Annotated in this window: 52 protein-coding genes (1 of these 52 only partly in view); 24 read left to right on the top strand and 28 right to left on the bottom strand. The window is 53.5% G+C overall.

Annotation, left to right across the window (positions count from 1 at the left end):
- Positions 1 to 702: the 5' portion of an outer membrane protein assembly factor BamD gene (locus HCX89_RS19195; RefSeq protein WP_025012059.1), read on the bottom strand. Its footprint begins 60 nt before the window's first position; only the first 702 of its 762 coding nucleotides appear in the window; its start codon is at positions 700 to 702; its stop codon lies off the left edge, out of view.
- Positions 703 to 824: 122 nt separating this feature from the next.
- Between HCX89_RS19195 and rluD the strand changes: the two genes are divergently transcribed.
- The 3 genes from rluD (at position 825) to clpB (ending at position 5184) form a co-directional block, all read left to right on the top strand.
- Entirely contained in the window at positions 825 to 1799 is a 975-nt protein-coding gene (gene rluD, locus HCX89_RS19190; protein WP_025012060.1) for a 23S rRNA pseudouridine(1911/1915/1917) synthase RluD, read from the top strand.
- A 1-nt stretch (position 1800) separates the two neighbouring features.
- The gene (gene pgeF, locus HCX89_RS19185) at positions 1801 to 2514 is read left to right on the top strand and encodes a peptidoglycan editing factor PgeF (protein WP_101059401.1); all 714 of its coding nucleotides are present in this window, start codon (positions 1801 to 1803) and stop codon (positions 2512 to 2514) included.
- Between the two features lie 96 nt (positions 2515 to 2610).
- The gene (gene clpB, locus HCX89_RS19180) at positions 2611 to 5184 is read left to right on the top strand and encodes an ATP-dependent chaperone ClpB (RefSeq protein WP_096140912.1); all 2574 of its coding nucleotides are present in this window, start codon (positions 2611 to 2613) and stop codon (positions 5182 to 5184) included.
- Between the two features lie 115 nt (positions 5185 to 5299).
- Here the strand turns inward: clpB and ispB are convergent, their stop codons facing one another.
- Positions 5300 to 6271: an octaprenyl diphosphate synthase gene (ispB, locus tag HCX89_RS19175; protein WP_025890099.1), complete on the bottom strand. Its 972-nt coding sequence runs from the start codon at positions 6269 to 6271 to the stop codon at positions 5300 to 5302.
- Between the two features lie 273 nt (positions 6272 to 6544).
- Here ispB and rplU point away from each other — a divergent pair, with 273 nt between their 5' ends.
- The 9 genes from rplU to HCX89_RS19130 all read left to right on the top strand — a co-directional run bounded on the left by rplU (position 6545) and on the right by HCX89_RS19130 (position 15981).
- Complete coding sequence (gene rplU / locus HCX89_RS19170) at positions 6545 to 6856, top strand: 50S ribosomal protein L21 (protein ID WP_025012063.1); 312 nt, start codon at positions 6545 to 6547, stop codon at positions 6854 to 6856.
- Positions 6857 to 6870: 14 nt separating this feature from the next.
- A complete protein-coding gene (gene rpmA, locus HCX89_RS19165; RefSeq protein ID WP_011760936.1) occupies positions 6871 to 7125 on the top strand; it encodes a 50S ribosomal protein L27 in 255 nt (84 codons plus the stop codon).
- 134 nt (positions 7126 to 7259) lie between these two features.
- The gene (gene cgtA / locus HCX89_RS19160) at positions 7260 to 8426 is read left to right on the top strand and encodes an Obg family GTPase CgtA (protein ID WP_025012064.1); all 1167 of its coding nucleotides are present in this window, start codon (positions 7260 to 7262) and stop codon (positions 8424 to 8426) included.
- A 23-nt stretch (positions 8427 to 8449) separates the two neighbouring features.
- The gene (locus tag HCX89_RS19155; RefSeq protein WP_025012065.1) at positions 8450 to 9211 is read left to right on the top strand and encodes a threonine/serine exporter family protein; all 762 of its coding nucleotides are present in this window, start codon (positions 8450 to 8452) and stop codon (positions 9209 to 9211) included.
- A complete protein-coding gene (locus HCX89_RS19150; protein WP_025012066.1) occupies positions 9208 to 9678 on the top strand; it encodes a threonine/serine exporter family protein in 471 nt (156 codons plus the stop codon). Before HCX89_RS19155 ends, HCX89_RS19150 begins: the two co-directional genes overlap by 4 nt.
- A 23-nt stretch (positions 9679 to 9701) precedes the next feature.
- Positions 9702 to 10184, top strand: a complete 483-nt coding sequence (gene folA, locus HCX89_RS19145; protein ID WP_167717072.1) for a type 3 dihydrofolate reductase — start codon at positions 9702 to 9704, stop codon at positions 10182 to 10184.
- A gap of 132 nt (positions 10185 to 10316) precedes the next feature.
- A complete protein-coding gene (locus tag HCX89_RS19140; RefSeq protein WP_167717070.1) occupies positions 10317 to 10706 on the top strand; it encodes a DUF3718 domain-containing protein in 390 nt (129 codons plus the stop codon).
- A 1832-nt stretch (positions 10707 to 12538) separates the two neighbouring features.
- Positions 12539 to 15262: a DEAD/DEAH box helicase gene (locus HCX89_RS19135; RefSeq protein ID WP_167717068.1), complete on the top strand. Its 2724-nt coding sequence runs from the start codon at positions 12539 to 12541 to the stop codon at positions 15260 to 15262.
- A 122-nt stretch (positions 15263 to 15384) separates the two neighbouring features.
- A complete protein-coding gene (locus tag HCX89_RS19130; RefSeq protein WP_167717066.1) occupies positions 15385 to 15981 on the top strand; it encodes a DUF6624 domain-containing protein in 597 nt (198 codons plus the stop codon).
- Between the two features lie 264 nt (positions 15982 to 16245).
- On the opposite strand, the gene HCX89_RS19125 is transcribed toward HCX89_RS19130, so the two are convergent.
- The 7 genes from HCX89_RS19125 to lptD form a co-directional block, all read right to left on the bottom strand.
- Positions 16246 to 18267: a methyl-accepting chemotaxis protein gene (locus HCX89_RS19125; RefSeq protein WP_144161632.1), complete on the bottom strand. Its 2022-nt coding sequence runs from the start codon at positions 18265 to 18267 to the stop codon at positions 16246 to 16248.
- A gap of 98 nt (positions 18268 to 18365) precedes the next feature.
- Positions 18366 to 19187 carry a symmetrical bis(5'-nucleosyl)-tetraphosphatase gene (locus tag HCX89_RS19120; RefSeq protein ID WP_167717064.1) on the bottom strand — a complete coding sequence of 274 codons (822 nt, stop codon included), beginning with the start codon at positions 19185 to 19187 and terminating at the stop codon, positions 18366 to 18368.
- 13 nt (positions 19188 to 19200) lie between these two features.
- Complete coding sequence (gene apaG / locus HCX89_RS19115) at positions 19201 to 19581, bottom strand: Co2+/Mg2+ efflux protein ApaG (protein WP_025011370.1); 381 nt, start codon at positions 19579 to 19581, stop codon at positions 19201 to 19203.
- A 59-nt stretch (positions 19582 to 19640) separates the two neighbouring features.
- The gene (gene rsmA, locus HCX89_RS19110; RefSeq protein ID WP_071237044.1) at positions 19641 to 20447 is read right to left on the bottom strand and encodes a 16S rRNA (adenine(1518)-N(6)/adenine(1519)-N(6))-dimethyltransferase RsmA; all 807 of its coding nucleotides are present in this window, start codon (positions 20445 to 20447) and stop codon (positions 19641 to 19643) included.
- Between the two features lie 15 nt (positions 20448 to 20462).
- The gene (gene pdxA, locus HCX89_RS19105; protein ID WP_025889251.1) at positions 20463 to 21449 is read right to left on the bottom strand and encodes a 4-hydroxythreonine-4-phosphate dehydrogenase PdxA; all 987 of its coding nucleotides are present in this window, start codon (positions 21447 to 21449) and stop codon (positions 20463 to 20465) included.
- Between the two features lie 5 nt (positions 21450 to 21454).
- Entirely contained in the window at positions 21455 to 22759 is a 1305-nt protein-coding gene (gene surA / locus HCX89_RS19100) for a peptidylprolyl isomerase SurA (protein ID WP_167717062.1), read from the bottom strand.
- A 114-nt stretch (positions 22760 to 22873) separates the two neighbouring features.
- Complete coding sequence (lptD, locus tag HCX89_RS19095) at positions 22874 to 25186, bottom strand: LPS assembly protein LptD (RefSeq protein WP_025011373.1); 2313 nt, start codon at positions 25184 to 25186, stop codon at positions 22874 to 22876.
- Between the two features lie 159 nt (positions 25187 to 25345).
- Here lptD and HCX89_RS19090 point away from each other — a divergent pair, with 159 nt between their 5' ends.
- From HCX89_RS19090 to HCX89_RS19070, 5 genes are all read left to right on the top strand, one after another.
- Complete coding sequence (locus HCX89_RS19090; RefSeq protein ID WP_144380086.1) at positions 25346 to 26392, top strand: aminoglycoside phosphotransferase family protein; 1047 nt, start codon at positions 25346 to 25348, stop codon at positions 26390 to 26392.
- Positions 26389 to 27072 (top strand): N-acetylmuramate alpha-1-phosphate uridylyltransferase MurU, encoded by a 684-nt coding sequence (gene murU, locus HCX89_RS19085; protein WP_167717061.1) that lies wholly within the window; start codon positions 26389 to 26391, stop codon positions 27070 to 27072. Before HCX89_RS19090 ends, murU begins: the two co-directional genes overlap by 4 nt.
- Before the next feature lie 84 nt (positions 27073 to 27156).
- Entirely contained in the window at positions 27157 to 27930 is a 774-nt protein-coding gene (djlA, locus tag HCX89_RS19080) for a co-chaperone DjlA (protein ID WP_028781624.1), read from the top strand.
- 58 nt (positions 27931 to 27988) lie between these two features.
- Positions 27989 to 28603 carry an outer membrane protein gene (locus HCX89_RS19075; RefSeq protein ID WP_101059407.1) on the top strand — a complete coding sequence of 205 codons (615 nt, stop codon included), beginning with the start codon at positions 27989 to 27991 and terminating at the stop codon, positions 28601 to 28603.
- A gap of 22 nt (positions 28604 to 28625) precedes the next feature.
- Positions 28626 to 29579 (top strand): D-2-hydroxyacid dehydrogenase, encoded by a 954-nt coding sequence (locus HCX89_RS19070; protein ID WP_167717059.1) that lies wholly within the window; start codon positions 28626 to 28628, stop codon positions 29577 to 29579.
- Positions 29580 to 29595: 16 nt separating this feature from the next.
- Here the strand turns inward: HCX89_RS19070 and cyaB are convergent, their stop codons facing one another.
- Together cyaB and purT are read right to left on the bottom strand one after the other, a co-directional pair.
- Positions 29596 to 30144, bottom strand: coding sequence for a class IV adenylate cyclase (gene cyaB / locus HCX89_RS19065; RefSeq protein WP_025011377.1), 549 nt, complete (start codon positions 30142 to 30144; stop codon positions 29596 to 29598).
- A gap of 11 nt (positions 30145 to 30155) precedes the next feature.
- The gene (purT, locus tag HCX89_RS19060) at positions 30156 to 31331 is read right to left on the bottom strand and encodes a formate-dependent phosphoribosylglycinamide formyltransferase (protein ID WP_025011378.1); all 1176 of its coding nucleotides are present in this window, start codon (positions 31329 to 31331) and stop codon (positions 30156 to 30158) included.
- Positions 31332 to 31515: 184 nt separating this feature from the next.
- Between purT and HCX89_RS19055 the strand changes: the two genes are divergently transcribed.
- Positions 31516 to 32982 (top strand): AAA family ATPase, encoded by a 1467-nt coding sequence (locus HCX89_RS19055; RefSeq protein ID WP_107006292.1) that lies wholly within the window; start codon positions 31516 to 31518, stop codon positions 32980 to 32982.
- Here HCX89_RS19055 and HCX89_RS19050 read toward each other — a convergent pair.
- The gene (locus tag HCX89_RS19050; protein WP_096140899.1) at positions 32973 to 33500 is read right to left on the bottom strand and encodes a DUF4136 domain-containing protein; all 528 of its coding nucleotides are present in this window, start codon (positions 33498 to 33500) and stop codon (positions 32973 to 32975) included. The two genes, HCX89_RS19055 and HCX89_RS19050, sit on opposite strands and share 10 nt — an antisense overlap.
- A gap of 148 nt (positions 33501 to 33648) precedes the next feature.
- On the opposite strand from HCX89_RS19050, the gene HCX89_RS19045 reads away from it, so the two are divergent.
- Positions 33649 to 33960: a DUF1289 domain-containing protein gene (locus HCX89_RS19045; RefSeq protein WP_167717057.1), complete on the top strand. Its 312-nt coding sequence runs from the start codon at positions 33649 to 33651 to the stop codon at positions 33958 to 33960.
- Here the strand turns inward: HCX89_RS19045 and HCX89_RS19040 are convergent.
- The 4 genes from HCX89_RS19040 to HCX89_RS19025 are packed head-to-tail and all read right to left on the bottom strand — an operon-like array spanning position 33947 to position 37255.
- Positions 33947 to 35224 (bottom strand): ATP-binding protein, encoded by a 1278-nt coding sequence (locus tag HCX89_RS19040; RefSeq protein WP_167717054.1) that lies wholly within the window; start codon positions 35222 to 35224, stop codon positions 33947 to 33949. The two genes, HCX89_RS19045 and HCX89_RS19040, sit on opposite strands and share 14 nt — an antisense overlap.
- A 19-nt stretch (positions 35225 to 35243) precedes the next feature.
- Positions 35244 to 35957 (bottom strand): response regulator, encoded by a 714-nt coding sequence (locus HCX89_RS19035; protein ID WP_025889263.1) that lies wholly within the window; start codon positions 35955 to 35957, stop codon positions 35244 to 35246.
- A complete protein-coding gene (locus HCX89_RS19030) occupies positions 35957 to 36376 on the bottom strand; it encodes a DUF3019 domain-containing protein (protein WP_025011382.1) in 420 nt (139 codons plus the stop codon). The genes HCX89_RS19035 and HCX89_RS19030 overlap by 1 nt, the downstream gene beginning before the upstream one ends.
- Before the next feature lie 6 nt (positions 36377 to 36382).
- On the bottom strand, positions 36383 to 37255 hold the full coding sequence (locus HCX89_RS19025; RefSeq protein WP_025011383.1) for a MipA/OmpV family protein: 873 nt from the start codon (positions 37253 to 37255) through the stop codon (positions 36383 to 36385).
- A 200-nt stretch (positions 37256 to 37455) separates the two neighbouring features.
- Here HCX89_RS19025 and HCX89_RS19020 point away from each other — a divergent pair, with 200 nt between their 5' ends.
- Positions 37456 to 38631, top strand: coding sequence for an acyl-CoA dehydrogenase (locus HCX89_RS19020; RefSeq protein ID WP_144161653.1), 1176 nt, complete (start codon positions 37456 to 37458; stop codon positions 38629 to 38631).
- Positions 38632 to 38644: 13 nt separating this feature from the next.
- The gene (locus HCX89_RS19015) at positions 38645 to 39178 is read left to right on the top strand and encodes a GNAT family N-acetyltransferase (RefSeq protein WP_223828856.1); all 534 of its coding nucleotides are present in this window, start codon (positions 38645 to 38647) and stop codon (positions 39176 to 39178) included.
- Here HCX89_RS19015 and HCX89_RS19010 read toward each other — a convergent pair whose 3' ends face one another.
- The 9 genes from HCX89_RS19010 to HCX89_RS18970 all read right to left on the bottom strand — a co-directional run bounded on the left by HCX89_RS19010 (position 39179) and on the right by HCX89_RS18970 (position 49781).
- Positions 39179 to 40273, bottom strand: a complete 1095-nt coding sequence (locus HCX89_RS19010) for a calcium:proton antiporter (RefSeq protein WP_054745674.1) — start codon at positions 40271 to 40273, stop codon at positions 39179 to 39181.
- A gap of 99 nt (positions 40274 to 40372) precedes the next feature.
- On the bottom strand, positions 40373 to 42166 hold the full coding sequence (locus tag HCX89_RS19005; RefSeq protein ID WP_101059412.1) for a GGDEF domain-containing protein: 1794 nt from the start codon (positions 42164 to 42166) through the stop codon (positions 40373 to 40375).
- Complete coding sequence (locus HCX89_RS19000) at positions 42120 to 42392, bottom strand: hypothetical protein (RefSeq protein ID WP_028781613.1); 273 nt, start codon at positions 42390 to 42392, stop codon at positions 42120 to 42122. The genes HCX89_RS19005 and HCX89_RS19000 overlap by 47 nt, the downstream gene beginning before the upstream one ends.
- Positions 42389 to 43201, bottom strand: a complete 813-nt coding sequence (locus HCX89_RS18995) for an SAM-dependent methyltransferase (protein ID WP_044735032.1) — start codon at positions 43199 to 43201, stop codon at positions 42389 to 42391. The genes HCX89_RS19000 and HCX89_RS18995 overlap by 4 nt, the downstream gene beginning before the upstream one ends.
- Positions 43202 to 43235: 34 nt before the next feature.
- On the bottom strand, positions 43236 to 43754 hold the full coding sequence (locus tag HCX89_RS18990) for a GNAT family N-acetyltransferase (protein WP_045282950.1): 519 nt from the start codon (positions 43752 to 43754) through the stop codon (positions 43236 to 43238).
- Between the two features lie 8 nt (positions 43755 to 43762).
- On the bottom strand, positions 43763 to 45067 hold the full coding sequence (locus HCX89_RS18985; RefSeq protein WP_144161668.1) for a pepsin-like aspartic protease: 1305 nt from the start codon (positions 45065 to 45067) through the stop codon (positions 43763 to 43765).
- A gap of 66 nt (positions 45068 to 45133) precedes the next feature.
- The gene (locus tag HCX89_RS18980; RefSeq protein WP_167717052.1) at positions 45134 to 46093 is read right to left on the bottom strand and encodes a TerC family protein; all 960 of its coding nucleotides are present in this window, start codon (positions 46091 to 46093) and stop codon (positions 45134 to 45136) included.
- 328 nt (positions 46094 to 46421) lie between these two features.
- Positions 46422 to 49301, bottom strand: coding sequence for a valine--tRNA ligase (locus tag HCX89_RS18975; protein ID WP_167717050.1), 2880 nt, complete (start codon positions 49299 to 49301; stop codon positions 46422 to 46424).
- A 15-nt stretch (positions 49302 to 49316) separates the two neighbouring features.
- On the bottom strand, positions 49317 to 49781 hold the full coding sequence (locus tag HCX89_RS18970; protein WP_025889275.1) for a DNA polymerase III subunit chi: 465 nt from the start codon (positions 49779 to 49781) through the stop codon (positions 49317 to 49319).
- Positions 49782 to 49980: 199 nt separating this feature from the next.
- Here HCX89_RS18970 and HCX89_RS18965 point away from each other — a divergent pair, with 199 nt between their 5' ends.
- Positions 49981 to 50886 (top strand): PhzF family isomerase, encoded by a 906-nt coding sequence (locus HCX89_RS18965; protein WP_144168036.1) that lies wholly within the window; start codon positions 49981 to 49983, stop codon positions 50884 to 50886.
- Between the two features lie 154 nt (positions 50887 to 51040).
- On the opposite strand, the gene HCX89_RS18960 is transcribed toward HCX89_RS18965, so the two are convergent.
- The 3 genes from HCX89_RS18960 to pepA form a co-directional block, all read right to left on the bottom strand.
- A complete protein-coding gene (locus HCX89_RS18960) occupies positions 51041 to 52078 on the bottom strand; it encodes an NADP-dependent oxidoreductase (RefSeq protein WP_167717048.1) in 1038 nt (345 codons plus the stop codon).
- 92 nt (positions 52079 to 52170) lie between these two features.
- A complete protein-coding gene (locus tag HCX89_RS18955; RefSeq protein ID WP_167717046.1) occupies positions 52171 to 52776 on the bottom strand; it encodes a TetR/AcrR family transcriptional regulator in 606 nt (201 codons plus the stop codon).
- A 505-nt stretch (positions 52777 to 53281) separates the two neighbouring features.
- Complete coding sequence (gene pepA / locus HCX89_RS18950; RefSeq protein ID WP_028781604.1) at positions 53282 to 54790, bottom strand: leucyl aminopeptidase; 1509 nt, start codon at positions 54788 to 54790, stop codon at positions 53282 to 53284.
- Positions 54791 to 55028: 238 nt separating this feature from the next.
- On the opposite strand from pepA, the gene lptF reads away from it, so the two are divergent.
- Both lptF and lptG read left to right on the top strand, forming a co-directional pair.
- Complete coding sequence (gene lptF, locus HCX89_RS18945; RefSeq protein WP_025011394.1) at positions 55029 to 56141, top strand: LPS export ABC transporter permease LptF; 1113 nt, start codon at positions 55029 to 55031, stop codon at positions 56139 to 56141.
- Complete coding sequence (lptG, locus tag HCX89_RS18940; RefSeq protein ID WP_028781603.1) at positions 56138 to 57196, top strand: LPS export ABC transporter permease LptG; 1059 nt, start codon at positions 56138 to 56140, stop codon at positions 57194 to 57196. The genes lptF and lptG overlap by 4 nt, the downstream gene beginning before the upstream one ends.
- Positions 57197 to 57318 lie beyond the last annotated feature (122 nt).

The following is a 57318-nucleotide window of genomic DNA, read 5'->3' as shown; positions in this document are numbered from 1 at the left end:
TTTTAACTGCTCCTGACCCAGCTCATCGTAGGCGGTGGCCATGATCTCAAGGGCGCGCTCTATCGATGGGGTGCCTGGATAGGTTTCCATTACAGACTGGGCCCTGATGGCGGCTGCGCTCCAGGCATTCATTTTCAGGTAGTATTCGGCCACTTTAACCGAATACAGCGCCAGACGATTCTTCAGGTGCTGCATTCTCTTCTGGGCGTCGGCTGCATACTTGCTGTTGGGATAAGTCTTGATCAGGCGCTCGAAGTCCTTGAAGGCATCGAGAGCAAACTGAGGATCCCTGTCGCTTCTGTCTATATTGAGCATGTCATGGAACAGATAGTTGTCGGCCTGCATATTCACCAGTCCACGCATATAGTAGACATAGTCTATATCCGGGTGGGTGGGGTTGAGGCGGATAAATCTGTCGATGTTGGCGACTGCCGACGGGGTATCATCCAACTTATAGTAGGCATAAATCAGATCCAGCTGAACCTGAGTCTTGTGTGGGCCAAAGGGGAAGCGGGAATCCAATGCCTCCAGTGAACGCACAGCCTTGGTATAGTTACCCAGCTCCATAGAGGTGCGGGCCTGGGAGTAGAGAACGTCCGGAGACAGCTTGCTGGTAATTAAGTCGTCTTCCGGTTTGCTGCTACAGGCCACAATGGCCAGCGAAAAAAAGGCTATGGCAGCGCCTTTGGCAATATTATGCATACTTGAATTCGATTCTTGAGTAAGTTGTAGTTAAGAATTTTTCCATTTCACGATAAAATGGCCGATTCCGAGTGTACCAGAAAGTACACAGTTTTTGACCCCATTAACTGGGGACGGTTCCTATGACGCAAGAGATTAATCTAAAAAGCGAGATATCAGCAACCCAAACCGGTCTGAGATTGGATCAGGCTTTGGCCGAGTTGTTCCCCGATTACTCCCGTACCAGGATCAAGGAATGGATCCTCGATGGCAAAGTATCCGTTGATGGTACTGTGGTAAACAAGCCCAGAGAGAAGGTGTTGGAATCTCAGGAGATAGAGGTTCAAGCCACTCTGGAAGAAGAGGTGCACGCCGAGGCTCAGGCTATCGATCTGAATATCGTCTATGAAGATGACCATATATTGGTGATCAACAAGCAGGCGGGTTTAGTGGTGCATCCCGGTGCCGGTAACAGTGATGGCACCTTGATGAACGCCCTGCTGCATCATTGCCCTGAGATAGAACATGTGCCCAGAGCCGGTATTGTCCATCGTCTCGATAAGGACACCACAGGCCTGATGGTGGTAGCCAAGACTGTTGAGGCCCAGACTCATCTGGTGGCGGCGCTGCAGGCGCGCGACATTACCCGTGAGTATGAAGCCATAGTGCTGGGCACCATGACAGCCGGTGGTACAGTGGATGAGCCTATCGGGCGTCACCCCACCAAGCGTACTCATATGGCGGTGCACCACAGCGGTAAGCCGGCTGTGACTCACTATCGTGTGGCGGAAAAATTCCGCGCCCATACCCGCTTGCGCTTGAGGCTGGAAAGTGGCCGGACTCACCAGATCCGGGTGCATATGGCTTATATAGGTCATGTGTTGGTGGGCGATCCCGTCTATGGTGGTCGTCCAAAACCCCCCAAGGCCGCCAGTGAAGCCTTTTTCGAAGTGCTGAAAAACTTCAAGCGCCAGGCGCTGCATGCGGTGCGACTGGAGTTGGTGCACCCCATTACCTGTGAGCTGATGAGCTGGCAGGCACCTATCCCCGAGGATATGGTCGAGCTGACCAAGGCGCTGCGTAAAGACACCGAAGAGCATCCGCCGGAGTATCTGTAACATGTACGGCTGCCACTGGCCGCTGCCGGCCAATGTCAGAATCGCCATGACCCAGCGTCATGGCGGTGTCAGCCAGCCGCCGTTTGACAGCCTGAATCTGGGGCTGCATGTGGGTGATGATCCCGCATCTGTGCAGGCCAACCGTGCTCTATTGGCAAAGCGGCTGGCTCTGCCCTGCGAGCCGGCATGGCTGGAGCAGGTACATGGCACAGAGGTGGTCGACCTGGCGCGTGACCCCCTAAGGATTGCCGATGGCAGCTATAGCGACAGCAAGGCGCATGTGGCCGTGGTGATGACCGCCGATTGCCTGCCCGTACTTCTGTGTGACAGTGCAGGCACCCAGGTGGCGGCGCTGCACGCCGGCTGGCGCGGCCTGTGTGATGGCGTCATCGAAGCGGGAATAGCCCGTTTTCGTCCCGGCTCCGAGCTTATCGCCTGCCTCGGACCGGCCATAGGCAAAACTGCCTTCGAAGTCGGCGGAGAAGTGCGTGCCGCTTTTTGCGATAAAGACCCCAGGGCCGACGACTGCTTTGTGGCCAAGGGGGACAAGTTTCTCGGCGATCTGCAGGGGCTTGCCAGGCTCAGATTGCAGCAGGCGGGTGTTCGGCAGGTATATGCCTTGGATGTCTGCACCTATAACAACAAAGACTATTTTTCCTACCGCCGAGACGGTCGTACCGGCCGTATGGCCTCGCTTATTTGGCTCACTGATTGAGTGGTTATTTCATTCGTCTGACTTGAAATTAGTTAAAGCATCCCCATCTTTAAGCTAACAAAGTAATACCTTATTTTGAGAGTTTCAGGAGGCTGTATGCGACTCGATCGTATGACCAATAAATTTCAGCTTGCTATCTCGGATGCCCAATCTCTGGCTCTTGGCCGTGACCATCAGTTCATAGAACCTGTCCATTTGATGATGGCTTTGTTGAATCAGGATGGCGGTTCAATTCATCCGCTGTTGACCCAAGCCGGTATCCAGGTCAGCACTCTGCGTTCACTGGTAAGTCAGGAACTGGAGCGCTTGCCACAGGTGGAAGGCACAGGCGGTGATGTTCAGTTATCCCAGGCGCTGATACGTTTGCTGAATCTGTGCGACAAGCTGGCACAGAAGCGCAAAGACAAATATATCTCCAGTGAGCTGTTTATTCTGGCTGCACTGGAAGGTAACGACACCCTGGCACAGTGCCTCAAGCAGGCCGGTGCCACCAAAGAGCTGATGGAGAAAACCATCGAAGCCGTACGTGGCGGCCATAAGGTGGACGATCCCAATGCTGAGGATCAGCGCCAGGCGCTAAAAAAATACACCATAGATCTGACCGAGCGTGCCGAGCAGGGCAAGCTGGATCCTGTTATTGGCCGTGACGATGAAATTCGCCGCACAGTGCAGGTATTGCAGCGTCGCAGCAAGAACAACCCTGTGCTTATCGGTGAGCCCGGTGTGGGTAAGACCGCCATTGTTGAAGGGCTGGCGCAGCGTATCGTCAACGGCGAGGTGCCCGAAGGCATCAAGAACAAACGGGTATTGTCGCTGGATCTCGGTGCTTTGGTGGCCGGTGCCAAATACCGTGGTGAGTTTGAAGAAAGACTCAAGGCTGTGCTCAACGAGCTGGCTCAGGAAGAGGGCCAGGTGATCCTCTTTATTGACGAGCTGCATACTATGGTGGGCGCGGGTAAATCCGATGGCGCCATGGATGCGGGTAATATGCTCAAGCCGGCACTGGCCCGCGGTGAGCTGCACTGTGTCGGTGCCACGACTCTGGATGAATATCGTCAGTATATTGAGAAGGATGCGGCGCTGGAGCGGCGCTTCCAGAAAGTTCTGGTGGATGAGCCCAGTGTCGAGGATACCATCGCTATTCTGCGTGGTCTGAAAGAGCGCTACGAGCTGCATCACCATGTGGAGATCACCGACCCGGCGATTGTGGCGGCGGCGACCATGTCCCACCGTTATGTGTCAGATCGTAAACTGCCGGACAAGGCCATCGACCTTATCGACGAAGCCGCTTCCAGCATCCGAATGCAGATAGACTCCAAGCCGGAGCCGCTGGATCGCCTCGAGCGCCGTATCATTCAGCTCAAGCTGGAAGAGCAGGCGTTGGCGAAGGAAAACGATGAGGCCAGTCGTAAGCGTCTCGAACACCTGCGCAGCGAGCTGGTGGAAGTGGAGCAGAAGGCGGCCGAACTCAACGAGATTTGGCACACAGAAAAAGCCGCACTGGCGGGCACTCAGCATATCAAGGCGGATCTGGAGCAAGCCAGACTGGATCTCGATGTGGCGCGCCGCGCCGGTGATTTGACCCGGATGTCCGAGCTGCAATACGGCCGCATCCCAGAGCTGGAGAAACAGCTGGATCTGGCGTCTCAGGCCGAGATGCAGGATATGACTTTGCTGCGTAATAAGGTCACGGATGTTGAAATTGCCGAGGTACTTTCCAAGGCGACCGGGATCCCGGTTTCCAAGATGCTCGAAGGCGAGCGGGAAAAACTGCTGCATATGGAAGAGGCGCTACATGAGCGGGTGATAGGCCAGGATGAGGCGGTCGATGCCGTGGCCAACGCCATTCGTCGTAGCCGCGCTGGTCTGGCCGATCCTAACCGGCCCATAGGCTCCTTCCTGTTCCTCGGCCCCACCGGGGTAGGTAAGACAGAGCTGTGTAAGTCGCTGGCCAAGTTCCTGTTCGATACAGAGAGCGCCATGGTGCGGATAGATATGTCCGAATTTATGGAGAAACACTCAGTCTCCAGGTTGGTCGGGGCGCCTCCGGGCTATGTGGGTTATGAGGAAGGGGGTTACCTCACCGAAGCGGTGCGCCGTCGTCCCTACTCGGTGATCCTGCTCGATGAAGTGGAAAAGGCACACCCGGATGTGTTCAACATACTGCTGCAGGTACTGGATGATGGCCGCCTGACCGATGGTCAGGGTCGTACGGTTGACTTCCGTAACGCCGTGGTGATTATGACCTCGAACCTGGGTTCCGACATTATCCAGGAGCAGTTCAGTCACCAAAGTTACGATGAGATGAAGGCTCAGGTGATGAATGTGGTGCAGCACCACTTCCGCCCCGAGTTCCTCAACCGGATCGACGAAACCGTGGTGTTCCACCCGCTGGAGAGCGAGCATATCAAGAGTATTGCCGCGATTCAGGTCGAGTCGCTGCGCCAACGTCTGGCAGAAAAAGAGTTCGAGCTGGAGATCACAGATGCCGCGCTGAGCTTTATCGCCAGAGCCGGGTTCGACCCTGTGTATGGTGCAAGGCCGCTGAAGCGGGCACTGCAGCAAGAGGTGGAAAACCCACTGGCGCAAAAGCTGCTTAGAGGCGAGTTACTGCCAGGGCAGCCGATCAAGGTGGACTATCGCGACGACAACTTGGTGTTTGAGCAGTAATCACACCATAAACCACACAGCAAAAAACAAAAAGGAGCGCTTTGAGCGCTCCTTTTTTTGCTTGGGTTAAACGACAAATTCAACGGATGGGTTTTAATCCGTCGTCTTAAGCCTATCAGTGACTGCGGGCTACGGCGATTTTGGCCAGGCTTATCAGCGCCTGCTTGTAGTCGGACTCAGGCAGCACCGAAAGGGCTTCTATGGCCTTGTCAGACTCTTCATAGGCCCTTTGTTGGGTATATTCCAATGCGCCACAGGTGTTGAGCGCATCAATTATCGCCTCGATATGCTCGGTGCCGTCACCTTGTTCAATCGCCTGGCGGATCATCTGCCGCTGTGGCTCTGTCCCGTGGGCGATGGCGTAGATGAGTGGCAGTGTGGGTTTACCTTCGGCGAGGTCATCACCTATGTTCTTGCCCAGCTCTTCGGCGTCGGCAGTATAGTCCAGCAGGTCATCGGTTAACTGGAATGCGGTGCCCAGGTATTTGCCATAGTCGGCCAGCGCCGTTTCCATTTCGCTGTCGCAGCCGGCCAGCACACCGGCAAGACGGGTTGCTGCTTCAAACAACTTGGCAGTCTTGCAGTAAATAACCCGCATATAGCTGGCTTCTGTGGTATCCGGATCGTTGCAGTTCATTAACTGCAGCACTTCACCCTCGGCCAATACGTTAGTGGTATTGGCCAGTACCTGCAGTACCTTCATCGACTCCAGCTCTGTCATCATCTGGAAAGAGCGGGTATAAAGGAAGTCGCCAACCAGCACGCTGGCACTGTTGCCAAACAGGGCGTTTGCGGTTTCCCGTCCACGGCGCAGAGTAGATTCATCCACCACATCGTCGTGAAGCAGAGAAGCCGTATGAATAAACTCTATAATAGCAGCCAGCTTCAGGTGTGCTTCACCACTATAGTCGAGTGATCTGGCCGCCAGAATCGACAGTAACGGCCGCATACGCTTGCCGCCACCGTTGATGATGTAGAACCCCAATTGATTGATCAGGGCAACATCAGATTCGAGTTGTTTGTAGATCAGTTGATTGACGGCTTGCATGTCGGCGTCAGCCAGCTGACGGATAGCAGTTAAATCCATAGTAGACTCTAGGTATGAAGGAACGCCGAATCGGCAGCTCCCGATAAGCTTAAATATTTTAATAGACCGAAGTTTACCTAAAATTAATGAACAAGACAGTAGCAGAGAGATCAATGTGCGAGTTAATCCGGTCTTTTTTTCTTCTTCGTCAATTAGGGCTTGCCAGTAAAGGATTCTTCGCGTAAACTCCGCGCCCATTGTCATTAAAGTTTTTGTAGCACCCAGCCTCATAGAGATGAGCCGGCGTGTTAAGAATTTCGGAGTAAAATAGCTATGTACGCTGTTTTTCAAAGTGGTGGTAAGCAACACCGTGTTGCTGAAGGCCATACTGTTCGTTTGGAAAAAATTGAAGTTGCCACTGGTGAGACTATCGAGTTCGATCAAGTTCTGCTGATCGCTGATGGTGAAAACGTCCAAGTAGGTACCCCTCTGGTAGCAGGCGGTAAAGTTGTGGCTACTGTTGTTAGCCATGGCCGTGGTGAAAAGGTAACTATCCAAAAGTTCAACCGTCGTAAGCACCACGAGAAGAAAATGGGCCACCGTCAGTGGTTCACTGAAGTTAAAATCACTGCTATCAACGCTTAATAGGAGTCTGACTCATGGCACACAAAAAAGCTGGCGGTTCTACTCGTAACGGCCGCGATTCAGAAAGCAAACGTCTTGGTGTAAAGCGCTTCGGCGGCGAATCAGTTCTGGCTGGTAACATCATTGTTCGTCAACGTGGTACTAAGTTCCACGCAGGTGTTAACGTAGGTATCGGTCGTGACCATACTCTGTTTGCCCTGACTGACGGCAAAGTTAAGTTTGAAGTTAAAGGTCCTAACAACCGTAAGTTCGTTAGCATCGAAGACTAATCTTCAAACCAGAATTGCTTGAGCCCCGCCATTGGTGGGGCTTTTGTTTTGGGCGAAAGCCATAGTTTCTGTTTTTTGGCGCCTTGCAGGGTTAGGCAGTATAATTGCCCCATTCCGTGGTGCCAGGAGTATGTATGAAGTTTGTCGATGAGGCAGTGATCAGAGTTGAAGCTGGAGATGGTGGCAGTGGCTGCGTCAGCTTCAGACGTGAAAAGTACGTGCCGGATGGTGGTCCAGACGGTGGCGATGGTGGCGACGGTGGCAGTGTTTATCTGCAAGCCGACGAAAACCTCAACACCCTGATTGACTACCGTTTTGAGCGTTTCCATATGGCCGAGCGCGGTGAAAACGGCCGCGGCCGTGACTGTACCGGTAAAGGCGGCCAGGACTTGGTACTCAAGGTACCTGTGGGTACCCGGGCGGTTGATGAAGAAACCGACGAAGTACTCGGTGACCTGACCAAGCATGGTCAGAAGCTGTTGGTGGCCAAAGGTGGCTTCCACGGTCTTGGCAATACCCGCTTCAAGAGCAGTGTTAACCGTGCCCCCAGACAAAAAACCCTGGGCACGCCAGGTGAAGTGCGCAGCTTGCGTCTTGAGCTGATGCTGTTGGCCGATGTGGGCCTGCTTGGTATGCCAAATGCAGGTAAGTCGACCTTTATTCGGGCGGTTTCCCGCGCGACACCAAAAGTGGCCGATTATCCCTTTACCACCTTGGTTCCTAACCTGGGGGTAGTAAACCCACGTCCAGGACAGAGCTTTGTGGTGGCAGATATCCCTGGGTTGATCGAAGGTGCCGCCGAAGGTGCCGGTCTGGGTATTCGCTTCCTCAAGCACCTTGAGCGTTGCCGTGTATTGCTGCATATCCTGGATATTGAGCCTATCGATGGCACTAGCCCGGCCGAAGCGGCCAAGGCGATTGTTACTGAGCTTGAAAAATACTCGCCCAAGCTGGCTTCCAAGCCACGTTGGTTGGTGTTCAACAAGACAGATCTGCTGCTGGAAGAAGAGCTGCAGGAAAGAGTCGACAGCATAGTCAAGGAGATGGGCTGGGAAGGGGATGTTTATACCATTTCGGCTTATACCCGTGAAGGCACCAAGGAACTGGCAGAAAAGCTCTATGACTTTATCAGCAGTCTGCCGGCGGAAGAGCAACAGCAAGATCCTGACGCCGATGTTGAGTTCAAATGGGACAACTACCATCAGGATAGCCTGGAAGATCTCAACGAAGACTATGATGACGAGTTCGACGATGACTTCGACGACGATGATTATGATGTTGAGGTTATTTACCAAAGATAATATCTGAGCGAGCCTGAACACCTGTGTACGCTGATACCCAAAACGATATCACCCGGCAGGTCGTCCGGGTTGCTCAGCTATTGCTGGCCTACGGCGCTGAATCTGAACTGGTTGAAGAGATCAGTCAGCGTCTTGGCCGGGCACTTGGCTTGGCCAGTGTCGAGCTATCCATCTCCTCCAATTCGCTGGTGCTCACCAGCTTGGTTTCCGGTCGTTGTATTACCACTACCCGGCGCATTCGTGAGCACGGCATTAATATGACAGTGGTGTGCGAGTTGCAACGCATTTGCCTGCTGGCCGAAAAAGGCCTCTATGGCCCCAATGAAGTCCGCAAACGCCTCGCCAGACTGCAACCCAAAACCTACCCCAAGTGGCTGCTTATCCCCATGATAGGCCTCTCCTGCGGCAGTTTTTGTCACCTGTTCGGTGGCGACCTGGCCGCATGCCTTTTCACCTTCTTTGCTTCTGTCATCGGCATGTTTGTGCGCCTGGCCATGGCGCAACGTCACTTCAATGTGTTGGTGAATTTTGCCGTGACCGCCTTTGTCACCAGCTTGGCAGCCCAGTTGGGGTATCTCTATCCTGTGACCCAAACCCCAGAGCTGGCGATGGCGGCCTCTGTGCTGATGCTGGTTCCCGGCTTTCCGATGATCAACTCGATATCGGATATGGTTAAAGGTCATATGAATGTAGGGATCTCTCGCTGGGGGCAGGCGACCTTGATGACAGTTTCCTCCGTGATAGGCATTACCATTGCCATGCAGCTTGGGGGGATTTTCCTGTGATGGACACTCTGTTGTTACTGCTGAATGATGCCTTTTTCTCGGCTATTCCCGCCATGGGTTTTGCCATGCTGTTTAATGTTCCCAGGCGTTATCTGCTTTACTGTGCTCTGGCCGGGGCCATAGGCCACAGCTCACGGACCTTGATGTTGCAGTTTGGCTTGCCGATAGAGTGGGCCACCTTTGCCGCTGCCGGCATCATAGGTATGGTGACTATTGCCTTTGCCAAGCGTCATCTGGCACCACCACTGCTGTATGCCGTGGCGGCGATTATCCCTATGATCCCGGGTTCCTATGCCTACAACACTGTGATTGCCCTGGTGCAATTGACCGCCCAGTCACAGCTCAGTACCGAGCTGTGGGAACAAGTGGTCACCAATGGCCTGAAAACCGTGTTTATTCTCGGGGCTTTATCTGTCGGTCTGGCCATGCCCAGTCTGTTGTATTTCCGTACCCGCCCGGTGATTTAATCCAATAATAACAAGGAGCGTATATGCGCATCGCCATGATTGCCGCCATGGCCCATGACAGAGTCATAGGTAAAGATAACCAAATGCCCTGGCATCTGCCGGAAGATCTGCGTCATTTTAAGCAGATGACTCTGGGAAAGCCGGTGGTGATGGGACGTAAGACTTTCGAATCCATAGGTCGTCCTCTGCCAGGGCGCCACAACATAGTGATCAGCCGCCAGAGCGACTATGCCCCGGAAGGTGTTACCCGGGTTTCTTCCTTCAAAGAGGCTGTGGAAGCGGCCGGAAACTGCGAAGAGCTGGTGGTGATAGGCGGCGGCCAGCTCTACCGGGAAATTCTGCCTCAAGCCGATACGCTGTATCTGACAGAAATAGACTTGCAAGTGGAAGGGGACACTCGCTTTCCCGAATGGGACGATGGCAGATGGCAGCAAATTCACGAGGAAAGTGGCCATAGTGTAAATGGGTTGGATTTTCGCTTTATCAATATGGTGAGAAAATGTTAAATTGTGACGGACTTTTGAACCCTGAAACGTGAGTGGCGCCAGCCACGAGCCGATCCTTATGCCAAGAGTCCTCAGCAGATGCGTTTGCTGAGGACTCTTGGCATTAATAACAATTACAAAAAGGAGTGTCAGATGCGTCTGTTGCCCGTGGCCATTGCTGCGCTGATTGCTGCATCCTCAGTGTCAGTCCCCTCAACTGCTAAAGCCGAAGATCTACTGGCTGCCAGTATCTGTGATTACGTCAAATCCAACGACAAAAACCGCCTGCGTAAGAAGCTGAAAGAGAACCGGATGAAGCTGCGTAACATCTATTCCGGGATCTCCTGTGACGGCGAAAGCCTGCTGCGCACCGCCTATCACAGCAACGCCGAAGATACCGGCGAGTTTATTGCCAAGCGCTTGTCAAAGACCGAGCTGGAAGTGGCGGAAGCCGATGGCAAGAGCATAGTCGACTGGGCCGAAGCCAATGGTTTTGGTGCCAGTATTATCACCCAAGCCATCAAAGAGCGTCTAGGTAGCTGAGGCTAGTATCTTTCTTTGCTCGATATAAAAGCCGGGTTTAATCCCGGCTTTTGCTATCTAACGCTATAACACTCGGGTTTTGGAAACCCATTGCTTTCTTGCTCCGAACAGCAGGTGTGCGAGAACCGTTGTTGAACGCCCTGAAGTCGTGGTGTAAATGCCTCCATGCACAATGGTCAGCTTTCCATCCTTGGTTCGCGCTCGAAAGCATGTTGCTGCGCAACTCTCGCCGAGTCACAGGATTGCCTGTGCGAAAGGCAGTTCCCGGACGTCCTGTCCTTCACTGCATTCAGGCTTCCTGCCTATCCGCACCGCAGGTGATGGGCTACACCATGGCCGGAAGTTCGGCCAGTACTAACTTAGGAACTTTTAGCTGAACGCTATGATAGCCGCTGTGCCAGCGGCCGAAAGTCGTGGTGTTCCACACCACACCGGGCAAGGGGCTTTGCTTGTCCAAAGCCCCTTGCATCCCCAAGGACACCCCGACGTAGCCGAAATCCCCACTGGCTTATGAAGCAAATTGGCTACACTCAGGACTCGCATCCTTGCTCGACCTTCGAGCCTCGACATCCCTGTCTCGGCTACGCCAATTTGCAACAACGCCAGCGGCGGCTCCGAAGGGGGAATTGGTGCAATTCTTCCCACACAGAGTCGTTTTAGGCTGCAGACATATGCCCATTTTCCAGGCACAGGTGGAACTGTGACCTTCCGAGCCTGGGATGGCGAGGCAGAGCTTACAGGGACGTACTCGCAGCGTGTCACAGGATCGCCTGTGCGAAAAGCGCACCGCAGGTGATTGGCTGCTGCTTAACCACGTTATTTGCGCCAACGGCTTTCGGCGACACCGAGGGGGGAATTAGTGCAATTCTGTTAGCCCTGAGTAGCTTGAACCATTTGAAAGATCTGCAGGCATACACCTCATTTTCAGGCACAGGCGAAACTGTGACCGTCGAAAACAGGGACGTTTTCGTCGAGGCTACATGGACGTATTCACAACAGCTTCCCTGTTTAACGGCCAGCTCACCATCCCTGGTTCGCGCTCGAAAGCATGTTGCTATGCAACTCTCGCCGAGTCACAGGATCGCCTGTGCGAAAAGCGTACCGTAGGTGATTAGCTACACCGTGGCCGGAAGCTCGGCCAGTACTAGGTGGGACTATGACTGTCGAAAAAAGGGAAGAATGCAAACACCCAGTCAATTCTGTTGCAAAAATAACCTAAATCAGAGTTTTGTTGCCTTTGTCAAAACTTGACCTTTGGCTAATTGTTTTAACATTCAATGCTGGCTATTGTATAACCAATTCAATACTTTGGATTCAGCACTTTCTTAAGTTCAAGGCCGAAAGCAACAACACTTTTCCGCATTAAGCGGAATTCAGGGACGAACAGAGTTTGGACCCGTGCGGTAGCCATAGCTTTACTTAACGTTTTTTGTCGGGCCTGAGTTGTAGGGCCCTTGGTTTTAAGGCCCTTAGTTGCAGAGCTTGGAGCGCTTATGACAAGCGCCTAATAACTGATTTTCTATACAGTATTATTGCCGTTCCAGGAAAAATCCCGGAAATTTGCAGCTAAGTTTGCGCGTTATTTCTGTAACATTTTAGAAAATAGCATTAAATTCATAAACTTAAAAAATACAGCTGGTAGATAATAGGTTTGGAAACCGCGCATGCGCGTTTAGCTGCAAGGGATATTAGGACTAAACTCTATTATATCCAGCTAATACAAACAGATAGCGATGCGCGTTCACACTCCTCCGAGGACTAAAACGCGCATGCGCACTATACAGCTGTTATGTCAGATTAGCCTCTGCCACGTACTAAGGATAAGGAATAGTATGAAAATACAAGATGTAGTTGCAGACGGTTTTGATGAATTTATCAAGGAAGCATTATCTAGTTGGAACATTCATCAACTTACTGATATTCAACAACGTGCGATACAAGCAGGCGTAATGCTTGGACAGAGCATGGTTGTTAGTGCACCTACTTCTTCGGGAAAGACGTTAGTAGGTGAGCTTGCGGCTCTTACTGGCCTTCGAAATGGCAAGCGGATTATTTATCTTGTTTCCCATAAGGCTCTCGCCGACCAAAAGTATCTAGATTTCTGTCAGCGTTTTGGTGAAGAAGCTCCAATTCCATTAGCTTCAATTGGATTAAGCACTGGTGATCGAGATGAAGGAGATATAGATGCGCAGTTTACAGTTGCGACTTACGAAAAAGCTTTAGGCTTACTGTTGGCTGGTCAGCTCAGATCAAACGATGCATTGGTTATCGCAGATGAACTTCAAATTCTTCGTGAAGACGGAAGAGGGCCGGAGATCGAAACGTTGTGTTCAGCATTACGGCAGCGAGGAATGGGACAATTTATTGCGCTTACTGCAACGGTAGGGAATGCAGAAGATTTGGCTGGATGGATGGGATGCACGTTAGTTTCTAGTAGTCTCCGTGACATTCCGCTGCATCAAGAAATTTGGTTCAATGGGCAGGCCTACAGAACAACATTTGGGCAAGAACAAGGTGAAATTGTTGATATTGGTAGTAAGGTTCCCTCTGGCGTGGAGGAAGTTGTTTCAAAATTATTATCACTAGGCCGAGGGCCAATTCTTGTATTTACTGAATCGCGTCGAGAGGCTACGCAGCTAGCCGAAGCCTTCTCTAGAAGTCGCCCTAAACAAAACCGAGGGATTGCTTTATCCAATCAGCTGGAGCTTTTTTCAGAGCCTACGGAATCTTCTAATAGTCTTAGAGATCATGCAGAAAGGCATGTGACATTTCATACTGCTGATCTTTCTCCGCAAGAAAGACAAGTAATCGAACGAGGAATTGGAGAAGGTGACATCGATGTTTGTTTTGCTACTTCAACCCTCGCAGCAGGTGTAAATTTTCCTTTTCGGTCAATCGTGTTCTGGAAATTAACATATCAATGGGGAGATAGAGCCGGTAGTAGGATCGCCAGATGGGACTACAGGAACATGTCTGGAAGAGCTGGTCGATTAGGTATGCACCCAGAGGGATTTTCTATCATAATTCCGAGGAATCAAGTTGAGCTTCAACATGCCAATCAGCTTGTTCTCCCCGAGAATGATGAGCTTGAATCTCGCTATTTTTCAGTGGGTTTAAGGAAGACGGTTCTTGCGATTATTTCTGCTGGTCTTGCTGCCAGCTATGACTCTATTATTGAATTTTTTAAAAATACACTTTATTGGTATCAGACGCTTGATAAAAATCCAGTTAAGCTCCAGATGTTGGAGGCGAAGACTAAAGAATCGATTGAGTGGTTGCTTAAACATGATTTTATGGTGGCTGAGGGGGCTGAGTTAACGGTAACACCTTTTGGTGCGGTCACGGCGACAACAGGATTATTGCCATCTACTGCGGTGCAGTTTTCTAATCTATTGACCACTCATCGAGAGCGTCTTGAGGGATCATTTGAACAAGTTGTGCCTGGGTTAATTCATGCAATTGTGATGTGCGATGAGTTTAGTGGCGAAAAGCCAACGCGATATTTAACATTTCAACCTACAGAATATGAATCTGTTTCTTTTCTACGTGGACAGGAATTGCTGACTTCTCTAAACCCGTCTAATGTTCGTGCGGCTCAATGTGCCCATGCAGTATTTCTTTTTTCCCAAGGGGAACAGGAACGAAAAATTGCATTCAGGACTAAAGTATCATCGGGGCAGATTCATCGTCTTTCAAATGATGTGGCTTGGGTGTTGGATGGACTTCAAAAGTTGTCATGTGTACCAGAGTTTTGTTGCTCCCAAAATGTAACTAACCAGCTGGGGATGCTGACTCGAATGGTTCGATGGGGAGCTCCGGCCGAAGCTTTAGATGTACTTCGAGTCTCTCAAAAATATCAGGTCCCAGGTGTAGGGCGACAGCGAGCGATGGCCCTCGTAGCACAGGGAATAACCACTCTAAAAGATGTACTGTTAAGTGGAGTCGATAAGCTGGCATCTATTCTGCGCAACCCAATACGTGCAGAGGCACTCGTCGAAGCCGTTGAATCTGTATCCGGTGTATCTGAAGACAGGCTAGCCAATGCCCATAACCGAGTGGCGCAAACTGTAGGTGTGGATCAACTCGTGGAAAACTGTAGTACGAGCTTTGATACAGAGTACGAACAAGCCATATTAGAACTGTTAAAAGAAGAAGCTTCTTGGATAGTCACCGAAGTTGATGACGGTAAGCGCCAAAACGTCCCAGATTTAATGCTCGAGCTAGGCAACAAAACACTTCTTATTGAATGCAAAACGACTCAGAAAAAAAATCCGTTGATTGGAAAAGAGGAAGCGTGGGCTGTTCTTCAAAAGTCCGCGGACTTTGACCCAGCTTATAGGCGTATAACCCTTGGCAAGCCACATTTTGATGAAACATGTAAAAAGAAAGTGGCTGGAGCGCATGATATTACATTGATAGAGCATACCGTTTTTATTGAGGGCGTTTTGCGTGTGCTACTAGGGTCAGTTTCTGCAGAGGATTTTATTGAATGGCTGCAGCAACCTGGACTTAGTGACTTGAGTCGCCTAGATGGTAAACCCACCTATCAAGAATAAGCGCATTCTGAGCATGTGATAATGAACGGTGACATAACAAAACGCTGCTGCCGGACAAATTTTACGCTGCGCTCCAAATTTGCCGCAGAGCGCGGCGTTATATGCACAAAAGGATTTCGAAAATGCGCTTACTTTTTTTACTTCTCCTCATTCCTTCTTTTGCTAATGCCGAGATAGACAAAGTATTACAGTCTCAACTCTTAGAAATGGCAAAATTGGACCAATCAGTACGCAAACAATTAGGCGAAGCAGGCTGGGACAAAGCTCCAAAAAATCTTCATACCAAATTATCAACTGTCGACCATGAGAATACAAAAAAGCTCAAAGCAATATTGAGCGAACGACAATGGTTTACTGAGGTTGAGGTAGGAAAAGAAGGTATAGGGGCTGCTTTTCTTATAATTCAGCATTCACCAGACACTGAGTTCCAAGAAAGGATGCTCCCTATTTTAAAGGAATCTTACTTAAGCAACGAAGGCGTATCAGGACAGGAAGTAGCGTTATTAACTGATCGTGTACTTATCCGTATGGGCAAAAAGCAAATATATGGCACACAAGCAGATGTTAAAAATGGTGAAATAGCTTTTATGCCCATTTCAGACATTGATACAGTGGATGAAAGAAGGGCTGAAATGAACATGCCACCTTTAGAATTTTATAAGAAACTTATGGAAGAAATGTATGGCATCAAAGATCACCCAGAAATAGATCTGAATTAAAGTGCATATAACAAACGGTTTATGCTGGGGCGCAAAAAATTTTGGCTTGCGTCACTTCGTTCCTAAATTATAGCCAAGCATTTTCCGCCCCATAACCGGGTGTTATTCACCGCATTAGGGCTCCCAGCCCATCCCCGCTGCAGGCAATGAAACATCCGTCACCGGAAGCCCAATCAATGTTATTTGGCTATTTTGAGCTGAAAGCTATGTCGGCCGTCGTCCCCGCGACAAAACCTTTGGGGAAGACGGCCGATGGTTTTAAGATTAGACTTTGAACTCGCCAACCGAAGCCTGCAACTCTTCGGCGAGTTGCGCTACCTGGTGGCTGGATTGGGCGGTCTGATCGGCGCCTGAGGCGGTTTCTTCCGATATCAGCGCAATATGTTCCAGTTTCTCTGAAACCTGCTGGCTGACCAGGTTCTGTTCCTGAGCTGCGTTGGCGATTTGGGTTCCGGCATCGAAAGCCTGATGTACAGATTCGCTGATGGCTTCCAGAGCTTGATTGGCTTGCTCTGTCTTGGCGACGCAGGAGTTGGCCTGGGCGCGGCCTTGTTCCATGACAGCGACCGCCTCTTGGGTGCCGGTTTGCAGCACCTGGATCATCTGCTGGATCTCCTGGGTCGACTCCTGGGTGCGGGATGCGAGGTTGCGTACCTCATCGGCCACAACGGCAAAGCCGCGTCCCTGTTCGCCGGCCCTGGCGGCCTCAATGGCGGCGTTGAGTGCCAGTAGATTAGTCTGCTCGGCAATGCCGCGAATAACATCCAGAATCGAGCCTATGGCATCACTGTCGGAATGCACCTTGTTGATCACTTGCCCCGCCTTGGCGACTTCTTCGGCCAGCGCTTCTATGGTGCGGCGGTTTTCCTCGGCAATCATCCGCATATGCTGGGCTTCTTCATCGGCCTGTTTAATTTGGTTCAGGGCGTGGTCGGCGCTGTGGGATACCTGCTGGGCACTGGAGCTCAGCTCTGTGGTAGCCGTGGCCACTTGATCCACCTGGCTCTTCTGCTCCTGGATCCCGATAGTGGTTTGTGAGGTAACCGCCGAGGTTTGTTCGGCGGCGGCGGCCAATTGGTTGGATCTATCCAAAATGCCGCGAATAAGACCTCTGAGACTGTCGATAAGGCGGTTGCAGTTGCGGGAAAGCTCGGCAAACTCATCCTGACCAGAGTCATCCAGCTTATGGGTCAAGTCACCGGAAGCTAGGATATTCAATGCCTGATTGATACGGTTGAGTGAGGCGGTCAGTGGTTTCACCACAGCAATACTCACAGCTATGGCAACCACTATCGCCACAAGCACCACCAATAGGGTCTGCATACTGGCCGAGTCGATACTGGCCAGGGTTTTGGCGTTAATCTCGTTGGTCAGGGTTTCGATGGCACCGGAAAGAGCCCCCATTGCCTGATTGACGTTCTTCTTGTCGGTTTCCACTTGATTCAGCGCCACTTGAGTACTGGCTTTGAGCTCAAGTTGGGTCGCTTTCTGGGCCTGAATCGAGTTTTTGCCCTTAAGATGTTGGCTGAGTTTGCCAAGCTCGCTGTTCATTTCGTTGAGCACGTCGGCATCGATGACACCGGCGCCATGGCGACTGATGTACTCCAGCTTGGCCTCGGCTTCATTGATGATATAGCTAAGTTCTTTGACTATGATTTCGTACTTGCTGCGCTCTTCGGTGGCGACCAGATCGTAAACAGTACTGATCACATTGGTGACATTGCTGTCCAGAGCGGCGGCGGAAGCGGCAATCTCCCGCTCAGTTGTGTCCTGGCTCTGCTCCAGATCCATCAGATCCAGCAGCAGACTGGCAGCATCATCAGCGGTTGTTTCCAGCTGATCCCGCTGTTTATTGAGGTTTTCCTGTTGCTCCAGGGCGCTGAGGTGGTCGGCCATCATGCGTTCGCTGGTGTTGATAAAGGCCTGATAATTACGCTCTACCTGGGGCAGGATCTCTTTGAGCCCGGGCTCGTGCTGTACCAGCTTTGACAGACTGGCAAATTGCGCCTTGAAGTTTTGCTTTTGACTGGCAAACTGCTGTTGGATAGGCGGGAGTTTATTGGCCTTGGTGACATGGTAACCCACCAGAACCAACCTTTGCTGTTCGCTGAGGGTTTCACCCAGCTCGCCGGTTGATTTGAGTGCCGGGATACTCAGCTGCTGTAGAACTTCGGTGGTGTTTTTCAGTTCATTGTTGGTGAACCAGGAAACAGCACCAAGCAGGATCAATAGCAGGGTGACTACGGCAAACCCTGCTATGACTCGGGTCGCTACATTCAACTTCATAGGCTACTCCGGAAAAGGTTATGGTTTTTCTCTTGGGAAAAATCTTTTAGTTTTCATGGGCACGTTACCAGATGGTTATCGGCCGACATCCGCTAAGTTTAACCTTTTTTTAACCTGGGTTGGGTAATTTTTTGATCTGATTCCAGGTGCCAGAGTGTCAGGTATTCTCCCCAGCAACAGCCGGTGTCCAGCGCCTGCAGTCTTTCGCCTTCGACCTTGCCCATCAGGGCGGCCCAATGGCCAAAGACCCGGGTGTAGTCAGCGGTGTTGGATGGGAATAAAAACCAGGGTTTGAGATTGGGGTCTTCACATTTGGCCGGCGGCACCTTGCAGCTGAAATCCAGCGTGCCGTCGAGATAGAGGTAACGCATCCGAGTCAGGGCGTTGATACAGTACCTGAGTCTGGGCAGGCCGCTGAGCTCACCGGACCAATCTTCCGGCTCTTCTGTGTACATCCTGGCGATGAGACTGTCTAAATAGTCGGCTCTTTGCAATGCCTGGCTGACGGCGCCTGCTTCCTGGCGTAAGGTTTGGATATCCCACTGGGGCGGCACGCCCGCATGGGTCATAATGAGTTTGTGCTCGGGCAGTTCGCGCATCAGAGGTTGGGTTCTAACCCAGTCGATGAGGCTGTCGATATCAGATGCTTCCAACAGTGGTTGCAGCTTGTCGCTGGGTTTGGCGCGTTTGAGCCCGGCCTTGACCGCCAGCAAGTGCAGATCATGGTTACCCAGTACCGACTTGGCCGAATCGCCGAGATCGCGGAAGAATCTCAAGGTCGAGAGAGAATCCGGACCGCGGGCGACCAGATCGCCGACCGCCCAAAGTTCGTCCTTGGAGGGATTGAAATCGACTTTCTCCAGCAGGCGTTGCAACTCGTTGAAACAGCCCTGAATATCGCCGACAAAATAGTGAGCCACTGTTATCTGCCCATCAGTGTACCTGGCCGGGTACGGCCAGGCGGAAAGGAGGGATCTGGGCGTAGAAACTCTCGCCCGCATCGGTTTCCATCAGGTAACGGCCTTCCATAAAGCCCAGCGGCGTTTCCAGCACTGTACCGCTGCTGTATTGGTAGGCAGTATTGGGCTTGATCCTCGGGGTTTCACCGACTACACCGGCGCCCTGAACCTCGCTCTGTTGGCCATTGCCATCTGTGATCACCCAGTGGCGACTCTTGAGGGTCGCCGCCTCATCACCCAGATTGATAATGGTGATGGTGTAACTGAAAAGATACTTGTCTTCATCCGGCGCAGACTGGTGTTCTATGTACTGGGTCTGTACCTCGACTCTGATACGGCTTTTCTGGGGATTCATCTTAAGTTCCTGGCCAAAATCTCTGATGGAAAGGAAGGACGCCGCCCGGCGTCCGGATGTTACGCCTGACGGTCGCTCAGCAAGTTGGCGATGGCAACATACTGCTCGACACTAATCTGCTCGGGTCTGAGGCCAGGATCGATTCCCAGGGTCTCATAATCGGCATCATCAAGCAGCCCCTTGAGGTTATTTCTAAGGGTCTTGCGGCGCATGTTGAAGGCGGTGCTGGTTACCTTGCCGAGCATGGCAACGTCTTTGGCCGGCCAGGGTTTGGTTTCATAAGGTACCAGACGCACCACGGCGGAATCGACCTTAGGTGGCGGCGTGAAGCTGCCCGGAGGCACTTCCAGTACCGGCACTACCTGGCAATAGTATTGGGCCATGACAGTGAGGCGGCCATAGGCCTTGCTGCCCGGGCTGGCTGAAAGCCGCAGCACCACCTCTTTTTGCAACATAAAGTGCATGTTGGTGATCTGCTCGGCATATTCGAACAGATGGAACATCAGTGGTGTGGAGATATTGTATGGCAGGTTACCAAAGACCTTGAGCTTCTTGCCCTCTACCATGAGTTTGTTGAAGTCAAACTGCAGGGCATCACCCTGATGAATTTCCAGCTTATCTTTCAGCACAGGATGCTGCTTCAGGCGTTCTACCAGATCTCTGTCCAGCTCGACCACGGTCAGCTTGTCTATGGCACTGGCCACAGGTTCGGTCAGGGCCGCCAGACCCGGGCCGATTTCGACCATGACATGCTCGTTATCCGGGGCGATGGCCGCCACAATACGGTTGATCACATTGTCATCGGTCAGGAAGTTTTGTCCGAAACGTTTTCTGGCGGTATGGCCTAAGTGTACTTTATTGCTCATTGATACTCAGTTGGATCAGTTTTTGCCGGCCAGTTCTATGGCCTTGTTGAGTGCACAGACGAAGCTACCGATATCGGCCTTGCCTGTGCCTGCGAGTTCCAGCGCCGTGCCGTGATCCACCGAAGTGCGGATATAGGGCAGGCCCAGAGTGATGTTTACCGACTTGCCAAAGCCCTGTGACTTGAGCACAGGCAGGCCCTGGTCGTGGTACATGGCCAGCACCACATCGGCGTCTTGCAGATACTTGGGTTGGAACAGGGTATCGGCAGGCAGAGGGCCTATGATACGCATCTGCTCCTGCTCTCTGAGCTCGTTCAGCGCCGGGATGATCACATCCAGCTCTTCCCGTCCCAGATGGCCATCTTCACCGGCATGGGGGTTGAGGCCACAGACATAAATCTTGGGGTTGTCCAGGGCAAACTTATTCACCAGATCCTGGTGCAGTATCCTGATGATCTGATGCAGGCGTTCACGGGTGATCGCCTTGGAAACGTAAGCCAGTGGAATGTGAGTGGTCACCAGGGCTACCTGCAGACCGGGGCAGGCGAGCATCATCACCACATCCTGACAACCGGCCTGATGGGCAAAGAACTCGGTATGGCCGGAGAAGGGGATCCCGGCCTGATTGATAATGCCCTTGTGTACCGGACCTGTCACCACGGCATCAAACTCGCCGTTCATGTTCTTCTCACCCGCATAACGCAGGGTGTCGACCACATAGGCGCTGTTTTGCTCATTGAGCACGCCGCAGCGAGGCTCACAGGCCATGGGGAAGGGCACTATGGTCAAACTACCGGCTTGCTGTGGCTTGGCCGCTTGGCTTGGCTGATAAGGCTTAAGCTGGAGACTGAGCCCCAGCATCTTGGCGCGCGCCTGCAACAAGGCAGGATCCGCGCACACGACCAGCTCGGCCGGCCAGTCGCGCTGCGCCAGCTGTACTACCAGATCCGGGCCTATGCCGGCAGGCTCTCCGGGGGTAATGGCAATACGTTTAATGTCCAAGCGACTTAACCTCTGTCAGTTTCTGGGTCGAAGAGTTCAATGTATGCGTCGGCCCGCATTTCGTCCAGCCAGTTTTGTAACTCTTCGTTGAATTTGCGGCGGAAGATCAACTGATGCGCACGGTTGGTGTTGAACTGATCTGTGGCATCTGTTTTGCGTTTCTCTTCCAGCTGAGTGATGTGCCAGCCATGAGTTGAGCGGAACGGCTCACTGATTTCACCCTGCTTCAGGCTGTTGAGTGTCTGGGCGAACTCGGGCACATAAATGCCGGGATCGGCCCAACCCAGCTCACCGCCTTTGGTGGCACTACCGGGATCTTCCGAGTACTGGCGCGCCAGATCTTCAAACTTGGCTTCGCCGCTGCGGATCTGTTTGAGGAACTGCTGCAGCATCGCCTTGGCTCTGTCTTCAGACAGAATCGGTGACGGCTTGAGCAGGATATGGCGGGCTCTGACTTCCTCGACTTCTTTGGTCTGCAGGCCGCGGGCGTCCATGATCTTGATGATATGGAAACCGGCACCACTCTTGATAGGGCCTATGATGTCGCCTTTCTTGGCATCTGTGATGACTTCGGCAAACAGGGTAGGCATCTCATTGATGTTCATGTAATCCCAGATACCGCCTTCCAGTGCCTTGGGACCGGCGGAAGAAGCAATGGCGGTTTCACGGAAGTCGGCACCGGATTTCAGGCGCTCCAGCACGGCATTGGCACGCTTGCTGGCTCCTTCCAGTTGCTCTGAAGTAGGGTTGGAAGGCACTTCAATCAGAATGTGGCCAACCTGGTATTCCACGTCTTTCAGGCCCTGTTCCTTGATCAGCTTCACCAGGTTATTGATTTCCTGGGGTGAAACCTGAATTCGGCGCTGAACTTGAATACGCTGGATCTCACCTATGGTTACTTCTTCACGCAGTTGCTCGCGGTATTGGCTGAAGCTGCTGCCATCGGCTTCAATTTCGGCGCGCATCTGGGCGACAGTCATGTTCTGTTGCTTGGCAATGTTTTCTATGGTTTGGTCCAGCTGCAGATCCCCGATATGCAGGCCGATACGGTCTGCCATCTGCAGTTGCAGACGGGTCAGGATCAAACGCTCAATAACCTGGGTGCGCAGCGCCTGATCCGAAGGCAGACTCTGGCCGGCGGCCTTGGCGTTGGCCTTAACAGTGTCGACCATGTTCTGGACTTCGCTTTCCAGCACTATGCCGTCGTTGATCTGCACTGCAACGCGATCCAGCAGCTGTGGTGCTGCTAGGGCAGCCTGGCTCATGACTAGAGCAAAAAATCCAAAAATCAGTTTCTTACAGGGTTTCATCCACAAAATCCTTGCCACATTTTCGTTTCGTTGGCCGCCGATGGCAGCGGCCTGGGTTGTCCAGATTGGACTCTCTGTCCCGTCCGAGGTTCAGCAATCTACCACAAATCTTGATTAATTCCTCAGATAAAGTGGTTTGCGGTAGTTGAACAGACCTTCATCTAGCATGTCACTGACCCCCAATGGACCTGAGCCGCCGAGGCCCTTGATCACAAAGTTGAGGTAGACGCCGGTTTCGAACATCTCACGCTCGTTGAGCACTGCATTCTTGAGGTCGTCCTCGTAGTTGGTCTTGATGCGGTAGTGATAGCTCAGACGCACTGCCCAGCAGCATGACTCGTACTGGAAGCCGGTATAGGTTTCCACCGAACGTTCTTCTTTGAGATCGTAATACCAGTTGCCGACAAAATAGAGGCTGTCGGTAATTGGCCAGGTGGTACGGACACCGGCCTGGGAGATATCCACTCTGTCATTGGTGTTGCTGTTGAGCAGATCCGGCACGTAACGATAGCTGAACTGTAGCAGCTTGTTGGGGCCGGGGCGGTAGTCCAGGGTTGCTTCACTCTTCTTGTTGGAGCTGTAACGGGTGTCGTATTGAATAGCACCGCTGACAAACCAGTCTTTGTAGATTCTGGCATCCAGCTCGGCGGCCAGTACCGAAGTGGACGGCTGCTCGGTGAGTTCATTCTCATAGAGGCTGACTTTACTGTCGTCGAAGTAGATGATCTGGCCCAGGCTGAATTTCAGCTGTTCCAGGTTACGCTCATCAAACAGTCGGGTGGTCAAACCCAGAGTCAATTGGTTGGCATCGGCGATACGGTCCAGGCCCGAGAAGCGGCGGTCGCGGAACAGGCCAAAATAGTCCTGCTGCAGTTCACCTGTGTCGTAGAGACCGATATTGGACTGATCTTCATAGCCAACATACAGGTATTGGAACTGGGGCTCCAGCGTCTGGCGGTAGTTCTGGTTGAAGTATTCGGTATAACGCTCGAAGTTTATCTGACCGTGAACCCTCACCTGAGGTAAGGTACGGCTGACACTGTCATCCAACTCGGGCTGCTGGATATTGTGCTGCCAGTAGTTGGTCTGCATCAGCTTGACCTCACTGGTCAGTGACCCCGCCGGGCCATGGATTGGCAGACGGATACTGGGCTCCATATGTACCCGGCTGGCGGTGGTGTATATATCTTCTTTATGACGGAAGTTGGTTATCTCGGAGGCGAAGCTGAAATCCAGGCCTTCCCACACCCCAGGGGTACGGTAGTTGAAGTTCAGCTGTGGCATCACCTGATAAGGACGCTCTTCCTTGCCCAGTACCTTGATGTCCTGCACTCTGGCGCTGAAGTCCCAGTTGTCGGTGAAGTAGGCGATTTCGCCAACCCGGGATAACTGGTTGTCCGTGGCGCGATTGACATCAGACTTGAGATCGTTGAAGTAGTTATTGTCCGAGACATCGGTATAGTTGGCCAGCACCCGCCAGTTTTCATCCAGGGCATCGCTGTGCTCCCAGTGATACATATAGCGGTTGGGGCTGCCATCGAGCATGTTATCGCTGCCCAGATATTCGAGGTTGAACTGGCCGGTAGGCGTTTGCCGGTCGCCGGGATCGCCCAGCAGATAGCGGAATTCTGTCTTGGTAAACAAGCCCCGCGACGACATATAGTGCGGGGTAAAGGTCAGATCGTACTCAGGCGCTATGTTCCAATAAAACGGGGTGGCGATTTCGATCCCGTTGGTGGTGCTGGAACTGAAGCTGGGGAACAGGAAACCTGTCTTGCGTTTCTCCGAAACCGGCACTGTCATATAGGGAATATAGAATACCGGCACGCCACCTATTCTGAGTTTGGCATCCCAGATCTCCCCCCACTCTTCCTTGCTGTCGATTTTGATCTTCTCGGCTTCCAGCAGCCAGGAGACATTATCCGGTGGGCAAGTGGTGAAGTTGGTGTTGTTCAATACCAGGTTGTTGTTCTGGGTAATTTCCAGTTTCTGGGCGTCACCGTGAACTTGCTGGCCGTGGAGCCAGTACTGAGCGCCTTCCAGGGTGGCGTTGTTGGAACGCATCTGCGCCATCAGCGAGTCGGCGGTCACGGTAAACAGCGGGTCTTGAAACACCAGGTTGCCCTGAGCGGTTAGCTGCTGCTCCTGCTGGTTGACTGTGGCTCTTTCGGCGGAAATTTTGCGCCCGGCCTGAGAAAAGGTCACATTGCCTTCGAAGGTCGCCTCGCGTCCCAATTGCGCCGAAGAGGCGTCAGAATGGATCTGTATTTTTTGATCGGCCAAAGGGCCGCTGCTTTCCCCATCCTGATGATAGGGAACCGGAGGCAAGATAACACATTGAGCGTTGTTGCCGCCCTCCTGAGGAAGGGTTTCAGCCAGCGTCAGGGGAGGTAAAAGGCTCAATGCCAGAAAATATCGGATCTGCATCTTAGGTCAATTATTTAGATTTCTTTGTCTGGACAAGTTTCGGAGGGAAAAGTTGCATCCTGCCTCGGGCAACGCAGCCATAAAAAACTCTGTATTTATTGGCTGTTTCCTGTTTTTTACCTCGGTATAATAAAGCAATTTTTCGTCAAGAGCCATGAGATGACCTTGTCTGATCCCAGATTTCTTTCCATGTCGTGCTGGTTGCAGCAACTTTTCGGTAAGCCCTTGCAAGCCAAGCTGATTTCCGGTGATGCCAGCTTTCGGCGTTATTTTCGTCTCAATGTCGATGGTTGTGATTACATAGTCACGGACTCTCCTCCCAACTTATTGGATAACAAGCCCTTTATTGCTTTGGCGCGGGCGTATCACCAAGCGGGCATTCGAGTGCCCAAGGTGCTTGAGTTCAATGAGGAAGAGGGCTTTATTCTGCAGCAGGACCTTGGCGATAACTTGTTGTTGCCCGAGTTGAACGAAACCAATGTGAGTGACTGGTATCTCAAGGCGCTGGCGATTTTGCCGGATATTGCGGCGGTGCGGGAAAGTGAGCTTGGTCCCTTGCCGGACTATGATGCGGCCTTTGTCGAACGCGAGCTGGCGATTTTCAGCGAGTGGCTGCTGGATAAACACTGGCAAGTCTCCCTGACAGATGCTGAGCATACTATGTTGGCTGAAAGCTTTGCTATTTTGACGGCCAGCGCGCTTGTGCAACCCCAGGTCGGCATGCACAGGGACTTTCACAGCCGTAATCTGATGCTTAAAAACGGTAAGCTTTGGGTAATAGATTTTCAGGATGCCGTGTTGGGGCCTGTGACCTATGATGCAGTCTCGCTGCTGAGAGATTGCTATATACGTTGGCCGGATGCGATAGTCGAGCCGCTGCTCAAAGCCTTCTTTGAACAGTGTCGCGAGCTGGGGTTGGTTGGCAAAGATGTTGATTTTGCCACCTTCAGTCGCTGGTTCGATCTCATGGGAGTGCAGCGACACCTGAAGGCGGCGGGTATCTTTGCCCGTTTGCACCACAGAGATGGCAAGTCAGGTTATCTCAAGGATATACCGCTTACACTCGGCTATGTGGCCGATATCTGCGAGCGTTATCCTCAGTTGCAGGCGCTTTCCTCCTGGGTCAGGCAGAGGTTATTGCCGCTGACTCAACAAGAGTCACAATCACAGTCCCGACCACAAGCAGAGGCACAGGAGCACAAATGAAGGCGATGATTCTGGCAGCCGGCAGAGGGGAGCGTCTGCGCCCCTTGACCGACAAGCTGCCTAAACCTCTGGTGACAGTGGCCGGTAAGCCCTTGATTGAGTATCACATTGAACGTTTGGCCGCCATGGGCGTGACTGAGTTGGTGATCAACTGCGCCTGGCAGGCAGACAAACTGATTGAACGCCTGGGAGACGGCAGCCGTTTTGGCGTGACGATTCATTACAGCCGTGAGATTGAGGCGCTGGAAACCGGCGGCGGGATCAAAAAGGCTCTGCCGCTACTTGGCAACGCGCCTTTTTTAGTGATTAACGGCGATGTGTTTATCGATGCCATGCCTGAGCTGCCCAATTTGGCTGCAGATACGCTGGCGCACCTGTTTCTGGTGGATAACCCGGCGCAGCATCCCGAGGGAGACTTCGCCTTGCTGCCGCAAACATTCGGCTATTCGCGGGTCAGTGACAAGGGCGCGCCCAGGTACACTTTCTCCGGGGTGGGAATATATCGCCCCGAGCTATTCGATGGGGTAGCAGAGACACATTTTGCCTTGGCGCCGCTGCTGCGGCAAAAGATGGCGCAGGGGCTTATCAGTGGCAGTCATTTCACGGGTTACTGGTGTGATGTCGGCACACTGGACAGGTTGCAACAGCTGGAGCTTAGGCAGGCGAAAGGGACTGTTTAACCACGAGCCCGCAACCGGATAAGACAAGACAGTTCAAGATTGAGTATTGGCCCGGCCAAGCACGGGCGCACTATGGGATAACAGATGCGTATTTGGGGTAAATTTTTCGGCGGTGTCATTGGCTTTATGTTCGGGCGTTTCTTCGGCGCCTTGCTGGGGATCTGGCTTGGGCATCTATATGACAAGCGGATGGCGGCCTCTCAGGGGCTTCCGGGGGGCAGTCGGCAGGCACAGTTTTTCAACACCACTTTTGCCGTTATGGGGCATATCGCCAAGGCCTCGGGGAGGGTGACCGAAAACGATATCCGCATGGCCACCAGTCTGATGGATATGCTGCGCCTCAGCGGCACGGCACGAAAAGACGCCCAGCAGGCGTTTCGCGAGGGCAAGGAGCCGGACTTTGAACTGGAAGCCAGCCTGCGCCGCTTTCGACGCATCACCTTTGGTCGCCGGGAAGTGCAGCAGATGTTTCTGGAAATTCAAATCCAGACTGCCCTGTCTGACGGTGAGCTGCAGGACAAGGAATATGCAATACTGCAGGTGATTGCCAGAGAGCTGGGATTCAGCAGCTTTCAGCTCGATGAACTGCTCAAGCGTTGGCAAGCGGAGCTGCGTTTTCAACAAGCTCCCGGCGATCATAGACCATCGGTTGCCGATGCCTATGAAGTCTTGGGGCTGTCAGAATCCGCCAGCGATCAGGACATCAAACGCGCCTATCGCAAATTGATGAATGAACACCATCCGGATAAGTTGGTAGCCAAGGGCTTACCGGAAGAGATGATGGAGTTGGCCAAGCGTAAGGCTCAGGATATTCAGGCGGCTTACGACAGGGTCAAGAGCAGTAGAGGAATGCGCTGAGCCTCGCCCTTGGGTGTTGGCTCATGCTGTTAAAGAGGGTTCACCCAAGGAGAGCGCCATGAAACTTGCTTATTCAATTCCCTTGTTATTGGCCCTGAGTGGCCAGGCTACGGCCGAAGTGTTTGTTGCGCCGTTTGGCGGCTACAGCTTTGGCGGCAATGATCTGGACTATAGGTCCAGCGAAAGCACGGTTAATAACAACAGTAGTGCGGATATTACCGAGGCCGGTCATTTTGGCTTTATGTTGGGGCTGACGACGTCAGAGCCGGGTGACATGTATCTGCTTTACTCCCATCAGGGCACAGAGCTCAGTGGCAGCGGTTTCCCGGGCACTGACAAGCTGATGGACCTCAGCGTCGATTATCTGCATCTGGGGGGCACCCTCTATTTTCCCAAAGACAAGCTGCGGCCCTATGTCACCGCCAGTGCCGGTTTGACGCAATTGCGTCCCGAGCATGGCAGCAACGAAACCCGTTTTTCCATGGGGCTAGGGCTGGGGTTGGATTATCAACTGCTGGAGCAGCTATCCCTGTTTGCCGATGTGCGCGGCTATGCGACCCTGATAAACAGCGACAGCAGCCTGTTTTGCGATGCCAATCAGTGCTTATGGCATATCAAGGGCGATACCCTGTGGCAGGGGCAGGCCAATCTGGGGTTAAGATACCGTTTCTGAGTGGGGTAACAAAGAGGTGAGTATGAGCTTAAAAATAGTGGTTCTGGATGGCTTTTGTCTCAATCCTGGTGATCTCGATTGGTCGCCACTCAAGGCACTTGGGGAGCTTAGCGTCTATGACAGAACCCCGGCGGAGCTTGTGCTGCAGCGCGCCCAAGGCGCCGATGTTTTGCTCACCAACAAGACAGTGCTCGGGGCGCAGCAACTGGCGGCGCTGCCTGGGCTCAAGTACGTAGGCATTCTTGCCACGGGCACCAATGTGGTTGACTTACAGGCCGCCGGCGACCTTGGCATCACAGTCACCAATGTGCCTGGCTATGGTCCGGATGCGGTGGCGCAGATGGTCTTTGCCCATCTCTTGTATCACACCCAACAAGTGGCGCAGCACCACCAGGCGGTGGTGGCGGGGGCCTGGAGCCAGTGCACCGACTTCTGTTTTACTCTGTCACCGCTGATGTCACTCTCGGGCAAGGTGATGGGAATTGTCGGTTATGGTGATATAGGCTCGCGAGTGGCGAATATTGCCAGGGCGCTGGGGATGCGGGTGCTGCTGCATACCCGAACTGAGCGCCATGACCTGGCCGAAGGCATCAGCTGGGCGCCACTGGAGCAGCTGTATCGTGAAGCCGATGTGATCTCGCTGCACTGCCCGCTGACAGCGGCGACCGAGAAGATGATCAATCAAGACTCGCTGCAGCTGTTAAAGCCCGGGGTGATTTTGATCAATACCGCCCGTGGCGGGCTGGTGGATGAAACTGCGCTTGCCACAGCACTCAATCAGGGCAAGTTGCGGGCCGGAGTGGACGTGCTCTCCAGTGAGCCTCCCAAGCCGGATAACCCCTTGCTCAATGCCAAAGGAGTCAGCATAAGTCCGCACAATGCCTGGGCGACGCTAGAGGCCAGGCAGAAGCTGTTGGATATTGCCGTGGACAATCTGCGCGCCTTTATTGGCGGAGACTCTGTTAACCAGGTTTAGACGCTATTAACCGAGTTTAACTGTTGCACAGTTGCCGATAGGAGCGGGACTCCAACATGGCTTGGGTCAGCCCGAACCGGGCCGCCAGTTGCCAAAGCTCGCTGCGAAGCTGCTCCAGCTTATCGCTATCGTCGGTCATGATCGCCAGCTCGGCAAAATCGCCGAGCCCCGCCAGGCTGTCCAGCGTCATATGCCACTTGCCGATAAAGTAGATGCTGCGGCGTTTTTGCAGCCGCTGCACCGGCACATAGCCCATGGCGCTGAGCATGCTGCGGGCCCTGGCAGCATCCGAGATATTGACCGCTTCACAGCAATCTGCTCCCGGGCCCTTGAGGATCCACAGCAGATTGTTGGATGGCTGCATCTCCCGGATGCACAGTGACTTGTCCGCCGCGGCCAGTTGACCATCCGGGGTATCGAAGTAGCAGTCGTCCTCCTGATTATCGGCAAACATGCACTCATGCTCCATGGCATTGATGCGCTCAAGCAGTTGTTGTTTGCTGCAAGACTCATTCAGACGGAACTTGAGTTCCACTTCATACTTACCCTGAAAATGCTGGCTCATGGCGGTCTCTTTTAAAAAATCACTTCTACTTTGGCGGCGCTGCGTAGAGCCTTGTCTATGGCGCTTTGAATATCCAGATCCCTTGCCAGGGCAACACCCAGACGGCGGCGACCATGGATCTCCGGCTTGCCGAACAGTCGCAGCTGGGTGTCGGCTTCGCTCAGCGCTGCTGCAAGGCCTGTGTAACGCAGGTTGTCTGAGTCGCCTTCTTTGAGCACCACAGCCGAAGCGCTGGGGCCGTGCTGGCGGATATTGGCGATCGGCAATCCGAGAATGGCACGCACGTGCAGGGCAAACTCGGACAGATCCTGGCTTATCAGGGTCACCATGCCGGTGTCGTGTGGGCGGGGCGAGACTTCAGAGAAGTAGACTTCATCACCCTTGATAAAGAGTTCTACCCCAAACAAACCGTGGCCGCCGAGCGCCTCAACTACTTTGGCGCCTATCTGTTGTGCCTTTTCCAGGGCCGCTTGGCTCATGGCCTGTGGCTGCCAGGATTCGCGGTAGTCACCGTCTTCCTGCCTGTGGCCTATAGGCGCACAGAAATGAATGCCGTTGACTGCACTTATGGTGAGCAGGGTGATTTCGTAGTCGAAAGGCACAAAACCTTCGACTATCACCCGGCCTTGACCGGCGCGGCCACCTTGCTGGGCATACTCCCAGGCCGCGGCTATCTGGGCTTGCTCGCGGATCACGCTCTGGCCCTTGCCCGATGAGCTCATCACCGGCTTGACCACGCAGGGCAAACCTATTTGGGCCACCGCCTGATTGAATTCTGTCTCAGTGTCGCAAAAGACGTAGGGCGACGTGGGGATCCCCAGCGTCTCTGCTGCCAGACGGCGAATGCCTTCTCTGTCCATGGTCAACTGGGTGGCTCTGGCAGTGGGTACTACCTTCAGGCCTTCGGCCTCCATCTTTGCCAGCGTTGCTGTGGCTATGGCTTCGATTTCCGGAATGACCAGATGGGGTTTCTCCAGCTCTATGACGGCGCGCAGCGCCTCGGGATCGAGCATGTTCACCACATGAAAACGATGACTGACCTGCATGGCAGGGGCATTGGGGTAGCGGTCGACGCCAATGACTTCGACGCCCAGGCGCTGCAGTTCAATCGCAACTTCTTTGCCCAGTTCGCCGCAGCCGAGCAGCATGGCGCGCACGGCGCCTTGGCTAAGGGGAGTGCCTAACATAGTGTGGGTACCTTTGGTTATTGTAGCTGCCTGTGGCAGCGGATTTTTTTGCTAGTTTACCCTTTGGCAATCGGCTTGGGCGGAAGGCTTGATAAATTGTGCGCTGGATCACTGCTTGCGCTGCTGTGGCGGATGTTGAAACTTTGTTATTCTTAAGTCCGCTATTATCGTGCGGGAAGCCAGAATGCAGGATGTCAAAGACTTAACCGGGGTGCTCAGGGGCGGTACGCCCTTGGTGATAATTGAAACGTATGAGGAGCCCAGGGTACTGGAGCTGCTCAAACGAGTGGCCGGTGTGCTGATGCGGCCCCTGTATGGCTGGAGTGTTACCCAGGGGCTCAAGCGGCTGGACAGGGAAGTCGGGGTGCAGAAATTCAATGCCGAACCGACCGATATTCTGGCGCACATCAAGGCCAGCCAGCAACAGGGGATCTATGTGCTCTGTGACTTTCACCCCTATGTGGTCGATGCGCCGCGTAACGTGAGAATGATCAAGGAGATTGCCCTTGAGCACGAAACCTTGCAGCACACCCTGGTGATGGTCAGCCACGCCTTTGATGTGCCCCCTGAACTGAGCCGATACTGCGCTCATTTCTCCCTCTCCATGCCAGGGCAGGCCCAGTTGGAAAACCTCATTATAGAGGAAGCGCGCCTGGCCCGAGCCAAAGGGGTATTGAATCGTCTCGATGAAGCCGTGATCCCACTGCTTGCCGGTAATCTTCGTGGTCTGAGCCATGCCGATGCCCGCCGTCTTGCCCGTAAGGCCATCTGGGATGATGGTGCCTTGTGTCACTCGGATATTCCCGTGGTCAACAAGGCCAAGTTTGAGCTTTTGGATATGGAAGGTGTGCTGCAATTTGAATACGACACTTGTGACTTTGCCGATGTTGCCGGGCTTTCCAGACTCAAGGAGTGGCTGAACCACAGGCGCCTTGGCAGCGATGCGCAATCGTTCGATACGCCCAAGGGCGTGATGCTGCTCGGGGTGCAGGGCAGCGGCAAGAGCCTGGCGGCCAAGGCGGTGGCCGGGATCTGGCAGCGGCCTTTACTGCGCCTGGATATGGCCGGACTCTACAATAAGTACATAGGCGAGACGGAGCGCAACCTCAAGAAAGCGCTGGAGATGGCGGAATTGATGGCGCCCTGCGTACTCTGGATAGATGAAATTGAAAAGGGGCTGGGCAGCAGTAACAGCGATGAAGGCACCTCGAAGCGGATCCTCGGCACCCTGCTGACCTGGATGGCAGAGCGCAAGTCCGAGGTCTTTATGGTGGCTACTGCCAACGATATCAGCGCGCTGCCCCCCGAGCTGCTGCGTAAGGGACGCCTGGATGAGATATTTTTTGTCGACCTGCCGGATAGCTCCACCCGGGAGGAGATCTTCCGTATCCACTGCCGCAAGCGCAATATCGATCCGGCCGCGCTGGAATTGGCGAGTCTGGCAAGCGCCAGTGAAGGTTTCTCCGGCGCCGAGATAGAGCAGGCGGTTATTTCCGCCCGTTATGCTGCGAGGGCAGCGGGGCAGGAGGCCAACCAGGCCTGGCTGTTCGATGCCCTGAGTCGGACCCGCCCCTTATCTGTGGTGATGGCCGAAAAGCTCAACGCTCTGCGTCAATGGGCCAACGGCCGCACTGTGATGGCTCACGGTTGAGGCGGAAACTGGCTCAGGATCCGCATCACGGTTTCCCGGGTTGCCTGAGCCTTACCTTCGCCGCCATCGCTGAAGCTGAACTGATCGCTGCCGCGCCAGATGAGGCGGTTGCTACTCGCTTCTATGATATCGATTTGTATGGTCTGGAGTTTGGCATCGGCTCCCAGAGGCACACCCACACTGGTGCCAACGCCTATGCCACCGCCAGATCCCCAGGTGCCGCTGCCAAGGCCGATGGAGAGGCCCTTGTCTTTCGGCTTATCTGTAGTGCGAAAGGCAAAGGAAACCTTGAAGTCCGCTGACTCGGTGACTTCGATAAATTGTTTGCTTTTCAGCGTGTCGACAATCGCCTGATTGATCCGCTCGGCGCTCAGGGGATCATCACTGCTGGAAATCGGCAGGGGGGTGAACTTTTGTAGCTTGGCGAAGCTGTATCCTGGGTCGTAGTCTTGTTTCGGCTGCTGGGCGCAGGCTGTCAGCAGCAGGGGTAACAGCAGCAAGAGTGTCCTGAATTTCATCGCTTGTCCTCCGTGAAGGGATATACCTTACCCTGTGACTTTGTGCCAAAGCGGCCGTCAGTGCAAGAAGTGGATAAAAAATCGCCTTTTTAAGAATGAGATGATATACCTAAGGTTCAGCCGTCAGAGAGCCTGCATTTACGCCCCTATGGAACAACTGGTCTTTTTTGATATCCCCAGCCCTTGTATTGGTGTCTGCCAGACAGATGCCAAGGGCGATTGCAAAGGTTGTTTTCGGAACCGCGAAGAGAGGTTCGATTGGCTCAACTTTTCCGATGCCCGTAAATTGGATGTCATTCGCCTGTGCAAGGCGCGCAAAAGGCGCCGGCAGCTGGCGCAGATAAAGGCGCGCAGGGAACAGCTCAAGGAGGAAGAGTTGCAGTTGAATCACAGCCTGGACTTTGATGCCAAAGGCGACGAAGACGAACCTCTGGACTTCAGTGATTTCAGTCTCGATTGAATTCCCGCTTGGGCAGGCCGATGCAAAAACGGGTTTCCCCGGGGCGGCTGAACAGCAGGATTTCGCCGTGATGGCGTTCGACTATGCGCTTGATAATTGCCAGCCCCAACCCAAAGCCTTTATTGCTGTTGCGTGAGGTATCGCTGCGGACAAAGGGCTCGAAAATCTTGTGCTGTTCCTCTTCTGGGATCCCTTCACCATCGTCTTTAACCTCGATAGTTACCCTGTCTTTTTCCTCATTCAGAGTCACCAGAATTTGGCTTTCGGCAAAGCGTTGGGCGTTGGTGAGCAGGTTTTGCAGTGCTCTTTCAATCAAGGCCGGTTCACAGGTGAAGGGCAGTTTGGCGACTGAGCTATCCAGGGTTATCGGAATAGGGCTCAGGCTCTGCAGTCTGTCTATCACTTGGCGGCAGAGGGCGGTGAGATCGCAGCTCTCCTGTCTCAGCCCTGTTTGGGCCGACTCCAGGCTGGCGTAGGTGAGCATCTCCTGCAGCAAGGATTCCATCTCTTTGACATCTTCTGTCATGCCGGCAATAAAGTCGGCTCTGGCCGCTTCATCGGCGCCTTCACGGCAATAGTTGGGGATCAGCGCCAGGGCAAACTTGAGCCTGGCCAGCGGCGTGCGGATCTCGTGGGAGACAGCATTGGCCAGGTGGCGCTGGTTGTCGATAAGAGCCCCGATGTGCCGCGCCATCTCATTGAAGGTGTGCGCCAGGGGTTTTACCTGAGAGCGGGGCGAAAGCTTGATACGGGTATCCCATTTGGCCTGACCAAGTGCCTGGGTGGCTTGTTTCAGCACCTTGAGATCCCGTGACAGCGGCCAGACCCAAACCAGGGCAACCCCGGCCAGAGATAGATAGAAGAACAAAGTGAACAGGCCGCGCAGACTGGCTCTGGGGTCTGTATCTATTGGGCCAGTCATCAGCACCTGTTGATCCAGACGGATAAACTGCATCTGCTTGCCAGAGTTGGTCAGGGTGGTGAAGACTTCACCGGGAGCCAACTCGCCATCGTCTGCCAGGGTGATCTTGTCGGCACTGAACAGACGCAGCGGGTAAGTGGCATTGACATTGGCGGCGGCAATCGCCTGTTGCCGCTGCTCTGGGGGCATGGGTTTCAGCATGGCCGCCATTGCCATCAAAGGCGCATCGGCCAACAGTTCCGCCTCGTCATCGTGTTGCTGCCAGAGGGCGTCGAGGGTCCATCCCAGCCCGAGAAAACTCAGGCTGATCAGCAGGTACAAACTGATGAAGAGGCGTTTCACTCGGTAACCTACAAGAGGATCAGCTGTTCCAGGCCTCGGGAGCAAATAGATATCCCTGGCCCCAGACCGTCTTGATCCTGAACGGTGTTTCTATGTTATCGCCCAGCTTCTTGCGCAGGCGGGAAATGCGCACGTCTATCTTGCGATCCTTGCCGTCGAAATCGATATTCAGCAGGCATTGGTAGATATACTGGCGGCTCAGCACCTGGCCAGCCTGGGATGCCAGCAGCCACAGGAGTTCAAATTCGTGACTGGTGAGATCCACCTCTTTCTCGCCCAAACGAATCGCCTGGGTGTGAGGATCTATGCTCAGCTTGCCAAAGCTCAGGCAGTGGGATTCTGCCATAGGTGGCTTGGTATGACGTCTCAGCAGATTGTTGATCCGCGCGACCAAGAGTGCCGGGTCAACCGGTTTAACCACATAGTCATCGGCGCCCAGTTCCAGGCCTTTGATTTGATCTTCGTTGGAGCCAAGTGCGCTCATCAGCAGGATAGGGCCGGCAAAGTAATCCGGCAGCTTTTCACATAATGTCAGTCCATCCATCCCCGGCAGCATGATGTCCAACAGGATAATGTCTGGCTTGTAGTTAAGCAGTCTGGTCAGTACTGTGTCACCGCGGCGCTCAACTTCTACATGCATGCCATGGGACTTGAGATAATCCACAATAAGGTTGGCAAGACGAATGTCGTCTTCCACCAATAAAACTCGGTGAGTCGATTGCGCTGAGGTCATCAGAATAAACTCCAAGGGTTGCGATATCTTCGCCTGACGCTGGTGTCAGACACGGGCGTAGTTCTAAAGTAAACGCCGGCTAAGGTTTGCCATGTGTCTTTATCTACCATGACAAAGTGAATGTCCTCACTGGTTGTGAGTCGGAATGTGAGGCTGTGCACATCTTCAGTTTCACTGCACCAACGTTGTAACCCTTCGTAATCAGAAAGGATACAAACTGCACCGTTTGTATTACTCCAGCTTAAACTGACGTCAAGCGAACAGGTGTCCTCTTCACTCTTGAGAATACAGAGCTGTGGTGTGATAGCCAGCTTGGCTTCTTGATTATTATTATCTGGTTCGGCCTGTACCTTGGCTGCAAATATCATTGACAACATCAGCAGCGGGAACAGCCAACACCAGCCTTTTGCTAAGCGCACCTTGTTTTAAAACCTATAGGCAGCACCAATGAAAAAAGCTCTGACATCATCTTCATCCAGCAGAGGGCTCTTGGCTATTTCATCGGCAAGTTGGGTATAACGCAGTCCTAATACAAGATCCCAGTCCTCGTTGAGGCTATAGCGACCGGTAAACTCCAGTCCACGGTTAAAGCCTGAACTCCCCTGGTACGCCTGACTCCAATAGGCATTCTCGCTTGGTCTTACGCCAAAGTAATAGTCGACTATTTCTTTACTCTTCCATTCTATGTTCAGGGCAAACTCCAGTTTCCAGCGTTCCAATGTCAGATGATATAACCATCTGGCTTTGGCTTCAGTGCCCCGGTGAACATTGAACATATCATGTGTAAGCGAAAGATTCAGTATACCGTATCGAGTGTAAATAAAAGCCTCGGCTCCGCCAAGAAATGTAAAGTGCCTGTCCTCCAATTCGTTAAAAACTTTTGGTGGTTCACTGCTTTGCATTAACATTACCGGCGCGGCGCGGCTCTCTGGGGTAATGGAGACTTGAGATCCGCCACTGAAGGTAAACACATTGCTGGGATCCCAGCGGTAGAAAAAAGCCCGCTCTCTGCTGTAAGCCGTCACCAGGTTGATGGTGTAGTTTTCCGACTCCGCCAGGGTCAGCCCCAGATTACCGTTGTCAAAAAACCAGTTCTCACCATAGTAGGCAATACTGGGGATCACATAGAGGGGAATATCGTCCTGATGGCGCAAGGGGTTGCTCTTTTGGCCGTAACCCAAAGCCAGTCCAAGATCCCATTCACCAACAGGTATGCACTCTCTCTCCTCGCAATAGGGATGGGCCCAGGCGCTGAGAGAAAAGAGGCTGATAATGAATAAACAGAGCCGTACAGACATGAATACCGGAAATATCAGTAATAACTATGACCAAGATTGTGCAGAAGATTAGCATTTGTCCGGCGCAAATTCAGAGATTTCTTTCATAAAGGTTGCAATTTGATACAGACGTAATCTTTGTTTGGCAGAGGTTTCAGCTCTGGGCAGACATCCGGGACTGAGGTAGCATGATGAAAATCAGCTGAAAAAAGGACAAAGCTATGGCCCGTAATCCCTTCGATTGGCAAGATCCCTTGCAGTTTGACAGTCTGTTGCAGCCGGAAGAAAGGATGATCCGTGACACTGTGCATGAATATGCCCAAAGCAAGTTGCAACCCAGGATCCTGCAGGCAAATCGCGAGCAATACTTTGATCCCGAGATCATGACAGAGCTTGGTGCTCTGGGGTTACTCGGGGCGACTCTGCCGACTGAATATGGCGGCGCCGGGGTCAACTATGTCAGCTATGGCCTAATTGCCCGGGAGATAGAGCGGGTCGACAGTGGTTATCGCTCGGCCATGAGTGTGCAGTCCTCTTTGGTGATGCATCCGATTTTTGCCTACGGCAGTGAAGAGCAGAAACAGAAATACCTGCCAAGGCTGGCACGGGGTGAGCTGATTGGCTGTTTTGGCCTGACCGAGCCGGATGTAGGTTCAGATCCCGGCGGCATGAAGACTCGCGCCGAAGCCATCCCGGGAGGGTATCGGCTCCATGGCAACAAGATGTGGATCACCAATTCACCGATTGCCGATCTCTTCCTGGTTTGGGCCAAGCTGGATGGGGTCATTCGTGGCTTTTTAGTGGAAAAGGGCACCCCTGGGCTGTCGGCGCCCAAGATAGAGGGCAAGTTCTCTCTCAGGGCCTCGATAACCGGCGAAATTGTGCTGGACGGGGTTGAAGTGGGTGTCGATGCTTTGCTGCCCAACGTCGAGGGGCTCAAGGGGCCCTTTGGTTGTCTCAACAAGGCCAGATACGGCATCGCCTGGGGCGCGTTGGGCGCGGCCGAGTTTTGCTGGCATGCCGCGCGGCAATACAGTCTGGACCGAGTCCAGTTCGGCAGGCCGCTGGCGGCCAATCAACTGATCCAGAAAAAGCTGGTGGACATGCAGACAGAGATCACCACGGCGCTGTTTGCCTGCTTGCAGGCCGGTCGCTTGCTGGATCAGGACAGTTTGGCTATCGAGGCCATCTCGCTAATCAAGCGTAACTCCTGCGGCAAGGCGCTCGAAGTCGCTCGCCAGGCCAGGGACATTCACGGTGGTAATGGTATCAGTGACGAGTTTCATGTTATCCGGCATCTGATGAACCTGGAAGCGGTCAATACCTATGAGGGGACCCATGATATTCATGCCTTGATCCTGGGACGGGCCCAGACAGGCTTGGCGGCTTTTAGTTAAGGAGAACAACAGAGTGCAGGCAACAGAGTTTGAACCCAAGGTGAGTCAGTCACAACAAGAGGTAGTGGTGCGCCACAGCGAGCACACGGATATTCCGGCAATACGGGCGCTATTTACTCAGCCCAGCTGTTATGCCGGCACCTTGCAGCAGCCCTTTCCGTCACTCGAGAAGTGGTATAAGCGCCTGGGCGAACTGCCGGATGGTTACTATTCACTGGTCGCAGAGTGGCAAGGGGAAGTGGCCGGTCAGCTCTCCTTACAGGTACAAACCAACCCCAGACGTAAGCATGTGGCCGATCTGGGGATGGCGGTGAGTGAAGAGTGCCGCGGTATCGGCGTGGGTTCTACGCTGCTGGCAGCCGCTGTGGATTTGGCCCATAACTGGTTGGCGGTGAGACGCCTTGAGCTGACGGTTTATACCGACAATCACGCCGCCATAGCGCTCTACAAACGCCATGGCTTTGTGATTGAGGGTGAGGCGAGGGACTATGCCTTCCGTGATGGCGAATATGTGGATGTATTTTTCATGGCCAACATCCGCGAATGATTATTCAAACATCAAGAACAGATAGACCACAAACAACACCAAGTGAGTCGCCCCGTGCAGCGCATGGGTGCGGCCACTGCTGAAACTCACCTTACAAACCATCAGCGTGGTCACCAGCAATACCATATCTGCGGGACTGAGCCCCAGCCTGACCTCTTCACCGGCAATACTGCCCACCAGAAGTACGGCAGGCACGGTCAGGGCTATGGTGGCCAACACAGAACCAAAATAGAGATTCATCGCTCTTTGCAACTGATTATTGAGCGCCGCTTTTATGGCCCCTACGGCTTCCGGCGCGAGAATAATACAGGCTACCAGGAAGCCACCCAGGCTCGCCGGCGCGCCCAGAGTGGTAATGCTGTAGTTGATGGGCATGGCCAGGGTCTTGGCTAGCAGCATTACGGTTACCAGGCAGATGAGCAACAGCACTCCGTGGTAGAGGTTGGAGTGGCTGGAGGCATGATGATGGTGCTCGTCATCCAGGTGGTCGGCATCAACAAAAAAGTGGCTATGGCTCTTGGTTTGGATCACCAGGAAGATGCCGTAGAGCATTATCGACACCAAGCCAAGCATCCAGGACATGGAAACCGATAGGCCGCCTATGCTGCCGCCTTCGGTAAAATTGGGCAGCACCAGACACACCAGGGCCAGCGGGATAATGGCGACCAGGTAGGATTTTACCCCATCGAGATTGAATTGCTGGGTATGATAACGCCAACCGCCCAGCAGCAGCGTCAGCCCCACCAGGCCGGTAGAGATGATCATCACCACGGCAAACATGGTGTCCCGGGCCAGGGTTGGGTTGGAGTCACCTGTCAGCATCACTGAGGAGATCATCACCACTTCCAATGAGATCACCGACAGGGTGAGGATCAGGGTGCCATAGGGATCGCCCAGTCGAATCGCCAGAATATCTGAATGGCGCACGACTCCGAAAATGGTCCAGATCACTACCACAAGCAGCAATATCGACAGCGGGATATAAACGGCGAGCGGAGTTCCGTCCGCCAGATACTCAGCGCCACCTGTCTTAAAGAATAACAAGGTAATCAAGGCGATAAGCAGTGACATTTCTTCTTTGATAAAAGCCAGCATGGCAGGTTTCCATCGTCGCTATAAAGCCGCATTATACTTTGGCATTGATGTCAAAAAAAACACCAATATGCTGTTTTGCCCTGTTTTTTCTACCCGAATTCAGGGGATATCGGCGGCACTGCACACCTGGTTGCGACCATTTTTCTTGGCCTGGTACATGGCCTTGTCGGTATCTGCCAAGAGCGTCTCCAGCTGATAGCCGGAAATTGCAGCTTCAGAGACCCCAAAGCTGGCGGTCAAGGTAAAGCTGTGACCCGAATCCGAGGTATCGGCCTGCTCCAATAATTCCCGCAGAATTTCGGCAAAGGCTATCGCCTTGTCGATACGGGTCTCAGGCATCAACAAGCAAAACTCTTCGCCACCAATACGCCCCAGTATTTCCTTGCCGTTACATAGGTTTCGGGCGATACGGGCCACTTCCCTCAGCGCCCAGTCTCCGGTCTTGTGACCTTTGGTGTCGTTGATACGTTTGAAATTATCCAAATCCAGCATGATGCAACTCACCGGCAGTTGCTGCAGCTTGCAGTATTCCAGCGCGCTGAGCCCGACCTGAGTGAAATGCCCGCGGCTGAAAATCCCGGTGAGGCAATCAAACTCGGCCAGCTCCCGTAACCGTTTCTGGGTTTTCCAGGATTGGTATCCCCATGTAAGCAGCAAAGTGATGACACAGAAAAGTGCCGCTATCAGCAGCTTGTGGTTGTGGGACTCTGTCTCGGCCAACTGTTGTTTGACCTTGAGCAGCTTGTTCTGTTCATCCAGCAGTGCGATACGGTTTTTTTGCTCCACGCTTTGGTGTTCCGCCAACTGGAATGCCAGGGTCTTGGCTCTGATCTCGTCGAGAAAGGCTTTATCGGCTTCGGAATACTGTATATAGGCATCCAACGCCGCATCAAGGTCGCCGCTTTGTCGGTAATACTGATACAGCACCCGAAAGGCTCGGATACTGGGGTCGCCCTTGCCGGCTTCGGCACCGCCTGCCACGGCTTGGATGGCAAACTCTTTGGCGAGTTCTGGTTCATCTGTGCGCCAATAAGCTTCGGCAAGCAGCGAATAATAGCTGGCAATCATAGGGGCATAGCGGGTCGACTCCATTTGGGGAAGCTGATGTAACAAAAGCTCCAGCGCCTGCTGTGGTTTGCCCTCATTGATATAGAGCTCTGCCTGGTAACTGAGTATAGCGCTGGCGCCCACGGGTTCATTGGCTTCCCGGCAGATATTCAAGGCTTGGGCAAAAGCTCTGTCAGTGGCTTCAATACGCTTCAAGCCAAACAGTGCCTGCAGGCTGAGTTGGTCGGCAAAACAGAGGCTGCGACCATCATTGTGGCCCTTTTCCCTGAGTCTGGTGGCAAAGTGCAGCCCTTGTTGATACTGCCCCAGAAGGTTGTAGAAAACCGCAGCTACCGCCAGACCATGAACATAGAAGCCGTCGTCCTTGATTTGTGGCAAGAGTTGCAGGGTTTGTCGCAGGTTTTCGGCGCCCTGGCTCCACTCGCGCTTGATGGCATTGGTATTGACCAAAGAGGTCAGCGCCCGAAAGCGGATTTCGAGCACAGCGCTAGACTGCACCAGCTCCTGATAGATACTGCGGGCTTTTTCCAAGCGGCCGTTGAAGGAGTGCTCGTAGGCGAGCAGGTAAGACAGGTAGTCCTGCTCGGCAGCAGACATATCGGTACGGCGCAGCTCCAGCTTTCTGAGCATGGCGCTGAACTGCCCGGGCGAACTCGAGCGGATTTCGTCGCTGCGTTGCAGCGCTTCTCCGAGTTCGTCCGAGCCTTGGGCCGCAGTGCTTGCTATCAGGCACAGCAGGGCGCAAATGAGCCGCCTACTGCTGAGCCTCAGGTGCCGTCTAGCTGGCCACAGCTTGTAGCTGTGAAGCTTGATTCTCTTCGTCATCTTCCTGCTCGTCTTTTTCCGGTTCATCTTCGGCCGGGAAAAATATACAGAATACGTCCGGGCAAAGATCCAGCTCGGCCTTCAACTGCAGCAGATCTTTATCTTTGATGGCCGTGGCTATTTCGGCGGATACCCCGGCTTCAGTCAGGGCTTTATCCAGCGCCTCCGGGGCTTGCAGGCTCGGGTCGGCGCCCAGTCGGGCCAGCAGGTTAATCACTTTACTCATACACTCTCCTCGGGTTGATGATACAAGGGCGCCTTGCTACCCAATGCCGCAAGGCGTGCTCGCATTTCTAAGTTAGGTTCGGGTTTTGCAGCCGGAGGGATCACCAAAGTGGTATGGAGCGCCAAAGTGGCCTCTACAAGCTCGCGCAGTTTTATGGCTTCTCTTCTGGGAGAGGCCAGCGCCGTGGTGGCGGCTTCATAAAGCCAGCAGGAGTGCTCTGGACTGTAGAGCCGATAGAGTTCTTCCAACAAGAGTTGCCGATTCTTGGCGTCTGTGATTGTCAGCCCCATGTCGAGATCGCCTGCCAGGCCTATCTGCCACAGGATCAGAGTGGCTGTCGGATCGACTCGCCTGTGGTAGAGCATGAATTGGGTTGCTTCAAAGTGCTGGCAACCATTTTGACCGGGATCTATGCCAAGGTCGGCATAGAGGCAATCGGCAGCGGATATGCCTGGCAGCATCTGCGCCTCAAAGCCTTCATTCCTGGCAATGGTCACGGCCTGGTGAGGCGCTTTGGCAAACACGCCGGGATGTCCATAGAAGGCACCGACCACTTTTTTACCCAAACGAACTTCACTTAGCATGGTATCGACCATCTCCCGATAGCTGAGATGGCGGGATTTTCCGTGAGCATAGCAAGGTTGTAGCGAGCGGACATTGGCATTGAGCTCCTTAAGCCAGAGTTCGACCAGAGGGTCGGATACTCCACAAAACACTATATCGGCCTGCTCGATATGACTGAGGCTGACTGGACTCAGGTGAGCCCCCAGCATCATACCGACGCCGACACAGGTGATAGAGCCTTGCATTGATTTGGCCTCTTTAGTTGTTTTACTAATGTTATCAATGTTTATTATTTTTTAAAGCGCTATTGGAGGTCTGCCACAGAAATGACATCAAGCGGGAGTGCTCAGGCTCGGCCATGACTGGCTTAAACCCCACAGCCAAGGCGACTTTTTTCATCGGTTCGTTCTTTTTATGAGTACGAAGCAGCAGCTCATCGAGGGTCGCTTCGCTTGAGAGTCGCTGCTGCATCAGGTGCAGTAGCTCCTTGGCATAACCTTGTCCCTGAGCCTGTGGGCGCAACAAAATGCCTATTTCGCCCGCTCGCCCGTAGCGGCTGAGGCCCAGTATGCCTATCGGGAGCAGCCTGCGGGTTTTGATACACCAACAATATGTTCGGGGCACCAACTTGTTGTTGGCTGTCAGGGTATGGGTAAATCGCCTTTCGGCCTCTGTTTCACTGAGCTCAGTTGCGATAAAAGACATGACTTGAGGATCGCGATAAAGGCCGGTGAACAAGTCTTTATCCTCTGCTTTCAGAGGCGTTAACAGCAGTCTTGGACTGGTCAATCTGTTCATGACTCTCCTTAGGGGACTGCCGGCTTGGAAACATTTTTCTTACGGGCAAAGCGAACCGTGCCGCTCGCTCCCAGATCGCGACGGAACACTACATAGTAGGGATTGAACAGCGGAAGCCCCAGAATGCTCTGGGCCGGCCAATGGGGCAGTTGTCCCATGAGTTTGAATACGGCATGACCATGCTTGGGGGCATTTGTTTGCCAATAACAGTCAGCTGGGCAGGTGAGTATGCAGGTCTCCCCCTTTTCTCCTTCGAGGTAAAACAACAGCTCCGGCCATTGCTCAAGCTTGAGTTGGTTGCAGGGGATACCTTCTGCCAGCATTTGCTGCACCTTGGAAAGCTCATGGATAAAGGGCTCCAGCACAGAGGCAGCGTCAGGGTGAAGACGGTAAAGACTCTGCAGCAAGCGCTTGAACAGACTCTCGGGCAGGCAGATGAGGGAAGCGCCCGAGTCCAGAATGGCGTTACTCGACCCTCTCTGTTCCAGCTTGCTGTCGGTGGGAGGAAGAGGAATGGCATCCTCACCGTGCCAGCCGACGGCTTTGAGATTGAGGTTATAGTAGCGGTCATGGACGACCTTGATATCGATAAATTGGCCATCGTAGAGATGGGTCTGCTCTTCGCCGCCGCCGAGTATCAGTATTCCTTGATTGAGACTGTCGTCTTTTAAGCTTGCTTGCCTTGTTTCGGCACAGGCATGGTGAATACTGGATCTATGACAGAGTAGGGCAAACCTGTTGGCGCACAGACCATGTTGTTCCATCAGGGTAAAGCAACTGGGAATATCCTGCTCTGGTGCCTGCGAGATTAAGGCCTTAAAGTGCTGCAGCTGCCTTTGATCAAGCACTTGTGCTTGATCACCAAAGGGCCAGGGAAAGGTGTATTTCTGCCGCTGATGTTGCAGAGCGAGATAATGGCTCAAATCATAGCTGCGATTGAGGGGGTGATAGGCCAGTCCCCAGATACCGTCAGCCTCCAGGAATGTGTGCCGGGTTTCCTTGTGTACCAAGGCCAGTGGCGTATCTGTTAATTTCAGCTGCGCCGCCTGAACCTGAGTGTGAATGACAGAGCCCAGCCAGCCTCCCTGGCCATAGCAAATCTCCTGTGCCAAGGCCGTTGGCTTGAGTGACATATCCTGTTCAGGCTGATAGCGCCTGTGCAGCACAGCCATGGTGGAGCTGCCGCTATCTATGATGAGGTTAACCTCACACTCTTCACTGCCGAGTTTGAAAGGAGCGGTATAAACGCCGTCTGCCAACAGGTTGTTGAGTGGCAGCAAAGTGCCGTTGACCAGGGTCGCTCTCTGGGTCATAAGAATAACGTTTGTTAATTTTTTGTTATATTATAAGCCCTTCGAGCGACTGACAAGTGACAGATATTATGCCTGTGGTTGTTTACCCTTATCCCGAGTCAGCCACAAACTGCCCAATACACTGATCAGCAGGATAGCGGCGATGACCGCCAGTGCCAGCATGATAGGCAGATGATAGATATCCAGCAGAAGCATCTTGGTACCGATAAACATCAGGATCAGCGCCAGGCCATATTTGAGCAGCACAAAACGTTCGGCGGCGCCCGCCAGCAGAAAGTACATGGCCCTGAGTCCCATGATGGCAAAGATGTTGGAGGTCAGTACGATAAAGGGATCTGTCGTGACCGCGAAGATGGCCGGAATACTGTCCACCGCGAAGATGATGTCGCTGATCTCTACCAAAATCAGCGCCAGCAACAGGGGCGTGGCAAATAACATACCGCGGCGACGCACCACAAAGCGCTCACCCTGAAGCTTTTTCACCACCCTCAGGTGTTTTCTGAGCCAGCCGAGCAGTTTGCTGTTGGAGAGATCGGTTTCATTATCTTCCTTGGCAAACAGCATCTTGGCGCCGGTAAACAGCAAAAAGGCCCCGAATAGATACAACACCCAGTGGAACTGATTAATCAGCCAGGTACCGCCAAATACCATGGCGGCGCGCATGACTATGGCGCCCAGCACTCCGTAGAGCAGCACCCGCCTTTGCAGCTCGGCGGGGATGGCGAAATAGCTAAACAGCATCAACCAGACAAATACATTGTCCACGGCCAGGGCTTTTTCGATGAGATAGGCGGTGAGGAACTCCAGCCCCTGCTGATTGGCGACTTCGAGACCTGCGGTCTGTTTCAGATAGAACCAGATCCCTAAGTTGAACAGCATGGCGACGCTTATCCACACCAGGGTCCAGATCCCCGCCTCTTTGACCGAGACTTTATGGCTGTGACCACCGCCGACAAACTTAAGATCTATCCAAAGGATCCCCAGTACTATTACCAGAAATCCGCTCCACAACCACCAGGTACCCATTTCGTTATCTCCAAATACAACAAAGCCTGCCACCGACGGCAGGCCAGCTGAAGGAGCACGGATCTTGCCTGTCGGCAAGGTCTCACTTACAAAGCACAGCTCAGTGGCTTTGCCCGGTTGCCGGGTGCGCAAACACCGTAATGACGACAAGCCGGCGAGAAGTTACTCCCCTTGGAATATTCCCCAATTTAACAATATGTTGCCCCGATAGCCAGCGCTGGCAGATGAAATTATCTTAATCTTGCCAACCCTCTGCCCAGGGCGCAAACAGAATGAAAAAAGGGCAGTCGATTGACTGCCCTTACGTTTATCGCTCTTGGGTTAACCGTTAGGCTTCCAGTTTGGCCAGCTCGGCTTGCTGCTCTTTGAGCTTATCCATATCGCGCTTGAGATCAGCCATCTTGCTGCGCTCTTTGTCGATAACGGTTGCCGGTGCCTTGGCGACAAAGCCTTCATTGGACAGCTTGCCTTCAATGCGGGCCACTTCGCCACTCAGCTTGTCCAGCTGTTTGTCGATACGAGCCATCTCGGCCGCTACGTCGATAAGCCCTGCCATAGGGATCAACAGTTCCATCTCGCCCACCAGTTGGGTGGTGGACATGGGCGCGTTGTCGCCATCGGCCAGAATCGTCATGCTTTCCAGCTTGGCCAAGCTAGTGAAGAAGGTTTGGTTGGCTTCTACACGGGCCTTGTCGCGGGCACTGACACTGCGCAGCAAGGCGTTGAGCGGCTTGGACGGAGCTATGTTCAGCTCGGCGCGGATGTTGCGCACGGCAACAGTCACTTGCTTGACCCATTCCAAGTCGGCCATGGCCTCGGTATCGACTTTGTCGGCCTGATACTCAGGGAAGGCGGCCAGCATCAGGGTTTCCCCTTCCACACCGGCAAGTGGTTTGACACGGTGCCAGATGGTTTCAGTGATATATGGCATCAATGGGTGCATCAGGCGCAACAGTTGCTCGAGTACAGTCACCAGAGTATGACGGGTGCCACGCTGCTCGGCTTCAGAGCCGTTTTGCAGCACAGGCTTGGTCAGCTCAAGATACCAGTCACAGAACTGGTTCCAGGTGAATTCGTACAGGGTATTGGCGGCCAGGTCGAAACGATAGGCGCCCATATGCTCTTCGAAGGTCTTGACCGTTTGGTTGAACAGACCTGTGATCCAGCGATCTGCCAGTGACAGCTGCATCTCACCGCCGGCCTTGCCGTTGGGTGAGTTGGGGCCGCAATCCTGATCTTCTGTATTCATCAGTACATAGCGGGAAGCATTCCACAGCTTGTTACAGAAACTGCGGTAACCGTCCAGGCGCTTCATGTCCCAGTTGATGTCACGGCCGGTGGATGCCATGGCGGCCAGGGTAAAGCGCAGCGCGTCGGTACCGTGGGCCTCGATGCCGTCGGCAAACTCCTTGCGGGTGCTCTTTTCTATCTTGGCGGCCAGCTGCGGTTGCATCATGTTACCGGTGCGCTTGCCAACCAGAGATTCGAGATCTATGCCATCGATCATATCCAGAGGATCCAGCACATTACCCTTGGACTTGGACATCTTGTTGCCTTGCTCATCACGGATAAGCCCGGTCACATAGACAGTCTTGAAAGGCACCTGAGGTGTGCCGTCTTCATCCTTGATGAAGTGCATGGTCATCATGATCATCCGGGCTACCCAGAAGAAGATGATGTCGAAACCTGTCACCAGCACGTCTGTGGGGTGGAAGGTTTTCAGCTCAGGAGTTTGCTGTGGCCAGCCCAGGGTGGAGAAGGTCCACAGGGCAGAGGAGAACCAGGTATCCAGTACATCATCATCCTGACGCAGAGCAATATCGCTTGCCAAGTTGTGCTTGGCACGGACTTCGGCTTCGTTACGGCCGACATAGACCTTGCCGCTGTCGTCATACCAGGCCGGAATGCGATGCCCCCACCACAGCTGGCGTGAAATACACCAGTCCTGAATGTCACGCATCCAGGAGAAGTACATGTTCTCGTATTGCTGAGGCACAAACTTGATATCGCCGTTTTCCACCGCTTCTATGGCTGTCTTGGCCAGTGGTTTGACAGACACATACCATTGGTCTGTCAGCAGCGGCTCAATCACCACGCCGCTGCGGTCGCCATAAGGCACTTTCAGGCCGTGGGGCTCGATTTTTTCCAAAAGACCCAGGGTCTCGAATTCGGCGACAACTGCATCGCGGGCCTTGAATCTGTCCATACCGGCGTAACGGCTTGGCAAAGAGGCGTCCAATTCGGTGTTGAGGCTACCGTCGACATTCACCACTTCGGCCACAGTGCGGATGGCGGCATCCTGGGTGAGTATGTTGAACATAGGCAGATTGTGACGCTTGCCGACTTCATAGTCGTTGAAGTCGTGGGCCGGGGTGATCTTCACGCAACCGGTACCGAACTCCATATCCACATAGTCATCGGCCACCACAGGAATACGGCGGTTAACGATTGGCAGAATGATCTCTTTGCCTATCAGGGATTGATAACGCTCATCGTCAGGGTGCACGGCAACGGCGCTGTCACCCAGCATGGTTTCCGGACGTGTGGTGGCGACAATCAGATAGTCTTTACCGTCGGCGGTCAGGGCGCCATCGGCGAGTGGATAGCGGAAATGCCACATGTGGCCCTGCTTTTCCTTGTTTTCCACTTCCAGATCGGAGATCGCAGTGTGCAGCTTGGGATCCCAGTTAACCAGGCGCTTACCGCGATAGATGAGATCATCTTCATAGAGGCGAACAAACACTTCCTGCACGGCTTCCGACAGGCCTTCGTCCATGGTGAAACGCTCGCGGTCCCAGTCTACCGAGGCGCCCAGGCGACGCATCTGGCGGGTAATGGTGCCACCGGACTGGTTCTTCCATTCCCATACTTTGTCCATAAAGGCTTCACGGCCCAGGTCGTGGCGGCTCTTGCCTTCTTCGGCGGCGACTTTGCGCTCCACCAACATCTGGGTGGCGATACCGGCATGGTCGGTACCCACTTGCCAGAGGGTGTTCTTGCCTTTCATCCGCTGGTAACGGATCAGGGTGTCCATAATGGTATCCTGGAAGGCGTGTCCCATATGCAGGCTGCCGGTGACATTCGGCGGCGGGATCATGATGCAATAGTTGCCCTGGGACTCGTCACCGTGGGGCTTGAAGTAACCTTTCTCTTCCCATACACGGTAGAGCGCTTGTTCAATAGACTGCGGATTGTATGTTTTTTCCATGGGAACTGTCGTTTCTCAAACAAAATTAAGTGGTTGTGTTGCCAAATCCTGGGTGCTGAGCGTGACTCCCAGATTACGATACTGGCGGTATCTGTCCCTGGCCAGGGCCTTGTGTTGCTCATCACCGGCAACAAAATCTATGATCCTGCCAAAGTTTACCGCAAACGCCGGGGCTTCATTGGCCAGATTGATCAGTATCGGGCGGCGTTGATTGGGCCCCAGCCTGTCAAAGCCGATTTCAACCGGTGCACCGGCGGCAGGGCCTTCCCCTTTGAGGTTGTGGGGCACAAAAGCACTGGGCTCAAACTGCCACAGCAGCTCGTCAATCCCATGGGCCTGAGCCTGATCCTCACAGTGAATATAGAGCCATTCACCCTTGGCATAATGCTGCCCGGCCAACTGACAGGCAAGCAGTTGCAACTGCTCGGCGCTTGGTTGCTGTGCTGCATTCGGCAGCAGATAAAAAGTTGCCTTGCTCATCGCCTGCATCTCACCCCTGCACAGAACACTGGTAGCCATTTGACATAAGAGGAGGATTTTACACCTTTTGGCCAAAGGTTGAAATGGTCCGCGCCATCCAGATAAGGCTCTTGAGCTATTGGGTGACAAGCTACACCTATATTGCCAAGGGCTGGGAAAGTGTCGATACTCGTTTGACGCTTTTGTTCCGGAGTCAATCATGGAGTTACAACTCTTTCAAGTGGATGCCTTTACCACTGAGCTGTTTGCCGGTAATCCCGCCGGTGTAGTGCTCAATGCCGATGGCTTGAATGAGCGGCAGATGCAAAATATCGCCAGAGAGCTAAATAATTCGGAAACGGCCTTTATTTTTAATACTCCAGGGGCCGATTACGATATCGAAGTCAGGTTTTTTACTCCCACTCAAGAGGTCCCTATCTGTGGCCATGCCACGGTGTCGGCCCACTATGTTTATGCCAAAAGTCGCGGTGTCACAGATGGAACCGTGATTCAAAAGACGGGAGCAGGAAAGCTACCGGTTACCATAGCACAGGAAGAGGGCGATATTTCAGTGCTGATGACTCAGGGAAAGGTAGAGTTTGGCGCCATCTTGAGTGCTGCCCAGGTTGAGTCATTGTTGCTGGGTACCGGCTTGCCTGAAGGGGCCCTGGTGACGGATTTGCCGGTACAGATAGTTTCTACCGGCCACTCCAAAGTGATGGTACCACTCAAGAGTAAAGCGCTGCTCGAGCAGGTTGCCTTGGATGAGTCCAAGCTGGTGGCGTTGAGTCGGGAAATTGGTTGCAATGGTTTTTACCTGTTTACACTGGAGCCTGAAGAAGAGGGCGTGCTGGCTGCAGGGCGTATGTTTGCACCTGCCATAGGCATAATAGAAGATCCTGTGACGGGTAATGCCAATGGGCCTTTGGGCGCTTATTTGACTCACTACGGCAGCTTGCCTGCCAGCATGCAGGGCTCGGAGTTTTCCATCGCTCAGGGCGAACAGATGGGCCGCAAGGGATATATGCAGGTGCGGGTCTTTGCCGATAAAGAGACTGTTCACAAAGTTCAAATTAAAGGGCGTGCCCGGATTGTCTTTGAAACCAGGCTTAAGCTGGAGGCCTGATCCAAGGCGTTGTTAAAGACAGCGTGAATAGCCTGAATTAAGCCGTCAAAATTAGCGGCCCTCTTGGCGTTTATGCTTATAGAGGACCGCAAGTCTTGCTTTGCTGGTTACCGAATGGCCGCAGGACTCAACTTGGTGCAGCCATTAGTTTTTATCACAGCGGCTCGGCAACCTTGATCACCAGCTTGCCGAAGTTTTTACCTTCAAGCAGGCCGATAAAGGCTTGTGGGGCCTGCTCCAGCCCTTCGACAAGTTGCTCCTTGTATTGAATTTTGCCTTGAGACAGCCAGTCACCCATATCCTTGGCAAACTCTTCATATCTGTGACCATAATCGTCAAAAATGATAAAGCCCTGCATCTTTATCCGCTTCACCAGAATGGTGCTCATCAGCAGTGACAGGCGATCCGGTCCGGCCGGCAACTCAGTAGCGTTATATTGAGACACCAAACCACATACGGGGACTCTGGCGCTGGTGTTCAGCAGGGGCAATACGGCATCAAATACCTTGCCGCCGACGTTCTCGAAATAGATGTCTATTCCCTGGTCGCAGACTCGGGCCAACTGCTCGGCGAAGTCCTCGGCCTTGTGATCCAGACACTCATCGAAACCCAGTACTTCTTTGGCGTGGCGACATTTCTCTGCGCCGCCGGCAATACCTATGACCCGACAGCCCTTGAGTTTACCTATCTGACCTACGGTAGCGCCAACCGGTCCGGTGGCGGCGGCAACCACCAGAGTTTCTCCCGCTTTGGGCTGGCCAATATCCAGAAGTCCCATATAGGCGGTGAAACCCGGCATGCCCATGACTCCGAGGGTGTATGAAGGGGCAGCCGGCGCTTTGCCGAGTTTCAACAACCCTTCACCGTCCGAAAGGGCATAGTTTTGCCAGCCAGTGTAAGCGAGCACCCACTCACCGACTTCAAAGTCCGGATGATGGGACTCTTCCACCTGGCAAACCGTACCGCCGACCATGATATCGTTCACGGCTACCGGCTCGGCATAGGATTTTGCATCACTCATGCGGCCGCGCATGTATGGATCCAGCGACAGATAGATGGTGCGCAGCAACACCTGGCCGTCACCTGCCACCGGCTTGCTGCTGCTTTCCAGACGGAAGTTGTCTGCATTGGGAGCGCCGCTCGGGCGAGAGGCCAGCACAATGCGCTGATGTGGGTTTTGATTGGCAGTCATAATAGGCTCCATTGGCTTTTATTGCTTAATTAGACCGGTCGTCTAGTTTTTGGTTAAAAAAATCCCGCCACCTGTGTGGCGGGGAGTATCTGTTATTGGCCGCTGTTGTCCAGCCTGCCTGCGAGTATGTTGTCAGTGGTTTGCATTGCCAGATTAAGGGCGTTTTTATCCTGAGTCAGCTTGCTCATCAGGCTGGCCCCCAGCCAGAGGTTGTAAAGTAGCTGCGCCGTCTGGTCACTGTTGCCGACTTTGACAGAGCCATCCCGGTTACCGGCTTCGATACATTCGGCAATAGTGGCAATGATCCGCTTGGCACCTTGCAGCAGCGCCATACGCATCGGCTCAGAGAGATCGGCCACTTCGGCACTCAGCTTCACCACCAAGCACTTTTGCGCGCCACAGACATCGGCGTCGCAGTCCAGCCAGAGTTGCCAGTAGCTTTGCAGCCGCTGCAGCGCCGGAGCGCGCTCATGGCCCAGCAGTGCCTGCAGCTTATCCTGATAATCGTTGAAATAGTCCTTTATCAGGGCTTCACCGAACTGCTCCTTGGATTTGAAGTAGTGGTAGAAGGAGCCCTTGGGGACTTTGGCATGTTGCAGCAGTTGTGACAGGCCAACATTGGAAAAGCCTTTGGTTACGACGAGCTGGTAACCCGTGTCCAGTATGTGTTGGCGTGTGCTTTGTGTCTGTGTGTTCATGACGGCCAGTATAGTTACCATTAGACCAGTCGTCTAGTGGTTTGTTTGAACAGCACTTGTTTTGCATGGAGCCTCGTTAGCAGTATCAAGTGACAAAGGAAACGCGACAGGAAGTAACTGGATGAAAAGCTATGAATTAAAGCGTTCAGAGTTAAAGTAAACGGAGTCATGTCGGCTGGAACTGTATTGGCAAACTCAGCTGTGCAAACCCAGCTGTGCAAACTTTGTCTGAAGCCGAGTTTTATGGGGGATAGTATTGAGCCACTGCTTTTCAACAGGTCGGTTTACTGTGGCTTCGCTCTGTGGTTTGAGCCGTGGATGAATACCATTTTACCCAAGCGCCGGCTCTCTCGGCGATAATCAAAAGGCGGGGGCGATAATCAAAAGACGGGGAAGGAGCAGGACAAAGGGAAGATTGGCTTTATAAAATAGCCAATGGCATGACCCCACAAAAAGAAAAAGCGAAGCACTGGGCTTCGCTTTTTCTCAGCAGGGAGTCAGGCACTTATTCGCCTTGCTCGACTCCGGCGCGGTTCAGCAGGAACTGCGCCAGCATAGGAACCGGACGACCGGTCGAGCCCTTGTTGGCGCCGCTGTTCCAGGCTGTACCTGCTACATCCAGGTGAGCCCAGTGGTACTTCTTGGTAAAGCGCGACAGGAAACAGGCCGCTGTGATAGACCCGGCAGGGCGTCCGCCCAGGTTGGTCATATCGGCAAATGGGCTGTCCAGCATCTCCTGGTACTCATCCCATATCGGCAGGCGCCAGGCGCGGTCACCGCTCTGCTCACCGGCATTGAGCAGCTCGCTCGCCAGTGGGTTATGGGCCGAGAACAGACCTGAGGCGTGTTTACCCAGCGCGATAACACAGGCACCTGTCAGAGTGGCGGTATCGACCACCAGTTCAGGGTCGAAGCGCTCCACATAGGTGAGTACATCACAAAGCACCAGACGGCCTTCGGCGTCTGTGTTAAGCACTTCCACGGTTTGGCCGCTCATGGTGGTGAGAATATCACCTGGGCGGTAGGCGTTGCCGGAAGGCATGTTTTCACAGCCGGCCAGTACCCCAACCACATTGATAGGCAACTTCATTTCACAGATGGCCTTCATGGTACCCAGTACCCCGGCAGCGCCGCCCATGTCGTATTTCATTTCATCCATGGCTTCGCCCGGCTTGAGCGAGATACCACCTGAGTCAAAGGTCAGACCCTTACCCACAAGCACTATCGGCTTGGCGGTCGTGTCGACGGCGCCTTGATATTCCATCACTGTCATGATGGACTCGTTGGCACTGCCACGGCCCACTGCCAGGTAGGCGTTCATGCCAAGCTTGGCCATCTGCTCTTCACCGACAGTGCTAACCTTCAGGTTCTCATGCACTTCGGCCAGTTGCCGGGCCTGCGAGGCCAGATAAGCCGGGTTACAGATGTTAGGTGGCATATTGGCCACGTCGCGGCACAACTGCATACCGGCAGAAACACCGACACCGTGCTCGATGGCGCGCTCGCCGACCGTCAGTTCACGACGGGTGGGGACATTGAATACCAGTTTGCGCAGCGGGCGGCGGGTCTCGCCCTTGCGGGTCTTGAGTCCATCGAAGCTGTAGAGGGTAGAGCTGGTGGTTTCCACGGCTTGGCGCACTTTCCAATAAGTGTCGCGGCCTTTAACGTGCAGTTCGGTCAGGAAGCAAACGGCTTCCATTGAGCCGGTATCGTTGAGGGTGTTGATCGTCTTGGTGATGATCTGCTTGTATTGGCGCTCGTCTAGTTCTCGTTCTTTTCCGCAACCTACCAGCAGAACCCGCTCACTCAGTACATTGGGTACATGATGCAGGAGCAACATCTGCCCGGGCTTACCTTCCAGATCGCCACGACGCAACAGGTTGCTGATGTAACCTTCACTGATTTTGTCCAGTTGTTCGGCGATGCCGGACAGGCGACGGGGTTCGTAAACGCCTACAACTATGCAGGCCGAGCGCTGTTTTTCGGGGCTGCCGCTCTTTACGCTAAACTCCATGAGCTCTCCTAGATTCTTTTAAAGACAAACTTTTTTATTTATTGGATAATGTCTGCTTGTGCCGCCCAAAGGCGGAAAATTTCCTGCAGCAGGGGGCTGGTTTGGCTGACAAGAATCATACGCCTGAAACAACCAAAATGCCGCCTGTTATGGTCAGAAAACTATCAAAAGTAGACAGTCTACATGAAAGTAACACTGACACCAGCAAAAAGATAAGTTTGGATACCGGATTCAGCCTGTGATTGTATTTAGATACTTGATCCGCGAAGTTTTGAAGGCACAAATAGCGGTGCTTTCAGTCTTGTTAGCTATTTTTATCAGCCAGCAATTTGTCCGCATCCTGGCCGATGCCTCCGATGGCGAATTTCCCGCTTCCCTGGTGATGACACTGATAGGCCTCAATCTGCCCGAACTGGCGGTGCTTATCCTGCCCCTGAGTCTGTTTCTGGGGATCTTGCTCGCCCATGGCCGCATGTATGCAGAAAACGAGATGGTGGTCTTTCACGGGGTCGGCATCAGCGAATGGTATGTCACCCGGGTAACTCTGATCCTGGCGTTGCTCAACAGCCTGTTTACCGGTTATCTGGCGCTTTATGTCGCGCCTTGGGCGCAGGACAAACAGCACACGGTTTTGGAAAAGGCTCAGTCAGAGGCCGGGCTTGCCGCCCTGGTTCAGGGACGTTTTCAAACCAGTGCCAATGGCCGGGCTGTGCTCTTTGTTGAAAAAATCAGTAAAGACAACGAACTGGAAAAAGTCTTTGTAGCCCAGCTTCCCGATGCGGAAGACGAGAGCGGCGTTACCAACCTGGTAGTGGCCCATGGTGGCCGGGTAGTGGAAGACGCAACCGGTGGTCAGCGGCTCAAGCTCGATGACGGCGTGCGTTATCAGGGAGCTCCGAACCGGGTGGATTACCAGGTGATTGAGTTCGGCGGTTATCAGATGCAGCTCAAAGAGCAGGAAGTGGATGAGAGGGATCGCAAGTTATCTGCCGTGCCTTTCAAGGAACTGCTCAATACGCCGGGGCCGGAAGCCGTGGCCGAATTCCACTGGCGACTGGCCATTCCGCTGGCGATCCCCTTGATGACGCTGATTGCTGTGCCACTGGCGCGGGTTAATGTGCGCCAGGGCAAATTTGCCAAGGTGTTCCCGGCGGTATTGCTCTATCTTGGTTATTTCGGCTTGATGGTCGCCGGGCGCAAGGCGCTGCAGGATGAGGTTATCCCGGCCTGGCTGGGGATGTGGTGGATCCATGCCTCGGCATTGGTGATGGGCATCTTGCTGATAGGTAAGGGCAGACCTTTGGGCACTCGCCTAACCGGCCTGTTCAAACGCCGGGGGGCCGCAGCATGAAGATACTGGACTGGTATATTGCCAGAGTACTGCTCAGCACCTCTGCCTTGTGTCTGCTGATTCTGACCGGGCTTTCCGGGATCATCAAATGGGTCGATCAGCTGCGTCTGGTGGGCCGGGGCAGCTACACCATGATGGACGCCGCCGTCTATGTGCTGTTTTTGATCCCAAGAGATGTGGAGATGTTCTTCCCCATGGCCGTGCTGCTCGGGGCGCTCATCGGCATGGGCATGCTGGCCTCCAACTCTGAACTGATAGTGATGCAGGCCTCCGGCATGTCGCGGCTGCAGATCACCCTGTCGGCGATGAAGACGGCGGTTCCTTTGATGCTGATGGTGATGGTACTGGGTGAATGGGGCGCGCCGGTGGCGGAGCAGAAGGCCTATGAGCTTAAGACCAACAAGATCTCTGGCGGCAACCTGATTAAGTCCCACCGCGGGATTTGGGCCAGAGACGGAAACCTGTTCGTCAACATTGGCGAGATTGAGGATGTGACCCGTCTTGGCAATATTACCCTCTATGAGTTTGACTCAGAGCAGAAGCTGGCCAGTGTGGTGCACGCCGAGCAGGCTATCTATACCAAGGAATATTGGCGTTTATTGGAGGTTCGCCGCACTGTGTTCAAAAATGAGCAAGTGGTGCTGGATAACCTCAAGGAAGACAGATGGCCCTCCAGTTTGACACCGGACAAGCTGAGCGTGGTGTCGGTTAAACCCGATGCCCTGTCTATCCGTGGTTTGGTCGGTTATCTCGACTATCTGAAGAACAATAATCAGGACGCCAGTCGCTATGAGTTGGCATTGTGGCGTAAGGTGATGCAACCCATCACAGTGGCTGTGATGATGCTGGTGGCGCTCTCTTTTGTGTTCGGGCCGCTGCGAACCGTCACAATGGGGGCCAGGGTATTACTCGGGGTGATAGCCGGCTTTACCTTCTATATCTGTAATGAGATCTTTGGCCCCATGAGCATAGTCTATGAACTGCCGGCCTTGATGGGTGCCATGATGCCGAGTGTGCTGTTTACCGGCGCGGCTATCTACTATATCCGCCGCTGAGGACGCTGAGGATTGAAGGCTTGAGAGTAATGCCGCTGCAGCTTTAAAAGCCTCCCTTGTTGATTAACGTTATGAAAAAGCCCTGTCAGTGACACAACGTAGTTCACTTAAGCGGAGCTGCC

The sequence above is a fragment of the Shewanella sp. Iso12 genome (assembly GCF_012030025.1).
Classification (GTDB): Bacteria; Pseudomonadota; Gammaproteobacteria; order Enterobacterales; family Shewanellaceae; genus Shewanella; species Shewanella algae.
The sequence above is the reverse complement of the archived record's forward strand: the minus strand, read 5'-3'. Positions and strand labels throughout refer to the sequence as shown.

What these genes read in the sequence shown, in the direction of transcription:
- rpmA (WP_011760936.1), top strand. Translation starts at nt 6,871, where the DNA reads ATGGCACACAAAAAAGCTGGCGGTTCTACTCGTAACGGCCGCGATTCA.
- HCX89_RS18965 (WP_144168036.1), top strand. Translation starts at nt 49,981, where the DNA reads ATGGAGTTACAACTCTTTCAAGTGGATGCCTTTACCACTGAGCTGTTT.
- HCX89_RS19010 (WP_054745674.1), bottom strand. Translation starts at nt 40,273, where the DNA reads ATGCTGGCTTTTATCAAAGAAGAAATGTCACTGCTTATCGCCTTGATT.
- murU (WP_167717061.1), top strand. Translation starts at nt 26,389, where the DNA reads ATGAAGGCGATGATTCTGGCAGCCGGCAGAGGGGAGCGTCTGCGCCCC.
- cyaB (WP_025011377.1), bottom strand. Translation starts at nt 30,144, where the DNA reads ATGAGCCAGCATTTTCAGGGTAAGTATGAAGTGGAACTCAAGTTCCGT.
- folA (WP_167717072.1), top strand. Translation starts at nt 9,702, where the DNA reads ATGCGCATCGCCATGATTGCCGCCATGGCCCATGACAGAGTCATAGGT.
- HCX89_RS19055 (WP_107006292.1), top strand. Translation starts at nt 31,516, where the DNA reads ATGCAGGATGTCAAAGACTTAACCGGGGTGCTCAGGGGCGGTACGCCC.
- HCX89_RS18960 (WP_167717048.1), bottom strand. Translation starts at nt 52,078, where the DNA reads ATGACTGCCAATCAAAACCCACATCAGCGCATTGTGCTGGCCTCTCGC.
- HCX89_RS19070 (WP_167717059.1), top strand. Translation starts at nt 28,626, where the DNA reads ATGAGCTTAAAAATAGTGGTTCTGGATGGCTTTTGTCTCAATCCTGGT.
- lptD (WP_025011373.1), bottom strand. Translation starts at nt 25,186, where the DNA reads ATGCAGATCCGATATTTTCTGGCATTGAGCCTTTTACCTCCCCTGACG.
- pgeF (WP_101059401.1), top strand. Translation starts at nt 1,801, where the DNA reads ATGTACGGCTGCCACTGGCCGCTGCCGGCCAATGTCAGAATCGCCATG.
- ispB (WP_025890099.1), bottom strand. Translation starts at nt 6,271, where the DNA reads ATGGATTTAACTGCTATCCGTCAGCTGGCTGACGCCGACATGCAAGCC.
- HCX89_RS18985 (WP_144161668.1), bottom strand. Translation starts at nt 45,067, where the DNA reads ATGACCCAGAGAGCGACCCTGGTCAACGGCACTTTGCTGCCACTCAAC.
- HCX89_RS19035 (WP_025889263.1), bottom strand. Translation starts at nt 35,957, where the DNA reads ATGACCTCAGCGCAATCGACTCACCGAGTTTTATTGGTGGAAGACGAC.
- HCX89_RS19005 (WP_101059412.1), bottom strand. Translation starts at nt 42,166, where the DNA reads ATGACGAAGAGAATCAAGCTTCACAGCTACAAGCTGTGGCCAGCTAGA.
- HCX89_RS19000 (WP_028781613.1), bottom strand. Translation starts at nt 42,392, where the DNA reads ATGAGTAAAGTGATTAACCTGCTGGCCCGACTGGGCGCCGACCCGAGC.
- djlA (WP_028781624.1), top strand. Translation starts at nt 27,157, where the DNA reads ATGCGTATTTGGGGTAAATTTTTCGGCGGTGTCATTGGCTTTATGTTC.
- HCX89_RS19135 (WP_167717068.1), top strand. Translation starts at nt 12,539, where the DNA reads ATGAAAATACAAGATGTAGTTGCAGACGGTTTTGATGAATTTATCAAG.
- cgtA (WP_025012064.1), top strand. Translation starts at nt 7,260, where the DNA reads ATGAAGTTTGTCGATGAGGCAGTGATCAGAGTTGAAGCTGGAGATGGT.
- HCX89_RS18995 (WP_044735032.1), bottom strand. Translation starts at nt 43,201, where the DNA reads ATGCAAGGCTCTATCACCTGTGTCGGCGTCGGTATGATGCTGGGGGCT.
- HCX89_RS18975 (WP_167717050.1), bottom strand. Translation starts at nt 49,301, where the DNA reads ATGGAAAAAACATACAATCCGCAGTCTATTGAACAAGCGCTCTACCGT.
- HCX89_RS19045 (WP_167717057.1), top strand. Translation starts at nt 33,649, where the DNA reads ATGGAACAACTGGTCTTTTTTGATATCCCCAGCCCTTGTATTGGTGTC.
- HCX89_RS18955 (WP_167717046.1), bottom strand. Translation starts at nt 52,776, where the DNA reads ATGAACACACAGACACAAAGCACACGCCAACACATACTGGACACGGGT.
- HCX89_RS19090 (WP_144380086.1), top strand. Translation starts at nt 25,346, where the DNA reads ATGACCTTGTCTGATCCCAGATTTCTTTCCATGTCGTGCTGGTTGCAG.
- rluD (WP_025012060.1), top strand. Translation starts at nt 825, where the DNA reads ATGACGCAAGAGATTAATCTAAAAAGCGAGATATCAGCAACCCAAACC.
- rplU (WP_025012063.1), top strand. Translation starts at nt 6,545, where the DNA reads ATGTACGCTGTTTTTCAAAGTGGTGGTAAGCAACACCGTGTTGCTGAA.
- HCX89_RS19125 (WP_144161632.1), bottom strand. Translation starts at nt 18,267, where the DNA reads ATGAAGTTGAATGTAGCGACCCGAGTCATAGCAGGGTTTGCCGTAGTC.
- HCX89_RS18980 (WP_167717052.1), bottom strand. Translation starts at nt 46,093, where the DNA reads ATGGGTACCTGGTGGTTGTGGAGCGGATTTCTGGTAATAGTACTGGGG.
- HCX89_RS19020 (WP_144161653.1), top strand. Translation starts at nt 37,456, where the DNA reads ATGGCCCGTAATCCCTTCGATTGGCAAGATCCCTTGCAGTTTGACAGT.
- pepA (WP_028781604.1), bottom strand. Translation starts at nt 54,790, where the DNA reads ATGGAGTTTAGCGTAAAGAGCGGCAGCCCCGAAAAACAGCGCTCGGCC.
- HCX89_RS19140 (WP_167717070.1), top strand. Translation starts at nt 10,317, where the DNA reads ATGCGTCTGTTGCCCGTGGCCATTGCTGCGCTGATTGCTGCATCCTCA.
- HCX89_RS19025 (WP_025011383.1), bottom strand. Translation starts at nt 37,255, where the DNA reads ATGTCTGTACGGCTCTGTTTATTCATTATCAGCCTCTTTTCTCTCAGC.
- lptG (WP_028781603.1), top strand. Translation starts at nt 56,138, where the DNA reads ATGAAGATACTGGACTGGTATATTGCCAGAGTACTGCTCAGCACCTCT.
- apaG (WP_025011370.1), bottom strand. Translation starts at nt 19,581, where the DNA reads ATGAATCCCCAGAAAAGCCGTATCAGAGTCGAGGTACAGACCCAGTAC.
- HCX89_RS19130 (WP_167717066.1), top strand. Translation starts at nt 15,385, where the DNA reads ATGCGCTTACTTTTTTTACTTCTCCTCATTCCTTCTTTTGCTAATGCC.
- rsmA (WP_071237044.1), bottom strand. Translation starts at nt 20,447, where the DNA reads ATGAGCAATAAAGTACACTTAGGCCATACCGCCAGAAAACGTTTCGGA.
- surA (WP_167717062.1), bottom strand. Translation starts at nt 22,759, where the DNA reads ATGAAACCCTGTAAGAAACTGATTTTTGGATTTTTTGCTCTAGTCATG.
- HCX89_RS19075 (WP_101059407.1), top strand. Translation starts at nt 27,989, where the DNA reads ATGAAACTTGCTTATTCAATTCCCTTGTTATTGGCCCTGAGTGGCCAG.
- HCX89_RS18970 (WP_025889275.1), bottom strand. Translation starts at nt 49,781, where the DNA reads ATGAGCAAGGCAACTTTTTATCTGCTGCCGAATGCAGCACAGCAACCA.
- HCX89_RS18990 (WP_045282950.1), bottom strand. Translation starts at nt 43,754, where the DNA reads ATGAACAGATTGACCAGTCCAAGACTGCTGTTAACGCCTCTGAAAGCA.
- purT (WP_025011378.1), bottom strand. Translation starts at nt 31,331, where the DNA reads ATGTTAGGCACTCCCCTTAGCCAAGGCGCCGTGCGCGCCATGCTGCTC.
- clpB (WP_096140912.1), top strand. Translation starts at nt 2,611, where the DNA reads ATGCGACTCGATCGTATGACCAATAAATTTCAGCTTGCTATCTCGGAT.
- HCX89_RS19050 (WP_096140899.1), bottom strand. Translation starts at nt 33,500, where the DNA reads ATGAAATTCAGGACACTCTTGCTGCTGTTACCCCTGCTGCTGACAGCC.